Source organism: Kitasatospora sp. NPDC086009 (genome assembly GCF_044540385.1).
In the GTDB taxonomy this organism is placed as follows: domain Bacteria; phylum Actinomycetota; class Actinomycetes; order Streptomycetales; family Streptomycetaceae; genus Kitasatospora.
Genome location: NZ_JBITSA010000010.1, coordinates 170,099 through 227,769 on the forward strand (window position 1 = coordinate 170,099; position 57,671 = coordinate 227,769).

The 57,671-nt window shown below is 75.9% G+C and carries 42 protein-coding genes and 1 pseudogene (2 of these 43 running past the window's edge); 26 read left to right on the top strand and 17 right to left on the bottom strand.

Going from position 1 to position 57,671, the window contains the following annotated elements:
• Nucleotides 1-256, bottom strand: partial view of an SAM-dependent methyltransferase gene (locus tag ACIF6L_RS23840; RefSeq protein WP_359803885.1) — the 5' end (the start) only. It extends 599 nt beyond the left edge of the window; the window shows 256 of its 855 coding nt (coding positions 1-256); the start codon lies at nt 254-256; the stop codon falls past the left edge of the window.
• Nucleotides 257-430: 174 nt separating this feature from the next.
• Here ACIF6L_RS23840 and ACIF6L_RS23845 point away from each other — a divergent pair, with 174 nt between their 5' ends.
• The 5 genes from ACIF6L_RS23845 (at nt 431) to ACIF6L_RS23865 (ending at nt 5,734) form a co-directional block, all read left to right on the top strand.
• Complete coding sequence (locus tag ACIF6L_RS23845) at nt 431-1,369, top strand: polysaccharide deacetylase family protein (RefSeq protein ID WP_396486637.1); 939 nt, start codon at nt 431-433, stop codon at nt 1,367-1,369.
• Between the two features lie 162 nt (nt 1,370-1,531).
• A complete protein-coding gene (locus ACIF6L_RS23850) occupies nt 1,532-1,858 on the top strand; it encodes a hypothetical protein (protein WP_396486636.1) in 327 nt (108 codons plus the stop codon).
• 157 nt (nt 1,859-2,015) lie between these two features.
• A complete protein-coding gene (locus ACIF6L_RS23855) occupies nt 2,016-3,095 on the top strand; it encodes a class I SAM-dependent methyltransferase (protein WP_396486635.1) in 1,080 nt (359 codons plus the stop codon).
• Nucleotides 3,096-3,162: 67 nt separating this feature from the next.
• Nucleotides 3,163-4,035 (top strand): sulfurtransferase, encoded by an 873-nt coding sequence (locus ACIF6L_RS23860; RefSeq protein WP_396486634.1) that lies wholly within the window; start codon nt 3,163-3,165, stop codon nt 4,033-4,035.
• A gap of 163 nt (nt 4,036-4,198) precedes the next feature.
• Nucleotides 4,199-5,734 (top strand): M1 family metallopeptidase, encoded by a 1,536-nt coding sequence (locus ACIF6L_RS23865; protein WP_396486633.1) that lies wholly within the window; start codon nt 4,199-4,201, stop codon nt 5,732-5,734.
• A gap of 66 nt (nt 5,735-5,800) precedes the next feature.
• On the opposite strand, the gene ACIF6L_RS23870 is transcribed toward ACIF6L_RS23865, so the two are convergent.
• Nucleotides 5,801-7,252 carry a condensation domain-containing protein gene (locus tag ACIF6L_RS23870; protein WP_396486632.1) on the bottom strand — a complete coding sequence of 484 codons (1,452 nt, stop codon included), beginning with the start codon at nt 7,250-7,252 and terminating at the stop codon, nt 5,801-5,803.
• A gap of 175 nt (nt 7,253-7,427) precedes the next feature.
• Entirely contained in the window at nt 7,428-8,237 is an 810-nt protein-coding gene (locus ACIF6L_RS23875) for a class I SAM-dependent methyltransferase (protein ID WP_396486631.1), read from the bottom strand.
• A 255-nt stretch (nt 8,238-8,492) separates the two neighbouring features.
• Here ACIF6L_RS23875 and ACIF6L_RS23880 point away from each other — a divergent pair, with 255 nt between their 5' ends.
• Both ACIF6L_RS23880 and ACIF6L_RS23885 read left to right on the top strand, forming a co-directional pair.
• Nucleotides 8,493-9,059 carry a DinB family protein gene (locus ACIF6L_RS23880; RefSeq protein WP_396486630.1) on the top strand — a complete coding sequence of 189 codons (567 nt, stop codon included), beginning with the start codon at nt 8,493-8,495 and terminating at the stop codon, nt 9,057-9,059.
• A 228-nt stretch (nt 9,060-9,287) separates the two neighbouring features.
• The gene (locus ACIF6L_RS23885; RefSeq protein ID WP_396486629.1) at nt 9,288-9,671 is read left to right on the top strand and encodes a hypothetical protein; all 384 of its coding nucleotides are present in this window, start codon (nt 9,288-9,290) and stop codon (nt 9,669-9,671) included.
• Here ACIF6L_RS23885 and ACIF6L_RS23890 read toward each other — a convergent pair.
• Together ACIF6L_RS23890 and ACIF6L_RS23895 are read right to left on the bottom strand one after the other, a co-directional pair.
• Nucleotides 9,668-12,682: a BTAD domain-containing putative transcriptional regulator gene (locus tag ACIF6L_RS23890; RefSeq protein ID WP_396486628.1), complete on the bottom strand. Its 3,015-nt coding sequence runs from the start codon at nt 12,680-12,682 to the stop codon at nt 9,668-9,670. The two genes, ACIF6L_RS23885 and ACIF6L_RS23890, sit on opposite strands and share 4 nt — an antisense overlap.
• Nucleotides 12,683-13,385: 703 nt before the next feature.
• The gene (locus ACIF6L_RS23895) at nt 13,386-14,513 is read right to left on the bottom strand and encodes a MinD/ParA family protein (RefSeq protein WP_396486627.1); all 1,128 of its coding nucleotides are present in this window, start codon (nt 14,511-14,513) and stop codon (nt 13,386-13,388) included.
• 216 nt (nt 14,514-14,729) lie between these two features.
• Here ACIF6L_RS23895 and ACIF6L_RS23900 point away from each other — a divergent pair, with 216 nt between their 5' ends.
• Together ACIF6L_RS23900 and ACIF6L_RS23905 are read left to right on the top strand one after the other, a co-directional pair.
• A complete protein-coding gene (locus tag ACIF6L_RS23900) occupies nt 14,730-15,518 on the top strand; it encodes a hypothetical protein (protein ID WP_396486626.1) in 789 nt (262 codons plus the stop codon).
• A 222-nt stretch (nt 15,519-15,740) separates the two neighbouring features.
• Complete coding sequence (locus tag ACIF6L_RS23905; protein WP_396486625.1) at nt 15,741-17,195, top strand: hypothetical protein; 1,455 nt, start codon at nt 15,741-15,743, stop codon at nt 17,193-17,195.
• A 115-nt stretch (nt 17,196-17,310) separates the two neighbouring features.
• Here the strand turns inward: ACIF6L_RS23905 and ACIF6L_RS23910 are convergent, their stop codons facing one another.
• The 3 genes from ACIF6L_RS23910 to ACIF6L_RS23920 all read right to left on the bottom strand — a co-directional run bounded on the left by ACIF6L_RS23910 (nt 17,311) and on the right by ACIF6L_RS23920 (nt 23,558).
• The gene (locus ACIF6L_RS23910) at nt 17,311-19,293 is read right to left on the bottom strand and encodes an acyl-CoA dehydrogenase (protein WP_396486624.1); all 1,983 of its coding nucleotides are present in this window, start codon (nt 19,291-19,293) and stop codon (nt 17,311-17,313) included.
• Between the two features lie 111 nt (nt 19,294-19,404).
• Nucleotides 19,405-20,382 carry a chitosanase gene (locus ACIF6L_RS23915; protein WP_396486623.1) on the bottom strand — a complete coding sequence of 326 codons (978 nt, stop codon included), beginning with the start codon at nt 20,380-20,382 and terminating at the stop codon, nt 19,405-19,407.
• Nucleotides 20,383-20,471: 89 nt separating this feature from the next.
• Nucleotides 20,472-23,558, bottom strand: coding sequence for a hypothetical protein (locus ACIF6L_RS23920; protein ID WP_396486622.1), 3,087 nt, complete (start codon nt 23,556-23,558; stop codon nt 20,472-20,474).
• Nucleotides 23,559-24,261: 703 nt separating this feature from the next.
• Between ACIF6L_RS23920 and ACIF6L_RS23925 the strand changes: the two genes are divergently transcribed.
• Nucleotides 24,262-25,764 carry a hypothetical protein gene (locus tag ACIF6L_RS23925; protein ID WP_396486621.1) on the top strand — a complete coding sequence of 501 codons (1,503 nt, stop codon included), beginning with the start codon at nt 24,262-24,264 and terminating at the stop codon, nt 25,762-25,764.
• A gap of 91 nt (nt 25,765-25,855) precedes the next feature.
• Here ACIF6L_RS23925 and ACIF6L_RS23930 read toward each other — a convergent pair whose 3' ends face one another.
• Nucleotides 25,856-28,774 (bottom strand): AfsR/SARP family transcriptional regulator, encoded by a 2,919-nt coding sequence (locus tag ACIF6L_RS23930; RefSeq protein WP_396486620.1) that lies wholly within the window; start codon nt 28,772-28,774, stop codon nt 25,856-25,858.
• A gap of 238 nt (nt 28,775-29,012) precedes the next feature.
• Between ACIF6L_RS23930 and ACIF6L_RS23935 the strand changes: the two genes are divergently transcribed.
• From ACIF6L_RS23935 to ACIF6L_RS23945, 3 genes are all read left to right on the top strand, one after another.
• The gene (locus tag ACIF6L_RS23935; protein WP_396486619.1) at nt 29,013-31,841 is read left to right on the top strand and encodes a BTAD domain-containing putative transcriptional regulator; all 2,829 of its coding nucleotides are present in this window, start codon (nt 29,013-29,015) and stop codon (nt 31,839-31,841) included.
• Between the two features lie 620 nt (nt 31,842-32,461).
• Nucleotides 32,462-34,840: an ATP-binding protein gene (locus tag ACIF6L_RS23940; protein ID WP_396486618.1), complete on the top strand. Its 2,379-nt coding sequence runs from the start codon at nt 32,462-32,464 to the stop codon at nt 34,838-34,840.
• A gap of 425 nt (nt 34,841-35,265) precedes the next feature.
• Entirely contained in the window at nt 35,266-35,889 is a 624-nt protein-coding gene (locus ACIF6L_RS23945; protein WP_396486617.1) for a sigma-70 family RNA polymerase sigma factor, read from the top strand.
• Between the two features lie 16 nt (nt 35,890-35,905).
• Here the strand turns inward: ACIF6L_RS23945 and ACIF6L_RS23950 are convergent, their stop codons facing one another.
• Nucleotides 35,906-36,175 (bottom strand): hypothetical protein, encoded by a 270-nt coding sequence (locus ACIF6L_RS23950; protein ID WP_329486420.1) that lies wholly within the window; start codon nt 36,173-36,175, stop codon nt 35,906-35,908.
• A gap of 608 nt (nt 36,176-36,783) precedes the next feature.
• Between ACIF6L_RS23950 and ACIF6L_RS23955 the strand changes: the two genes are divergently transcribed.
• On the top strand, nt 36,784-38,355 hold the full coding sequence (locus ACIF6L_RS23955) for a hypothetical protein (RefSeq protein WP_396486616.1): 1,572 nt from the start codon (nt 36,784-36,786) through the stop codon (nt 38,353-38,355).
• A gap of 143 nt (nt 38,356-38,498) precedes the next feature.
• Here the strand turns inward: ACIF6L_RS23955 and ACIF6L_RS23960 are convergent, their stop codons facing one another.
• Both ACIF6L_RS23960 and ACIF6L_RS23965 read right to left on the bottom strand, forming a co-directional pair.
• Nucleotides 38,499-39,002, bottom strand: coding sequence for a hypothetical protein (locus ACIF6L_RS23960; protein WP_329486417.1), 504 nt, complete (start codon nt 39,000-39,002; stop codon nt 38,499-38,501).
• Between the two features lie 284 nt (nt 39,003-39,286).
• Nucleotides 39,287-40,945, bottom strand: a complete 1,659-nt coding sequence (locus ACIF6L_RS23965; RefSeq protein ID WP_396486615.1) for a CehA/McbA family metallohydrolase — start codon at nt 40,943-40,945, stop codon at nt 39,287-39,289.
• A gap of 277 nt (nt 40,946-41,222) precedes the next feature.
• On the opposite strand from ACIF6L_RS23965, the gene hemC reads away from it, so the two are divergent.
• The gene (gene hemC, locus ACIF6L_RS23970) at nt 41,223-42,158 is read left to right on the top strand and encodes a hydroxymethylbilane synthase (RefSeq protein ID WP_329486414.1); all 936 of its coding nucleotides are present in this window, start codon (nt 41,223-41,225) and stop codon (nt 42,156-42,158) included.
• A 95-nt stretch (nt 42,159-42,253) separates the two neighbouring features.
• On the opposite strand, the gene ACIF6L_RS23975 is transcribed toward hemC, so the two are convergent.
• Entirely contained in the window at nt 42,254-43,201 is a 948-nt protein-coding gene (locus ACIF6L_RS23975; protein WP_396486614.1) for an SMP-30/gluconolactonase/LRE family protein, read from the bottom strand.
• 274 nt (nt 43,202-43,475) lie between these two features.
• On the opposite strand from ACIF6L_RS23975, the gene ACIF6L_RS23980 reads away from it, so the two are divergent.
• Both ACIF6L_RS23980 and ACIF6L_RS23985 read left to right on the top strand, forming a co-directional pair.
• On the top strand, nt 43,476-44,438 hold the full coding sequence (locus tag ACIF6L_RS23980) for a polysaccharide deacetylase family protein (RefSeq protein WP_396486613.1): 963 nt from the start codon (nt 43,476-43,478) through the stop codon (nt 44,436-44,438).
• A 393-nt stretch (nt 44,439-44,831) separates the two neighbouring features.
• Nucleotides 44,832-45,059, top strand: a complete 228-nt coding sequence (locus tag ACIF6L_RS23985) for a hypothetical protein (RefSeq protein ID WP_329486410.1) — start codon at nt 44,832-44,834, stop codon at nt 45,057-45,059.
• 116 nt (nt 45,060-45,175) lie between these two features.
• Here ACIF6L_RS23985 and ACIF6L_RS23990 read toward each other — a convergent pair whose 3' ends face one another.
• Complete coding sequence (locus ACIF6L_RS23990; protein WP_329492031.1) at nt 45,176-45,841, bottom strand: 4'-phosphopantetheinyl transferase superfamily protein; 666 nt, start codon at nt 45,839-45,841, stop codon at nt 45,176-45,178.
• 341 nt (nt 45,842-46,182) lie between these two features.
• Between ACIF6L_RS23990 and ACIF6L_RS23995 the strand changes: the two are divergent.
• The 3 genes and pseudogenes from ACIF6L_RS23995 to ACIF6L_RS24005 all read left to right on the top strand — a co-directional run.
• A pseudogene (locus ACIF6L_RS23995) lies at nt 46,183-46,626 on the top strand (Uma2 family endonuclease); the annotation flags it as partial.
• A 215-nt stretch (nt 46,627-46,841) separates the two neighbouring features.
• A complete protein-coding gene (bla, locus tag ACIF6L_RS24000; protein ID WP_396486612.1) occupies nt 46,842-47,768 on the top strand; it encodes a class A beta-lactamase in 927 nt (308 codons plus the stop codon).
• A 194-nt stretch (nt 47,769-47,962) separates the two neighbouring features.
• Entirely contained in the window at nt 47,963-48,982 is a 1,020-nt protein-coding gene (locus ACIF6L_RS24005) for a metallophosphoesterase family protein (RefSeq protein ID WP_396486611.1), read from the top strand.
• A gap of 364 nt (nt 48,983-49,346) precedes the next feature.
• Here ACIF6L_RS24005 and ACIF6L_RS24010 read toward each other — a convergent pair whose 3' ends face one another.
• Entirely contained in the window at nt 49,347-50,252 is a 906-nt protein-coding gene (locus ACIF6L_RS24010; RefSeq protein WP_396486610.1) for a hypothetical protein, read from the bottom strand.
• 281 nt (nt 50,253-50,533) lie between these two features.
• On the opposite strand from ACIF6L_RS24010, the gene ACIF6L_RS24015 reads away from it, so the two are divergent.
• On the top strand, nt 50,534-51,364 hold the full coding sequence (locus ACIF6L_RS24015) for an SMP-30/gluconolactonase/LRE family protein (protein ID WP_396486609.1): 831 nt from the start codon (nt 50,534-50,536) through the stop codon (nt 51,362-51,364).
• Nucleotides 51,365-51,439: 75 nt separating this feature from the next.
• On the opposite strand, the gene ACIF6L_RS24020 is transcribed toward ACIF6L_RS24015, so the two are convergent.
• Entirely contained in the window at nt 51,440-51,697 is a 258-nt protein-coding gene (locus ACIF6L_RS24020) for a hypothetical protein (RefSeq protein ID WP_396486608.1), read from the bottom strand.
• A 292-nt stretch (nt 51,698-51,989) separates the two neighbouring features.
• Here ACIF6L_RS24020 and ACIF6L_RS24025 point away from each other — a divergent pair, with 292 nt between their 5' ends.
• The 5 genes from ACIF6L_RS24025 to ACIF6L_RS24045 all read left to right on the top strand — a co-directional run bounded on the left by ACIF6L_RS24025 (nt 51,990) and on the right by ACIF6L_RS24045 (nt 56,513).
• On the top strand, nt 51,990-52,493 hold the full coding sequence (locus ACIF6L_RS24025) for a cysteine/serine endopeptidase inhibitor (RefSeq protein ID WP_396486607.1): 504 nt from the start codon (nt 51,990-51,992) through the stop codon (nt 52,491-52,493).
• Nucleotides 52,494-52,920: 427 nt separating this feature from the next.
• Nucleotides 52,921-54,333, top strand: coding sequence for an NAD(P)/FAD-dependent oxidoreductase (locus ACIF6L_RS24030; protein WP_396486606.1), 1,413 nt, complete (start codon nt 52,921-52,923; stop codon nt 54,331-54,333).
• Nucleotides 54,334-54,576: 243 nt separating this feature from the next.
• Nucleotides 54,577-55,422 carry a DUF6528 family protein gene (locus ACIF6L_RS24035; protein WP_396486605.1) on the top strand — a complete coding sequence of 282 codons (846 nt, stop codon included), beginning with the start codon at nt 54,577-54,579 and terminating at the stop codon, nt 55,420-55,422.
• Between the two features lie 231 nt (nt 55,423-55,653).
• On the top strand, nt 55,654-55,977 hold the full coding sequence (locus ACIF6L_RS24040) for a hypothetical protein (protein ID WP_329486396.1): 324 nt from the start codon (nt 55,654-55,656) through the stop codon (nt 55,975-55,977).
• Entirely contained in the window at nt 55,974-56,513 is a 540-nt protein-coding gene (locus ACIF6L_RS24045; protein WP_329486395.1) for a thioesterase family protein, read from the top strand. The genes ACIF6L_RS24040 and ACIF6L_RS24045 overlap by 4 nt, the downstream gene beginning before the upstream one ends.
• A 467-nt stretch (nt 56,514-56,980) precedes the next feature.
• On the opposite strand, the gene manA is transcribed toward ACIF6L_RS24045, so the two are convergent.
• Nucleotides 56,981-57,671: the 3' portion of a mannose-6-phosphate isomerase, class I gene (gene manA, locus ACIF6L_RS24050; protein ID WP_396486603.1), read on the bottom strand. It continues 566 nt past the right edge of the window; 691 of the gene's 1,257 nt are visible here — the last part of the coding sequence; the start codon falls outside the window, past its right edge — the gene reads right to left on this strand; it ends in the stop codon at nt 56,981-56,983.

A 57,671-nucleotide genomic window follows, 5' to 3' on the forward strand; every position in this document is an offset into this window, starting at 1 on the left:
GCTCCCGGGCCAGGTAGCGGACGGCGCGGCCCTGGAACGCCCGGTTCTCCTTGGCCATCGCCTTCACGCTGGGGACGGCCTGCTCGATGGCCTGTCCCATGGCGCGGTCCGGCGGAAAGTTGGTCTTCCCGCCCAGCCAGTAGTCGTACACGCGTGCGGAGTGCGGAGCGCTGGTGTCGACGCCGAAGCGCTGCCACTCGCTCAGCTCGACGGCGTCGTCCTGGGCCTGGTCGGAGAAGTCCTGACTTGTCGTCATGGCCACGTCCTCTGAAGACAGATCATCACACTGGGGAGGTCAGCGTAGCGGTCCGGTCGGGGCGGTGGTCACCCGGTCCGCCGGGGCGCGGTGGGGCTGGGCCGTCGGAGTGATGCTGGGGGCCGTCGGAGTTGCCGGTGGGAGGCGTGACGGTTCGCGGGGGAAGCATCGATCATGCTGTCTGATCGTCAGATTACTTCGCGTAGATTGCTACTGGTCGCGGCCGGGATGTCGCTGCTCGGGGTCGCCGGTTGCCGGGGGTCGGAGGGGGTGGACGGCGCGGCCGCCGCCGCGCCGGGTGCCGAGGCCGCCGGTGCGGCCCCGGACGGGCCCGCCGCCGTGCCCGCCGCCGCCGCGACGGCTTCGGCCGCCTCGGCCCCGCCCTCCGCCGCTCCCTCGCCCGCCCCCTCCGCCTCTGCCTCCGCGGCCGGCCCCGCCTCGGCGCCCGCCGCCCCCGCCTCCTCCGCACCCGCCGCCTCGGTCGCGCCGGTCGCCGCGCCCCGGGTGCTGACGGCCGCCGAGAGCAAGCCGGTGTACGAACTCGACGCCGAACGCCGGGTGGTGGCCCTCACCATCGACGACGGCCCGGACCCGCGCCACACCCCGACCGTGCTGGCCCTGCTGGAGCAGTACCGGATCAGGGCCACCTTCTTCCTGATCGGCGAGAACGCCGTCGAGCACCCCGGGCTGGTCCGGGAGATCGCGGCGCGCGGCCACCACATCGCCAACCACACCTGGACCCACCCGGATCTGCGGAGCCTCTCGGAGGGCAAGGTGCGCGACGAACTGGAGCGCACCTCCGACCTGCTGAACCGGACCACCGGCAAGCCGCCGACCTGGTTCCGCGCGCCCGGCGGGGACTGGTCCACGGCCGCGCTCAAGGTCAGCGCCTCGCTCGGGATGCGGTCGATGGGGTGGTCGGTGGATCCGCGCGACTGGGCCAGGCCGGGCACCTCGGTGATCACCGAGCGGATCCTGAAGGACGTCCGGCCGGGCGCGATCGTGCTCAACCACGACGGCGGCGGCGACCGTTCGCAGACGGTGGCCGCGCTGAAGGCGTACCTGCCGGTGCTGATCGACTCCGGGTACTACTTCACCGCACCGCCGGGGTGAGGACGCATGTGCGGGGGAGTGGTGCCAGGTAGCGGCATTTCCGTCTAAACCACTCGAAAGAGTGGATTGGAAGAACCGTTTCTGCGCTTTTTGGGCTTCTAGGGTGTTCTCGCATCAGTTTCCCCGGTACCCGTGGGTACCGCCCTGAAAGGCCCCTCCCCCATGCGTCTCCGCAACGCCACGCTCGCCGCCGCCAGCGCCATCGCCCTCGTCCTCGCGGTACCCGCCTCCGCCGGTGCGGCCACCGGTGACTTCCTCTACAAGGTCGGCCGCGGGGCGGAGACCGGTCTGGCCGACCCGGTGAGCGGCGAGTGCGTCGACCTCCCGGGTGCCACCACCGGCGTTCCGGCCTTCGCGCCCGAGAACCACACCCGCTCGACGGCCACGGGCTACCTCGACTTCGACTGCGCGGGCGAGGTCTTCTTCGTGATGCTCCCGGGCAAGAAGTACAGCAACCGGCTCCACCTGCGGTCCGTCGTCTTCTCCTGAGCCGGCCGACCCCGGTGGGCGCGGGGCGGCCCGGTCGTCATCGCCGGGCCGCCCCGCGCCGATCCGTGCGGCCGCCGCCGACCGGCCCCGGCCGGGCGGGCGGCGTAGCGTGGCTGGGGGAGGGGTTCGCGTCGGCTCCGACGGCGGAGGAGGAATGATGTCCGCTTCGGCACTCGATCCGGTCCGGCAAGAGGAGTTCGCGGGGCGCACCCTGCACCTGCTGAACGACGCCTGCCTGGGATTCATGGCCAGCATCGGCCATCAGACCGGGCTCTTCGACACCATGGCCGGGCTCGCCCCCTCGACCAGTGAGGAGATCGCCCGCGCCGGCGGGCTGAACGAGCGCTACGTCCGGGAGTGGCTGGGCGCCATGGTGGTCGGCGGGATCGTCGACTACGACCCGCAGCGGTCCACCTACGCGCTGCCGCCCGAGCACGCGGCCTCCCTGACCAGGGCGGCCGGCCCGGACAACATGGCCGGGCTGATGCAGTACCTGGCGCTGATGGGCGAGGTCGAGCAGCAGGTGGTGGAGGCCTTCCGGAAGGGCGGCGGGGTGCCCTACTCGGCGTACCCGCGGTTCCAGGCCCTGCAGGGCGAGGAGTCGCGGCGGGTGTACGACGTGGCCCTGGTGGAGGCCATCCTCCCGCTCGTGCCCGGGCTGACCGAGCGGCTGCGGGCCGGGGTCGACACCCTCGACATCGGCACCGGGCAGGGGCACGCCGTCAACCTGATCGCCCGGGCCTTCCCCGAGAGCCGCTGCACCGGGGTCGACATCTCGGAGGCCGGCATCGAAGCGGCGCGGGCCGAGGCCGCCGAGCTGGGCCTGGCCAACGCCCGCTTCGAGGTCGCCGACTCCGCCGCGCTCTCCGGCTCCTACGACCTGGTCACCGCTTTCGACGTGATCCACGACCTGGCCCGCCCGGCCCGGACGCTGGCCGCCGTCGCCGGTGCGCTCCGGCCGGACGGCGTCTTCCTGATGGGCGACATCGCCGCCAGCAGCCGGCTGGAGGAGAACATCGACCACCCGCTCGCCCCGGCGCTGTACGCGCTGTCGACCTTCTACTGCATGACGGTCTCGCTCGGTGAGGGCGGTGCGGGGCTGGGCACGGTCTGGGGCGAGCAGACGGCCCGCCGGATGCTCGCCGAGGCCGGGTTCGGCGCGGTGGAGACGAAGCGGGTCGAGGGCGACGTGCTCAACCTGTACTACGTGGTGCGGCCGGCCGGGGTCGAGGGGTAGCGGGCGGGGGTGGCCGGGCTCTGCGGTCGGACGTAGGTTCGAAGAGTCCGAGTGAAGGAGGGCAGCGATGACCGGCAACGGCTACGCACACCCCGAGGCGCTGGTCCCCACCGAGTGGCTCGCCCGGCACCTCGACGACGGCACCGTCCGCATCGTCGAGGTGGACGAGGACACCACGGCGTACGGGCAGGGGCACATCCCCGGAGCGGTGGGCTGGAACTGGACCACCGACCTGCACAGCCGGGTGGGCCGCGACTACGCCGACCGCGAGGGCGTGCAGCAGCTGCTGCGCGCGGCCGACGTGGAGGACGACACCACCGTGGTGCTGTACGGCGGCAACGACAACTGGTTCGCCGCCTACGCCTACTGGCTGCTGCGGCTGCGCGGCTTCGGACCGGTGCGGCTGCTCGACGGCGGACGCAAGAAGTGGGAGCTGGAGGAGCGGGAGCTCAGCCAGGAGGTAATGGACTACCAGCACAGCGCCCTCCGGCTGAGCGGGCCCGAACACCCCGAGGTGCGCGCGCTGCGCGACGAGGTGCTGGCCACGGCCGAGGTGTTCGCCAAGCCCGGCACCGACGCCGTCCTGGTCGACGTCCGCTCGCCGGCCGAGTACCGGGGCGAGGCACTGGCCCCGCCGCACCTGCCGCGGGAGCAGGCTCAGGTGCCCGGACACATCCCCGGCGCGGTGAACATCCCCTGGTCGCAGGCGGCCAACGACGACGGCACCTTCCGGTCCGCCGAGGAGCTGCGCGCGCTGTACGGCGGGCAGGGGGTCTCCCGGGACCGCGAGGTGATCGCGTACTGCCGGATCGGGGAGCGCTCGGCGCACACCTGGTTCGCGCTCACCGAGCTGCTCGGGTACCCGGACGTCAAGAACTACGACGGCTCGTGGACGGAGTACGGCTCGCTGGTGCGGGCGCCGGTGGCGCTGGGGGCGTGAGGCCGGGTCGGTCCGGGTCGCGAGCGGTCGGGGGTGACGGGCGCGCGGCGGCGCCATGTCGGCTCATTTCTTCTCATGAACATTTCATCCCGGAGGAGTGGGCCGGGGCCCGCCGGGACAGGGATCGATCCGACCCACTGTCCCAGTGACCCCGGAGACCGCCTTGCGCAAGAGAATGCTCGTCCCCGCCGCCGCCGGCGCGCTCGCCCTGCTGCTGACCGTCCCCGCCTCCGCCGCCCAGGGCGGCCCGGGTGCCGCGGGCATCGGCGACACCTACTACCCCACCGCCGGCAACGGCGGGTACAACGTCTCGCACTACGACATCCGACTCAAATACCAGCCCGTGACCGACGAACTGGAAGGCACCACCACCATCCTCGCCACCACGACCCAGGACCTCACCCGGTTCAACCTGGACTTCGTGCTCGGCGTCAAGGAGATCCTGGTCAACGGCCGCCCGGCCGCGTTCGCCGCCACCGGCGAGTCGGAGCTGGAGATCACCCCGGCCCGGCCGCTCGCCAAGGGCAGCCCGGTGACCGTGGTGGTCCGCTACGCGGACAAGCCCGGCGAGGTGAAGCGCGACGGCTTCTCCGCCTGGCTGCGCACCCCCGACGGCGGCGTCGCGGCCAACGAGCCGGAGAGCGCGCCCTGGTGGTTCCCGAGCAACGACCACCCGACCGACAAGGCCACCTTCGACGTCTCCGTCCTGGTGCCCGACGGCACCCAGGCGATCAGCAACGGCCTGCTGACCGGCCAGAGCTCCAAGGCCGGCTGGACGCGCTACAACTGGCGCGAGGCCAAGCCGCAGGCGACCTATCTGGCCACCCTGGCGATCGGCAAGTTCGACATCAGGACCGACACCACGCCCGGTGGGCTGCCGGTCACCACCGCCTACAGCAAGGACCTCGGCGACAACGACGGCGCGGCGCGGGCCAGCGTCGAGCGGACCGGCGAGGTGGTGGACTGGCTGAGCGGCTACTTCGGCGCGTACCCGTTCGACTCGGTCGGCGGCTACGTCCCCAACGTGAGGACCGGCTACGCCCTGGAGACCCAGACCCAGGTGTTCTACAGCCCCGCCCAGTTCTCGCGCGGCGCCAACACCGCCGTCGTCGTGCACGAGCTGGCCCACCAGTGGTACGGCGACAGCGTCTCCGTCCAGCGCTGGAGCGACATCTGGCTCAACGAGGGCTTCGCCCGCTACGCGCAGTGGCTCTGGTCCGAGCACGAGAACGAGGGCACCGCACAGGAGCTCGCCGACTACGTCTACTCCTTCTACCCGGCCGGCGACGCCTTCTGGACGGTCAGGCCGGGCGACCCGGGGCCGGACCACCAGTTCGCCGGAGCCGTCTACGACCGGGGCGCGGTGGCCATCCAGGCGCTGCGCAATGCCGTCGGTGACGAGAAGTTCTTCAAGATCCTGAAGGGGTGGCCGACCGAGCGCCGCTACGGCAACGCCACCATCCCGCAGTTCCAGGCCTTCGCCGAGCGGATCTCCGGCAAGCCGCTCGGGGAGCTCTTCAACACCTGGCTGTTCACCGACTCGAAGCCGGCCCTGTCCTCGGCGGGCGTCCCGGCGGCGTCGGCGCCCGGCGCGGCCGGCGCGCCGGCCCTGGTGCCGACGGCCAAGGCGCAGCTGCCGGAGCCGAAGTCGTGGAAGAAGATCCAGGAGACCAACTCGGTCCACGAGCAGCGGCACTGACGCACCGGCCCGGCCGACCGGTGGAGCGGTCGGCCGGGCCCCCGTGCGAGGCGGCGGCGCGGGTGGTCAGGAGGCGGGCACGGCCAGGGCCGGGGCCAGCGCCCGGGCCTCGCTGAGGATCAGGGCTTCGACGCCGTAGAGGAACCGCTCCATCGCGGGGCGGGGGAGCACCGAGCTGTCCGCCGTCATCGCGAGCTGGAGCGCGTCCGGGGTCTGGAGCGCGTCCAGGGCGTAGGAGAGGCCGGGGCGCGGCGGGAACTCGACCGGCCAGGTGAGGGTGGTGCCGGCGTCGGCCGCCCCTGCTCCGGCTCCTGCTCCGGCTCCGGGGTCGTGGTCGAACCCGGGTTCGGAGTCGGGCCCGGGGTCGGGATCGGACTCGGTGTCGGGCGCGGCGAGCATCGACGGGAGCAGGTCGCGGGTGTCGTTGAAGACGCAGGAGCGGTCGGCGAGCGGGCCGTGCTCGGCGGTCAGCCGGGCGGTCTCCTCGTCCAGCAGGCGCTTGTTGTAGTAGGCGTGCCGGTAGGTGGCGATCGAGGCGGCATGGGTGCGGCGGACGGCGTCGCCGAACTCGCCGTCCGCGTCCGGCAGATGGAACAGGCCATCGCCGGCCACCGGGCTCACCGCGGAGGCCAGCCCGGGCAGGAACCGGTTGTTGACGATCACCTGGAGCACCGCGTCCGGAGAGCCGGAGAGCCGCGCGGTCATCACCGCCACCGCGGCGAGCAGCACCGAGGAAGTGCTCGCCCGGTGGCCGGCCGCGACCGTGTCGACCGCCCGGAGCAGCGCCGGGGAGCTGAGCACGGCGTTCGGGAAGGGCTCCGGCGCGTGGGTCGCGGCGGGCGGGAAGAGCCGCGGCGGCCCCAGCCGTAGCTTGCGCACCACATGGGCGCGGGCGTTCACATCGCGCCGCAGACCGCGCGCGGAGGTCTGGAACTCCGCCTCTTCGAGCGGCTGCTGGGCGCCGCGGAGGGTGCTGATGGCTTCCACCGAGGCGCCCTGCGCCAGCTCGCTGAGGTCCAGCACCAGCAGGCCCATGCCCGCGCCGTCCAGGGCCGTGTGGGAGAGGACGAGCGCCATGTGCCGGACCAGCCCGGCCGTCTCGACCAGGCCGACGCGTATCGGCCACTGCGCGGTGCAGTCGAAGGGCAGCGCCGCCAACTCCTCGTGCAGGGCGGCGCCGACCGCGGCGAGGTCGGCCGCGTCGCCGTCGCACCGGTGGGTGTGCACGGTCAGCCGGCCGGCCGGGTCGACGATCTGCCGCAGTCTCCCCCGGTCGTCCTCGACGAGCCGGGTGCGCAGCGAGTCGTGCAGCTGGAGCAGGCCCTCCAGGGCGCCAAGCACGACCGCCACCGGCAGGCCCGGGTCCAGCGGGGCGGAGGCCGTGATGTTGTAGCGCGGCGCGTCGGCCGGAGCCAGCCGGCCCACGGCGTCCCAGATGGCCTGCTGGCCCCAGGTGGCCGGTCCCGTGCCGGATCTGCCGGACGAGAAGTCGATCTCCAGTTGCTGACTCGTGGTCACCGTGTGCTCTCCGATGTGCGGTGGTGGAAGCGGCGCGGTGCGGCTGCGTCGCCTCCTCGGCATGGGGCGGTCGGTGCGGTGGGAGCGCGTGTGTTGCCAAGGGAAGAGTGTGGCGCACCGCCATGGTCACGTCGAGCCTCGGATTTCGGCCGGGGCGCCGCCCGGTGCGGTGCGGTCAGACGCGGGTGGCGGTGACGAGGTGGTAGTCGAGCAGGCCGCTCTGCCAGGCGGCGAGGAAGTTGCGGGCCCAGTGGCCGGGCGGCACGGTGTCCTTCAGGTAGCGGTCCAGACCGGGCCAGACGGCGGTGCCGATCGACTCGGTGGTGACCTCGCTGAAGCCGGCGGCGGTGAGGTCGTCGGTGAAGGCGGCGAGCGGGTGGGCGACGTCCAGGCCCTCGGCGAAGCTGCCGAGCAGGATGCTGAGCCGCTCGGCGACCTCCGGGCCGGAGCTGAAGAAGGTCGTCACGGCCAGCCGGCCGCCGGGGCGCAGCACCCGGGCCGACTCGCGGGCGAAGCCGGTCAGTTCACGGAAGTGCTGGGCCGCCTCCACGGAGTAGAGGCCGTCCAGGGCGGCGTCCGGGAAGGGCAGGTCGTCCGCCGCGCCCAGGCTGTAGGCGAGGCGGTCCGGGAACGTCGCCAGCGCGCGGGCGTTGACCGCGCGGGCGCGCTCGACCTGGTCCGGGTGGATGTCGACGCCCGTCACCGCGGCGAAGCGGAACTCGCAGAGCGCGAGGGCCGCGCCGAGGCCCCGGCCGCAGCCCACCTCGGCCAGCCGCAGCCGCTCGGTGGGGGCCGGGAACGTGCGCAGCACCCGGCGGTACAGCTCCTCCTGGCTGCGGATGCGGTCCTCCGGGGTGGGCGCGTCGGTGTCGATGCCGCTCCAGTCGCCGAAGTTGATGAATCCGCCCGCGAAGCTGGGGGCCTGACTCAGGTCGTCGACGCCGTACGTCCGTCGGACGGTCGCGGGAATGCGGTTCTGGTCCATCGCTGCTCGGCTTCCTCGTGAGGCGGACGCCCGGACCTCGGGCGCGCCGAGGTACGTACCCAAACCGGTCGGCGTCCGAACGCGGACCGTGACGAATGAGGCCTGGGAGGTACGGCGAGTGACGGCGTGTTGACGGGGCCGGGCCCGCGGTGCGGGGCGGACGGGAATATCGGGTGGACAGCCGGGCCGGGATGGGTCTGGGATGGGAGCGGTGCCCGGCCGGGGTGCCCGCACCCACCCGACCGGGAGACCGAGATGACCGAGACGACCACGACGACCGAGACGACCACGACGACCACGACCACGACCACCGGGACGACCGACGCACGGGTCGCTCCGCCGCTGACCGGGGGCGAGCGCGAGATGCTGCGCGCGTTCCTGGACTACCACCGGGCGACCCTGGCGATGAAGTGCGAGGGGCTGACCGAGGAGCAGTTGAAGCAGCTGTCGAGCCCGCCGTCCACGCTGAGCCTGCTCGGGCTGGTGCGGCACATGGCCGAGGTGGAGCGGACGTGGTTCCGCCGGGTGATCGGCCGGGAGGACGTCCCGCTCGTCTGGTCCCCGGAGGGCGACTTCCAGGTGGCGTACGACGCGGCCGCCGCCGACCGCGGCGAGGCGTTCGCGGCCTGGACGGCGGAGGTCGAGCACGCCCGGCGGATCGAGCGGGAGGCGGAGTCGCTGGACGTCACGGGCTACATGCCGAAGTGGGGCGCGGACGTGTCGCTGCGGCTGGTGATGCTGCACCTGATCCACGAGTACGCCCGGCACAACGGGCACGCCGACTTCCTGCGCGAGGCGATCGACGGAACGGTCGGCGCGTAGCGGCGCTCCCGCCGGGGCGCGCGGAACGGCCCGGGCGGGTGACGGGGTGTGTACGGACCGCTGCCGCCCGGGCCGGGTGGCCGACGGTCGGTCCGCCACGGCGCCGGGGGCGGGCGAGGTGGTCCCGGCGCAGGTCGCGGACGTAGTTGAACGCTGCACGGGGTGGCAGCCGTTCTCGTTCACATGACGGTGATGATGACCGAGCGAGGCGCTGGCATGCTTGCTGGCATGGTGGAGATGGCGGACGAGCCGGAGATCCGGGAGCTGATCGCCTCCTGGTTGGCCGCGGAGCCCCGGGAGGAGGCGCCGACGGGCGAAGTGGGGTGCGGCCACGGACTACCGGCGCCGCCGGCCGGCGGCGCGGAGGTCGCGGCGGCGGCCCGGCGGCTCGCCCTGCGCGGACTGGACGGCTCACGGCTGCTGCCGGTGCCGGACGGGCTGCGCCTGGTCGCCGAGGCGCTGGTGGTCGACGAGCACCCGTCCGCGCCCGGGTGGGCGCCGCTGGAGCGGGCCGAGGTGGTGGAGTGGGTGGCGATGCTGCTGCACCGGTTCGGCGAGGACGGCGTGCAGGAGCTGATCGCCGAGCTGGCCGGGGACGCCGGGCCGTCCTAGACCCGGCCCGGCCGGGCGGCGGCCCGGTGGTGGTCGCCGGACCGGCAGGCCCGCCGGACCGTCACGGTGCTCCGGCGCACCCCGGCCTCCGGGTGGCGCGGGACCTCCCCGCACGGGCTGCCGCGGTCGGGCGGCCGGCTCCGGCAGGCGCCGGACGCGGCCGGTAACGCCCGCCGGGCGGACGGCGCCACGGTGACCGCGCCGGCCAGCGTGGCCAGCCGGCGCTCCAGCTGCCGGGCGACGCCGGCGTCCCCGAGCCGCTCGTACAGGCAGTGCGCGGACCGCAGGTGCGAGGCGGCCTCCACCGGACGGTCGGCGTCCAGCAGGAAGTCGGCGTAGTGGCGCTCCGCCACCGCCTCCAGATGGACGGCGCCGGCGGCGCGACAGCGTTCCATGGTCTCGCGCCAGGCCCGTCCGGCCTCGGCCGGGCGGCGGAGCTGCTGGAGCGCGTGCGCCTCGTTGACCATGGCGGACAGGTGGTACGTCGCCTGCGGGTGCTCCGCGAGCAGCGCCCGGGCCTCCCGGGCCCGGCGCAGGGCCTGCCCGGCGTCCCCGGCGAAGCCGTGCAGGGCGGCGGTGTTGCTGAACGCGAAGGGCGCGTGCTCCGCGAGGCCGTGCGCGCCGGCCAGGGCGATCGCCCGCTCGCCCAGCCGGACGGCCTCGGCGTGCTCGCCGCGGGCCGCGCTGGCCACCGCCAGCACGGTGAGGGCGTGCACATGGACGTCGCCACCGGCGTCCGCGGTGCGGGTGACCGCTCGCAGGGCCAGCCGGTGGGCCTCCTCGGCCCGCCCGAGGCCGCTCAGCGCGCGGGCCGTCGAGGCCTCCATCGAGGCGACGGCGGCCGGATCGCCGGTCAGCACGGCCGACTCCAGCCCCGCGCGCAGGCAGGCCAGCCGGTCCGTCCGGCGGCCGGCGCCGTAGTAGAGGCAGTTGGCCAGGTAGGCCAGCCGCCAGGCGCGCCGGTGGTCGCCGAGGTCGGCCGCCGAGGTGACCAGGCCGCGGATGGTGGGTTCCTCGGCGCGGAACCAGTCCAGCGCGGCGCGCACGTCGGGCAGCCGCGGCCGGGCCGGACCGGGCAGCGGCGGCGGACCGAACGGGTCGAGGCCGGGCTGGAGCAGCCCCGCGCCGTGCGCGGCGGCCGCCAGGAAGTGGTCCACCAGTGCCAGGGTGGCGCCGGCGCGCTCCGACGCCGGCCGCTCGTCGAGGAGTTCGGCGCCGTAGAGGCGGATCAGGTCGTGCCGGCGGTAGCGGCCCGGGGTGTCCTCGGTGAGCAGGTGGTGGGCGGCCAGCGAGCCGAGTGCCCGCCGGGCCTCGGCGGTGTCGGTGGCCAGCAGGGCGGCGGCCGCGTGGGCGTCGGTCTCCGGGCCCGGGTGCGCGGCGAGCAGGGCGAGCAGGTGGACGGCGGTGGCCGAGAGCCGGCGGACCGTCAGGCCCAGCGCGCTGCGCACGCTGATCGCGCCCTGGGTGTCCAGGGTCTGCAGGCGGGTGCGCTCGTCGGCGAGTTCGGGCACGAGGTCGGCGATCGCCCAGCCCGGCTGGGCGGCCAGCCGGGCCGCGGCGATCCGCAGCGCGAGCGGCAGGCGGTCGCAGAGCTCGGCGACCTTGGCCGAGGCCTCCGGCTCGGCCCGGACCCGGGCCGGGGTCAGCAGGTGCTCCAGCAGGCCCAGCGCGTCCTCGGCCGGCAGCGCGCCGAGCCGCAGCAGGGCGGCCCCCTCGGTGACCACCACGTCCTCCAGGGAGCTGCGGCTGGTGATCACGGTGGCGCAGTCGGGCCCGGCCGGCAGCAGGTCCGCGAGGTCCTCGGCGTCACCGGCGTTGTCCAGGACGACCAGCAGCCGGCGCCGGCCGGTCAGCGCCCGATAGAGCGCGGCCCGGGCGTAGCGGTCCTCCGGCAGCTCGCGCTCCTCGACGCCGAGAGCGCGGAGGAACCTGCCCAGCACCTCGACCGGGCCGGTGCGGTGGCCCGGGCCGAAGCCGTTCAGGTCGGCGAAGAGCAGGCCGTCGGGGAAGGCGCCGGCCGCGGCGTGCGCCCACTGGACCACGGTCGCGGTCTTGCCCGCGCCGGCCGGGCCGGTCACGACGGCGAGGCTGCCGCCGCCGTGCGGTCCGGCGCACTCGGCGTCCAGCCAGCGCTGTTCGGCCGCGCGACCGACGAACCGTGCTGCCGCGCGGGGGAGCTGGTTCACGGTCGGACGGGGGGCCGGCGGGTCGACCGGGTCGACCGGTACGGGCGGCGAGGTGGGGGCAGCGGGTGCGGCAGGGGTCGGCTCCGGGTCGGCGGTGAGCATGTCGTCCACGGCCGACTGCAGGGCGCGGCCCGGCGCGAGGCCCAGCTCCTCGGCGAGCCGGCGCCGGGTGCGGTGGTAGGCGGTGAGCGCGTCGGCGAAGCGGCCCGCCTGGTGGAGGCAGCGGACCAGCAGGGCGGCCAGCGGCTCGTGGAGGCCATCGGCCTCGGCGGCGCGGTCGAGGTCGGTGACGGCGTCGGCACCCCGGCCGAGCCGCAGCAGGCGCTCGGCCCAGCACTCCAGCGCACGGGTGCGGCGCCGGTCGAGCCGGTCGGCGACGGCGTGCCGCAGACCGGTCTCGGGCAGGTTGGCCAGGGCCGTGCCGCCGTGCCAGAGGTCCAGGGCCTCGCGCAGCAGCTTGACGGCGGCCTCGTCGCCCCCGGGGGCGCACTCCCCGGCGGCCAGCGCGGTGAGCCGCTCGAAGAGCAGCGCGTCCACCAGCTCGGCCGGGCCGTCGAGGCGGTAGCCGGGTGCGCGGGTCAGCAGGGTGAAGGGGGAGTCGGCGATCTGCTTGCGCAGCGCGGCGATGTGCCCCTGTACGGCGGCCCGGGCCCGGGCGGGCGGGGCCTCGCCCCAGAGCAGCTCGAAGAGCCGCTCGACCGGGACGGTGCGGCCGAGTTCGAGCGCCAGCAGGGCCAGGACGGCGCACCGCTTGGGGCCGGCCGGTTCGACGGCGCGACCGTCGGCGGCCCGCAGTTCCACCGGCCCCAGCAGTCGAATGAACACGGATCCCCCCAGGTAGAAGCGGATCGTCTCAGCTTTCCGTCCACATCTCGGCCGCAGTCTAGCCACGCCCGACGAGCGGTCCGGGCCGTCCGGCGGACGGCGGTACGTCGGCGAAGCATCCCGGCTCCGGCCGCCACCGGCCGTCACCGGCGGCTCGAACGGCGCTCCGGCGCCCGGCGTACGACCGCCGTTCGTGAGGAGTTCACCGACGGGCGATCGGGTGGTTGCGGGCGCCGGCGGCCTCCGGGGAGGCCGGGTGGACAGGTTTACCTGACGCGCTCGTGCCATGTCCACGGCCGGTGGGGCGGGCCGTCGGGCGTCGGCGGGGTCCGCAGGCTCCGGGCGTCGCGGCTGGTCGGGGCCGGGTACGGCGGCCCGAGCGGGCGGTCAGGCCGCTGGTGGCGGGGTGCCGCCCGGTCCGGCCGCCGGTCGGCAGGCGTCCGGCAGGGGAGTGGCCGGGCATACCAGGTATGCACGTCGGGGCACGGTCTTCTGCCCGAACGGGCGGGTCTTTCGGGCAGCTTCGGCGGGGAGCGGGCGTTCTGGGGCAGGTGGGAGGGGCAGCCGGGGGCGGCGGCCGCTGTCGGGTCGGCCGGTGAGCGGCCGGTGAGCGGCCGGTGAGCGGCCGGTGAGCGGCCGGAGGCGGCGTGGTGTGCCGGTCGGCGGGTCGGGGCGGCGAGGTGTGGATCGGCCGCCGGTGGGCTCACCAGCCGGTGGGTCGGCCCGCCCGCCACAGCTCGTCGCCGATCAGCGCGGCCAGCTCGCGGACCGCCCGGCGGGTACGGTGGCCGAGCCGACCCGGCTCGGACTCCGCGGCAGCGGCGAGGTGCTCGTCGAACGGCACCTCCACCACGCCCCGGCAACGGGTGCCGAAGTACGCCCGCAGATCCGCCGGGTGGACCGGGCGCCCGGCGCCGGGGACCGCCGAGATCGCGGTGACGGAGCGTTCGGCCAGCTCCCCGTACCCGTGGGCGTGCAGCAGGTCGAGGGTCGCGGTGGCACGGCCCGCGCCGTCCACGCTCGGCGTGGTGACGAGGACCAGCTGGTCGGCCAGGTCGAGCACGCCGCGCATCGGGCCGTCGAGCAGCCCCGCGCCCGCGTCGGTCAGCGTGAGCGGGTACCGCTCGGCGAGCGCCGCCAGGACGGCGCGGTAGTCGCCCTCGTCGAGCGGCCGGCCCACCGCGGGGTACGCCGGGCCGGCCAGGACGGCCAGCCCGCTCGGGGTCGGGGAGAGGTACGGCCGGGGGTCGACGGCCGCCGGGCCGCCGCCGCGCAGCGCCGCCGCGAGCTCGGTGATGCCCGCCCGGGCCGGCGGACCGGCCGGCCGGACCGGCGAGTTCGGGTACGGCGCCCCCGCGTCCACCGCGGCCACCGGCTCGCCGCGTTCGGTGGCGAGCATCGCTCCCAGGGCACGCACCAGCGAGGTCTTGCCGACGTTGCCGGTGGCGCTGATCACGGCGATCCGGCAACTGCCGTGCAGCGGCGAGCGGATGAGCCGCAGCTGCTCGCGGCCACGGCGCTCGCCGGTGCGCAGCACGGCCAGCACGCTGCGGCGCTGCTCCGGAAGGGGGCGCGGGGCGGGCGGGGGCAGGCTGGGCTGCGGGGGAGCGAACCGCGGCACGGGCGGGGGCACCGTGGGTCGCGGGGGAGCGAACCGCGCTGCGGGCGGCGGGAGCGTGGGCCGCGGCGCGGGGTGTGCGACGGGCAGCGGGGCCGGCGACGCGGTGGCGGGGCAGGGGGCGGGGGCGAGCCGCGGCAGCAGGACGGTGCCGAAGGCGTCGAGCGCCGCCGCCGGTGCGGGGCGGTACGCGGTGTCGGGGCCGGCGGTCATTGTTCTCCTCCTGGCGCGGGCTGCGGTCACACGGTCCACTCCGCTCTACGGATCGCCGACGCGCCGCAGTTCAGCGGCCTGTCCGGGCTTCCCGGCGGCTCCCGGATCCACCTCAGGGCGGTGAACCGGAGCCCGCCGTGCCGCCGTAGACGACAGGGGGCCGTGCGGCCGCCGGCCCAGGGCGACACGTCCTGCGGGACCCGAAGGAGAGCAGTGATGAAGCACGTTCGAGCGGCCCTGGTGACCGGAAGCGCCGTCGCGGCCCTCGCCGCCGCGGGTTCGGGGACGGCGATGGCCTGGCAGCCGGCCGACGCCTCGCTGAGCGTCGGTTGCCGCACCGACGCGGCCCACGTCGAGCTGGTCCTGGGCAACAACTACCGCGCCGCCGGCGAGTACACGCTGACCCGGGTCGGCAGCGACGAGAAGTACCACGGCACGGTGGCCGCCCACGGGTCGGTGAAGGTCACCGTCGGCTACACCGGTCAGGGGGACACCTGGCGCTACCGCCTGGCCGACACCCAGGTGGAGAAGCGGATCGCGGACGTGCCGCTCTGCGTCACGCCGACGCCGACCACCACGCCCACGCCCACGCCGACGGCCACGCCCACCACCCCCGCGCCGACCACCCCGGCTCCCAGCACGACCCCGAGCCGCACAGCCACGCCCACGCCGACGGGCTCGGTGACGCCGACCCCGAGCCGGACGCCCAGCGGGTCGGCGAGCCCGACGCCCAGCGGGACGCCGAGCCGGCCGGTCACGCCGCCGCCCAGCACCAAGCCGTCCGACCGTCCGACGCCCACGGCGTCCCAGTCGTCCTCGCCCGCCGCCTCCCCGAGCCCCTCGGCCTCGCCGTCCGTCACGGCGGTGCCCGTCGGTACGGACCTCGCGCACACCGGTGGCGGCGGCGGTTCGGCGCTGATCGCGGGCGTCGGCGGCGGCGCCCTGCTGCTCGGCGGCGGCGTCCTGGTCGCGGCCCGGCTCCAGCACCGCCGACGCACCGCCTGAGGGCCGGTCGGCCGCGGCGGCCCTGAACCCCCGGGCGTCGCGGTCGCGCCCCGGTGAAGCCGCGGACGCCCGGCGCTGTCCGGTGGGCCCCGGCCTCGTCCGGTGGGCGTGCGGGGGCCCGGCCTCGTGCGGTGAACCACCGGCGTCCGGCGAGCCGTCGAGCGAGGTGCGGGGTCGGCCGGTCCCGCACCCACCGACCTGGGGAGGACACCCGTGCTGCGGATGGACGGAGCATGGCGGATCACGGTGATCGGCAAGGACGCCGCCTTCGACCAGCGGGCGGTGGTGCGCACCCCGTACGGCGCGGTGGTGCTGCCGGGCCGGGTGGGGGCGTCGCTGGAGGTCCCGGCGCAGGAGTGGGAGCTGCACCTGGAGCACTACGCCCCCGGCCTCGGGTGGCGGCCCAACGTCCGGGTGCTGCCCGGGCCGTTGCAGGCGTCGGACGGCGGCCGGCGGTCCCGGGTGGTGCGGAGCAAGGACGTGGACTGGGTCGACGGCGACCCGACCGAGCGCAACTTCACGCTGCGGCTGGTCTGCCTGGACGCGGCGGCGCCGCAGAAGGAGCCGGCTTCGGCGCCGATCCCGGCGGCGACCCCGGTGGTCCGCACCTCCGCGGACCCCTATCCGGGCACGCCCACGCTCGCGGGGACCGACCGGGCGGGGTACCGGACCGCGAGTGAGGACGGGCGCGGCAGCGGGCAGGGCAGCGAGCGGGGTGGCGGGCACGGGGTCGAGCAGGGCCGTGGGCACGGCGCCGGGCACGGCGCCGGGCAGGAGGGCGTCGGCACGGCGTCGGCCGGGTGGGGGCGCGGTCCGGCGGCTCCTTCCGGGCGGGGTGCGGCTCAGGCGGCCGCCGGCGGGGAGCCCGCCGTGGCGTACGACCCGTGGCAGTCGCTCCCGCCCGTGCCGGAAGGCTGGGAGCGCGTCCCGGTCCCGCTGTCCGAGCTCGGTCCCGGGGAGGTCCCCGCGATCCGCCGGAAGAGCGGTCAGGGGCAGGTGCTGGGGCAGGTGCTGGGACAGGCGGCGACCCGGGCCGTGCCGGCCCGTTGGCGGGCGGACGAGAAGGCGTCGGTCGAACCGGTTGCCCTCCAGGAGGTGTTGGCGGGGCGCGAGCCCGTCAGCGGGGCGACCGGTCCGCAGAAGGCGATGCGCAACCTGAGGCCGGGGCAGCCCGCCGAGCGGGCGGTTCCGGTGGAGCGGGCGGTGCCTGCTGAGCGCGCGGTGCCCGCCGAGCGGGCGGTTCCGGTGGAGCGGGCGGTGCCTGCTGAGCGCGCGGTGCCTGCCGAGCGGGCGGTTCCGGTGGAGCGGGCGGTGCCGGCGGTGTGGGAGTCGTCGGCGGAGTGGGAGGCGCCTGCGGCGTGGGACGCCGAGGTGGCGGAACCGGTTCGGCCGGGGATGCCCGCCGGGTACGAGGCCGCCCGGGGAGCGGTGTGGCGCGGTGAGACGGGCCCGCCGGCGGCCCAGCAGGCCTCCCCGGCGGTGCCGCTCGGGCACGAGGCGGTGCGGGGCGTACCGACCGGGAGCCGGGGCGGGGCGGCCACCACCCCCCGGTGGACGACGCAGGCCGGCCCGGCCGACCACGGCGTGCACGCCGAGCGGGCTGCCGAGGTCTCCGGGCAGGAGGCGGTCGCCGGTGAGGCCGGCACCGGGCGGCCGCGGCCGCCCCGGCCGTGGTGAACTCCGCACGCGGCTGAGCACGACCCGGAGTGACCGTGGACGGTCCCGCCGGTCCGCCGTGGGGGCGGACCGGCGGGACTCCGGTGCGGGGGAACCCCGGAGGCCCGTCGGCCGGTCAGATCGGTCGAACAGCAGGCTCGGTGGCGTTCCAATGTGCCTCAGGGTGGTCGAAGGCGCGCTGGTAGTCGGGGCCGGCGATCGGGAGGCCGGCGAGGAACTCCTCCGGCAAGTCGAAGGCGTCCACCAACTGTCGGCCCCGGTCCGCCAGTCGGCCGATGACCTGTTCGATCAGGTCGGGGAGCAGCCTCACGTGATGATCCGTCAGAAACCCCTCGCTCAGCAGAGGTCCGCTCTCCGTGCTGACCCGGCGCAGCGCGAAGAGCCGGTACAGGTCGAGCAGCAGGCTGCGGGCCCGCGGCTCGGCGGCCTGCTCGGCGAGGGCCAGCAGGGCGGCGCCGGCGGAGCGTTCGGCGTGGGCGGTGACGGCGGCCAGCGCGGCGGGTGAGGCGGTGTTCCAGCGGCGCAGGCCGTCCCCGGACGGCGCCTGCCGCAGCAGGACGCGGGCCCGGCTCAGGTGCAGGTGCTCCGCCGCGTGCAGCAGGGACTGGAGCACGGCCGGGTCGTCGGGGCCGCCTTCGGGGACGGCCGCGGGCGGCGCGGACTCGGCCAGCAGGAGCTCGGCGCCGGCCTTGGCCCAGAGCGCGAGATTGTCGCCCTCGGCGGTGATGGTGCCCTCGATGTCCATGGCGAGCGGGGAGATCCCGTTGACCGGGAGCAGTCCCTGGGCGCCACAGCGTTCGCGGCACTCGATGATCAGGTTGCGGGCCTGCCAGGTGGTCCAGCCCTTGGTGACGGCGGCCAGCCGCTCGGCAGCGGCGACCTCGCCCGGGTCGGTGTCGTCCCGGCCGGTCCAGCGCTCGACCGCGGCCCGGTGCAGGGCGGTCATCGCGTAGGTGGTGGCGGCCGCCTCCAGCAGCGGGCCGTGGTGGCTGCGGTGGGCCCAGACCGGGATGCGGCGGTCCGCGCGGGCCCCGGTCACCTCGCGGTGGTGGGCGTAGCGGACGGCCACGGTCAGCACCGCGCGGGCGCAGCCGACCGCCGCCGCGCTCATGCAGAGCTTGCCGGCGGTGACCCGGCCGATGCTGGTGAGGAACCGTTTCCGCCTGCTGCCGAGGGAGCTGGTGAACCCGGCGTCGGGCCCGAGTCGGCCGTGTTCGCCGGTCAGCAGCGCCTCGTGGGGCAGGACGACCTCGTCGAAGGAGGTCAGGCAGTGGTCGACCGGGTTGCCGGGGCGCTGGGGCAGCGGGCGGACGGTGACGCCGGGCAGCGGGCCGACCTCGTCGGTGAGCGGGGTGAGGAAGAGGAAGATCCCGTGGTCCCGGCCGTCGACCAGGAGTCGGGCGGCGACCACGGCGGACTTCGGCCCGCCGGCCGGGCCGGTGTTCGGCATGAACTTCTGCGCACCCGCGTCGGGCGTGTGCAGGGTGAAGGTGCGGTCGGTGCGGTCGTAGGCGGCGGTGGTCCGCAGCGCCGTGGCGTCGTTGCCGTGGCCGAGCTCGGTGCAGAGGAAGGTGCCGATCCGTTCCATCGCGAGGTACGGGTCCAACGGCCGCTTCTCGTGCGGGTCGTGGTCGAGCAGGCTGCCGAGGAAGAGGTTGTAGTGGATGCCGGCGACGACGACCAGCGCGCCGTCCAGCGGGCCCAGCCATTCGTGCAGGGCGGCCAGCGCGCGCGGGTCGGTGGCCAATGCGGTGGCGTCGGTCATCCGGTTGACCTGCCGTAACCGCCGGTAGCTGGCGGCGATCCGGTCCCCGGTGGCGGCGCCGGGGTCGGTCCGCATCCGGGGGTCGGCGAGCAACCGCCGCCACGGGCCGTGGACCCGCTCGTGGTCGGGGCCGTAGAGCAGCCGGCTGAGCTCGGCGGTGGTGGCAGTGGCAGCGGCAGTGGTGGTGGCGGCGGTGGCGGTGGTAACGGTGACGCTGGTGGTAACGGCGACGGCGGTGGAAGCGGCGACGGCGGCCGGTGCAGGGGAGTCCGGTGCCCGGGTGGCGCTTCGGTCGTCCGTGGTGACGGTGCGACTGCCGGGAATGGTTGTCATGCGATGATGAATGGGCGAACAGGGTCCGGGGAAACGGCTTTGTGATCAAGATCACCGAAAGCGGCGGGCCGCCTCCGCGGGCGGCCCGCCGCTCTTCCGTCGCCCGGTGGGCTACTTGTCGATGTGGAAGGACTCGCCGTAGACCTTCCAGCTCAGCGGGGTGTGCAGGTCGAGGTTCCCGGCCTGGAGGAAGAGGCGCTGGGCGGTGTCGACGCGGGAGGTGTCGGAGTGGGCCGCCTCGGTGCGCATGGCGGCGGCGCGGGCGTCCAGGAACGCGGCGAGGTAGGCCTTCTCGTCGCCGCCCTGCGCCGGGGGCTTGGCCTTCTTGAGAGCCGCTGCGCGGATCCCGCCGAAGCTGTCCGCGCTGTTGCCCGGGCCGTGCATCACGATGGCGTCGTAGTAGGCGAGTTGGCCGAGCGCGTGCAGTCCGTCGGACTTGGCCTGGGTGACGGCCGGGGTGAAGTAGACGCGGTCGCGTTCGTCCTCCTGGGCCTTGCGGAAGACCGGGTCCTGGGCCGCCTTCTTCCAGTCCGAGGCGAAGTCGGGGTCGAGACCGCTGTGCGAGGCGGAGCCGTCCAGCTTCTCCAACGCGGTGAGGTATTTGGCGAGGACGTTGTCGGCCTTCAAGTCGCGGTAGTGGCGCACCAGTTCGACCATGTCGCCGGTGCCGGAGCAGAAGCCGACGATGCCCGCGGTGTAGCCGCGGCCGTCCTTGATGTCCTCGATGTAGGCGAACTGCGCCTTCCAGTCGAGGGAGGAGTTCTCGGCGCTGGAGACGAACTGCTGGGCGATGTCCTTGAGATGCGGGTCGGTGAGGTCGCCGGCCCCGGTCGTGGTGGGCTTGCCGGACGGCGAGCCGGAGGCGGAGCCGGATGGCGAACCACTCGGCGTGGTCGGTGACTTGGCTGTGGGCAGGGTGGTGCGGTGGGGGCGGCCGTGGTTCGCCGGGGCGGGGTCGGCGACCGTCGTGGTGGGCGAGCCGCTCGGGGTGGGGCTCGGGGACGCCGCGGCGGCCGGGAGCACGGGGAGGGCGCCGGCCAACAGGAGGGCGGTCAGGGCGAGGGGCAGCGGGGTGGGCCGGATCGGCATGGAGGCTCCGGGGTCGGGCGGCCGGATCGGCCGCGGGAACGGCGGGCGAGCGGGTTCGCTTGGTGAACGGCCGCCGTCCGACGGCGGGTTCACGCACCTTCGGGACCAGGCAGAAGCTCGACCCCCGGGGTGAGGTGGAAGCGCTCGGGGTCCTCGATCCGCCGGCGCTCGGCCGGGCCCAGCCGGTCCCTGCGGTCCAGCCACGACTGGAGGCGGGTCAGGGCGCTGCGGTCCCGTTCGTCCGGGTCGGCGCCGGCGGCTCCGGTGTACTCGCGCAGCAGGACGCGGGCGGGGCGGCGGCCGGACGGTCCGGCGGCGTACCCGGGGTCCTCGGCGTGCTCGTTGTCCTCCGCGTTCTCGGTGTCATCGGAGGGCAGGACGGCCACCACGGTGAAGGACGTGCCCGGGGCGAAGGTCACCCGCAGCTCCTCGGTGCCCGAGCCGAAGGCCGAGGTGCGCCGCCCGGTGGCCGACCAGATGACGAACTCGACCGTCGCGCCGGGGATTTCGACGGCGCTGGCGGTCAGGCCGGTGACCGGGGCGGGCTCCGTCACCACCTGCCCGACCGCGTAGTGGGCGAGCAGGGCCGCCGGATCCGGGCCGGGCGGGGCACAGAGCAGCACGGCGCCGTGGTGGCTCGGGAAGCGGCGCAGCCCGGAGCCGAGGCAGCGGAGGAAGGGCGCGAGGATCGGGTCGCGGGAGCGGGCGGCCGTGATCAACTCCGCCCGTTCCGCGGGGATTCCGGTGTCGCCGTGGTGCAGCAGGACGGCGGCGAGATCGGGCTTGATGTCGTCCTTGGAGGTCGACCGCAGCCTCGGCAACCGGGTGGTGACCTGGTCGATCCGGCCGGAGCAGCGGTGGTAGTGCTCGCCGAGCAGCGTCCGGACGGCGTCCCGGTCGTCGGTGCCGCTGACCGCAACGGGGACGGGGAAGTCCTCCGGGCGGAGGTGACGGGCGCGCGGCGGGGCCGATGCCCGTGCCGGGCCGCCGTCCGGTTCCAGTCCGGTGAGCTCGTCGGTGAGCTCTCGGGGGTCTTCGACCGGCTCCGGGTCGAGTGACTCCGGACCGACCGGCGCCAAAGGGCGCCTGTCCGGTGGTTCGTCCGGCTCGCCCTGCGGGTCCGCGATGGTGGGATCGCCGTGCGGGTCCGCGATGGTGGGGTCGCCGTGCGGTTCGACGTCGGCCGCGTTCAGCCGGGCGAAGTCCGGTCGCTCGTACGGGGGTTCGGAGACGGTGTCCACCCGGTGGGCGTACGAGGCGGTGACCGGGGCGGTGACGGGGTCGGTGGCCGGGTCGGTCAGGGGAGCGCTCTCCGCAGGGTTCCGCTCCTCGGTCGGCGCCGCCGCCGAAGGCCCGCCGGCGGTGGCCCGGGCGGTGCCGAGGGGGTCGGTCCCGCGCGGCGCCGCGCCCACCGGCGGGGGGAGGCCGGGGCCACCACTGGTGGTGGTCGGTACGGCGAACGCCGAGGGCCCGGCCGGCGGACCGGACAGCGCCGCGGCCCGGGGCGGCGCCACGGCGGCCGGGACGGGCTGTGGCGCGGCCTCCGCGGCGGCAGGTACGGGGCGTGGTGAGGCCGCCACGGCGGCCGGCGCGGGCTGTGGCGCGGCCTCCACGGCCGTCGGGCGGGCCGCGGGGAGGCCGCCGATCCCGTACGACACCGCCGCCACGCCCGGCACGGAACCGGCGGGCTGCTCCGGTCCGAGCCAGTCCAGGTCGTGCATCCGGGCGATGAACCGGGCGATCCGTTCGGTGGACGGCTCCAGCAGCCCGTGCACCAGCAGCCCGAACCCGTCCGAGCCGGAGGACGGCAGGCGGTCGAGCAGGCTGCCCAGCTCCTCGAAGACGTCGGCCTCGACGGGCCGGTCCCGCTCGCCGACGATCAGCAGCGGGCGGGCCGCCTCGGGCCGGCGGAAGCGCGGGGTGAGGACGTGCGGAGGCTCCGGCCGCAGCCAGAGGCCGGCCGGGACGGCCTCCAACGCCCAGTAGGGGAACGCCTCGAAGACACCAGGCCCGTCGGTCCGCCAGGAGGCGCCCCCGTTGCGCCAGGCGGCGGGGGCGGTGCCCTGGCCGGGCGCGGCGGCGAGCCGCAGCAGGTACGGCTCCCAGCGGGCCCGGCCGTGGGCGTCGAGGATGCGCGAGGTGGGGCCGCCCGGGCCGAGCACCGGGAGGCCGATCGCGGCGCTGACCGGGCGGGCCAGCCGGGCCGACAGCGCCCCGGTCAGGGCGGCGAGTTCGTCCGGGGCCGCCCAGGGCGCGCTGACCAGCAGCCGCGAGGTGTCCACCGGCAGGCCGACCACGGCCTCCGCGAAGTCCTCGGGCAGCAGGACGGGCCGTGCCGGGGTGCCGACGACCAGCACCACGGTGCCGGGCGGCGCGGCGGCCAGCCCGAGGCCGGGCATCGGGCCGGGGGGCGGGGCGGACGGGTGGGTGAGCCAGAAACCGGCGGGCAGCCGCAGCACGTGCACGGCCGGGGGGCGGCGGGCGGCGGTGGCGCTCTCGACCGGCAGGTGCCCGGCCGGGCCGGCGGGTACGACCGCGACGGCGGTGGAGGGCGGCTCGACCGGCGCGGTGGCGCCGATCGTCTCCCGGACCCGGCGCGGTGCGCTGCCGGGGGCGCAGTGCCACCAGGAGGCGGCCTCGCCGGCGCCGTCGGGCGCGGTGACCTTGAGGTTGCCGTCCGGGGTGATTTCCACCAGGCCGTCCGGCGCGATCACCGGCAGGCCGGCCCGGTCGGCGACCACCTCGGCCGGGCGGCGGCCGTTGGGGGCGAGCGCGGCGAGGCCGGAGGCGGCCAGTACCAGCGTGGCGGCGCCGCGCGAGCGGGCGATCACGCCGAGGTCGGCCATCCGGTCCCGCAGGACGGCGGCCGAGTCGGGTGCGGCGGCGACCACGACGATGCTGTCGGGCACCGGGCGCAGGGTGGCGACCGCCGCCGACAGTTCGTCGTCCCCGGCGGTGGAGGGGGCGATGACGAAGTGTGGGCCGACGGGGCGCAGCTCGGACCGGAGGGCGAGCGTGGCCCCGGCCGGAGCGGCGGCCGCCGCCGGCACCGGGGGGGCGGTTACCGGGCCGCCCGGCCCGGCGGGCAGCGCGGCGGCCCCGCCACGCCGGCGGCCGAACCGGCGGCGGGGCGCGGCCGGGTCACCGGAGGGCAGGCCGAGGCGGGAGAGACTCATCGTCGGGGAGTACGGGCGCCGCCCGGCCACCGGTTCAGTGACCGGCCCGGACCGGGCGAGACCGTCGGCCCGTGGGACCTCGTGGGCACTGCCCGGGCGCGACAGGCCGTGGAGGGGGCGCAGCGAAAAGTCCCCGGGCGGCTGGAACGCGGCTGTGTACGCGCCCGGACGGCCGAACCCGCCATCCGGGCGCACCGCGCGATGCCCCGGGGGGCGAGCCGCTGGAACCGAAGCCGCACGGCGTGGACGGCAGCGTGGTCACGGCCTTGGCGAAGGTCGGGAAGACGACCCTGGTACGGCAGGACGGCACGACCGAGCCCGACCCGGTCGACGGGACGAGCCGGTTCGCCGCCGAGCTCCGACTGCGTGCGCGTACCTACGCCGCCCACAGGCGGGTAGGTGCCAACGGCGAAGGAGTCGCCGGGAGGCGAGGACGTCGTCACCGGCAGCACCCGGCAGTGGGACCGCCTTCGCCTGGCGGTGCCGCGCGGGAGTACGCCCACCGCACCACCGAGGGGGGCAACCGGGGCCTGGTCCGGTCAGGCCCGGACGCGGTGGCGGACCTGTCGGACACCATCGCTGACGACAGCCGCACGGCGCTCAACGGCCCGGCCGGGCCGTAGGTACCGAGTGGAAGCGTCGGTGGCCCTGTCGGCCGGGCGGTTCCGCCGACAGGGACGGCATGCGGAGCCGAGGAGCTGTGGTGGGCACGAGCACGAGTGGAAACGGGGCTCAGAGCGGGGTGGCGAGCATTCAGCTGCCCTCGGTGGCATGGGAGATGGACGAGGAGGCCGGTGGAGCGGGGGCACCCGACCCGGCAGCCGCGGCCGTACCGCCGGCCGCCGTGCTGCCCGTGGCTCCGCCGCCGGTCGTGCCGGAGTACGGGCAGGTCGCCGCCGTGTCGACCGGCCCGGTCGCGGCCGCGGAGCCCCCGCTGCCGCCGACCCCCGTCGTGCCCGGACCGGTGCTCGCGCCGGTGCCCGACCCTGAGCCGGGGCCGACCGCCCTCGCGCCGGTCGCGCGCCCGGACCGCTTCGGCCGGGCCCGGCTGAAGCGGCCGGTGATGGTCGCCGCCGCCACCGCCGGTGTGGTGCTGATGGGCCTGCCGTTCCTGATCACCGACGGGAGTCGGACCGGGAGGGACGGGACGGCCGACAACGTCGGCCTGAGCCAGGCGGACCTGCCCCTTCCCGAGGGGCCGGAGTTCGGCGATCCCGCACCGATCGACGCACCCACCGATCCGAACGCCTCCGGCGCCCCGGCCGCGCCCACCGATCCGACCCTCCCCCCGGACCCGGCCGCGGGCGCCCCGACCACGCCCGGGGCGGACGGCGCCCCCGGGGGCGTGCCCGGCACCACTCCGGGCAACGGGGCCGCGCCGAACACCGCGCCGCCCCCCGGCACCAACCTGCTCTCCCGGCCCGCCACCGGGCCCGCCCCCGGTGCCAAGCCGCCGACGACGGGCGGCAGCGGCGGTACCGGTGGCAGCGGCGCCACCGGCAGCACGGGCAGCGGCGGTACCGGTGGTACGGGCGGCAGCACCGGTGGCAGCGGGGGCACCGGCGGGAGCACCGGCGGCACCGGGGGTACCGGTGGGAGCGGCGGTACCGCACCGCAGCCGCCGGTCCCCCAGCCGCCCAAGCCGCAGCCGCCGGTGCCCCAGCCGCCCGTCCCGCCGAAGCCCGCCGCGCCCACCTTCACCGCCGTCGCCGGCACCGGCTGCGGCAACTCCGGCACCGGTTACGCCCAGTACGGCCAGTGGACGAACGGCAGCACCGGCTGGACGGTCAACTCGGCCGGGGGGTACTCCGGGTCGGGTTGCAACGGCAAGTACGACTCGGTGCCGATGAGCGGCGACGGCAAGGACAAGGGCAACTCGGTGGTGTGGACCTTCACCACCGCCCCGGTCACCACCGGCAGCTGCAAGATCTCCGTCTACGTCCCGAACAGCAGCGACCGCAAGATGGTGGGTGGCAAGCCCACCGTCTACACCGTGCAGAACAGCTCGACGCCCGGCAGCGGCACCGTCGGCGAGTTCAAGGTCGACCAGACCGCGGCCCGGGGCACTTGGGCCAGCGCCGGTACCTTCCCGCTGACCGGCGGCCGGATCGCGGTGATGCTCCACGACCGGGGCATCGACTGGGGCGGCGATGCCGACAAGGCCCACCACGCGGCCGGCGCCGTCCGTGCCGACTGCACCGGCTGACGGGCGTTCGGATCATCACCGCACCCGCCCGTCCCGGTACCGGACCGGCCGGCCTCGGCGCCGGCGCCGTCCGGGGCGGCCCGAGGGAGCCTCAGAGCCGGCCGGCAGGCGCCGCCCCGGCCGGCGGGGGCCGCAGTGAGCGTTCGATCGCGGCGGGCACGCCGCTCGGGGAGCCGGCCTGATGTCGGTGCAGCCGGTACAGTCCGACGGCCGCCTTCAGGTGCTCGGTCGCCTCCTCCTCGCGGCCCTGGGTCCGCAGGAAGGCGGCGTAGCACTCCTCCGAGACGGCCTGCAGGTGCAGGAAACCGGCCTGCTCGCAGGTGACCAGGAGCCGGGCCCAGGCCAGTTCGGAGGCCTCGGCGAGGCCGAGGGCCTGCAGGGCGTGCGCCTCGGTCAGCATCGACCAGGCGTGGATCGTCGCGGCCGGGTGGTCGGGCAGCAGGGCCCTGGTCTCGCGGGCCCGGCGCAGCGCGCCGTCGTGGTCGCCCGCCATCAGGGCGGCCGACGCGGCGTAGCCGAGGGCGTAGGAGGTCCGGTGCGCGGAGCCGGACTCCTCGGCGAGGGCCACCGCGGCCGCCGCCAGTGCGGTGGCCCGGACCGGGTCCCCGAGCAGGGCGGTGCCGAGCGACGCGGTGGCCAGGGCGCGGATGTGCGCGAAGCCGTCCGCGGGCGTGGTGTCGGCGACGGCCCGCCGGGCCGCCTCGGCCCCCTCCTCACGGCGTTCCAGCCCCAGCAGCGCGTTCGCCGAGGCGCCCCGCAGCAGGGCGGTGGCGACCCGGTCGCCGCACTGTTCGGCGGCGCGCTCGCCCGCCCGCAGGCAGCTCAGCCAGTCGGCCAGCCGGCTGGAGCCGTAGTACAGCGCGCTCGACGACATGGCCAGGCGCCAGGCCCGTTCGGGGTCGACCGCGCCGGCGGTGTCGACCAGCGCGCGGATCGTCGACTGCTCCGCGCGGAACCAGTCGAGCGCGGCGCGGGTGTCGCTCGCGGCGGGCAGCGCGGCGGGCGGGTGGGCGCGTTCGCCGTAGCCGTCCTGCCCGGGTTCGAGGTGTTCGCCGCAGTGCTGGACGGCCGTGACGTAGTAGTCCAGCAGCCGTTCGACGGCGAGCCGGCGGAGCTCGGGGGGCTGTTCGGCGAGGAGTTCGACGCTGAACAGCCGGATCAGGTCGTGGCGGCTGTACCGGCCCGGCGCGCTCTCGCCGAGCAGGTGGTGGGCGGCCAGTTCGCCCAGCGCGTCGCGGGCGGTGGCCGGGTCGGTACCCAGCAGCGCGGCGGTGGCGGCGGTGTCCACCTCCCGGCCGGGGTGCGCGGCCAGCAGGGTGAGCAGGGTGGCGGCCCGGTCGGAGAGGTGGCGGTGGGTGAGCATCAGGGTGGTGCGGATGCTGACCGCGCCGTCGGTCTCCAGGGCGAGCAGCCGGGTGCGCTCGTCGGAGAGCTCGGCGACCAGGTCGGTGATCGTCCAGTCCGGTCGGGCGGCCAGCCGGGAGCTCGCGATCCGCAGGGCGAGCGGCAGGTGGTCGCAGAGTTCGATCAGTCGCTCGGCGGCGGCGGCCTCGGCGAGGACCCGCTCGGGGGCCAGGCTCCGTTCGAGCAGCCGCAGCGCGTCGCCCTCGGGCAGCGCCTCCAGCCGCAGGATGGCGGCGCCCTCGGTGACCACCAGGTCCTCCAGGGAGGTGCGGCTGGTGACCACGGCGGCGCAGTCGGGCCCGGCCGGCAGCAGGTCTGCGACGTGGGCGGCGCTGTGCGCGTTGTCCAGCAGGACGAGCAGGCGGAGGTCGCCGGTCCGGGCGCGGTAGAGGCCGGCGCGGCTCGCCCGGTCCTCGGGGATGGCCGCCTCCGGGACGCCCAGGGCCAGCAGGAACTGGCCGAGCACCTCGGCCGGGTCGGCCGGTCCGGCCGGATCGAAGCCGCGCAGGTCGACGAAGAGCTGGCCGTCCGGGAAGCCGGCGGCCGTCCGGTGCGCCCAGCGGATGACGGTGGCGCTCTTCCCGACTCCGGCCGGGCCGACCAACACGGCCAGTCCGTCACCGGTGCGGTCCGGACCGCACTCGCGGTCGAGCCAGTGCGACTCCGGGCCGCGCCCGACGAAGCCGATGGGCCGGCGGGGGAGCTGACGGGGCTTCGAGGGCTCGACCGGGGAAGGTGCGGCCGCGGGGGCCGGACCGGCCACGGGTGGGGCGGGGACCACCGGCGGGTCGGCGGCCACGGGCGGCTCAGGGGCCACCGGCGGTCGCGTGCTCGCAGGGGCGCGCGGCGCCGCCGGCCCGGGGCCGGGCACCGTCCCGGCGGCCGGCTCCTCGGCCAGCACCCGGGCCAGTGCGGCCTGCAGCTCCGCGCCGGGCACCATGCCCAGCTCGCGGGAGAGCAGCTCCCGGGCCTGGTGGTACACCGCCAGCGCGTCGGCGGGCCGCCCGGCCTGGTGGAGGCAGCGGACCAGCAGGGCCACCACCTCCTCGCGCAGCCCGTCGGCCCGCACCCGCTGTTCCAGGGCCTCCACGGCGGCGGCGCCGGAGCCCTGGCGCAGCCGCAGCCGGGCCCAGCCGATCAGCGCCCTCGTCCCGGCCTCCTCCAGCCGACCGGCCAGGGCCTGTCGCAGTTCGGTGTCGGGCAGGTCGGCCAGGGCGGCGCCGGTCCACAGGCCCATGGCCCGTTCCAGCAGCCCGATCGCCTCGGCGTCCGCGCCGCGGTCGGCCCGGTCGGCGTGCTCCCCGGCGCGGGCGGACAGCGCTTCGAAGCGCAGCGCGTCGACCTGCTCGGCCGGGCCGGTGAGCAGATAGCCGGGCGCCCGGGTGGACAGCTCGAAGGGGGTGGCGGCGAGGACCTTGCGCAGCGCGGCGACGTGCCCCTGCAGGGCCGCCCTGGCCCGGGCCGGTGGTTCCTCGCCCCAGAGCAGCTCGAAGAAGCGCTCCACCGCGACGACCCGACCGAGCCGCAGGGCCAGTAGGGCCAGGACGGCGCGCCGTTGCGGTCCGGGTAGCGCGACGTACCCGTCGGACCCGGTTCGCAGCTCCACGGGGCCGAGCAGTCGGATGCCCACGCGGTCGCCCACAGTCGCCCCCCACGGCGGTCCAGCCTGATATCGGGCTGCAGTGTATCCGTGCCGTTTGTCCGGGTTGGCATTTCGTCCGCGCCGTGGACGCCGGAGCGGGGTGCCGGCTCCTGCCCTTTCGGGCACACCGTGGTCCGTGATTGGGCATTTCCCGGTCGGATCCGTCAATATGCCGATCACTGACATATGACGAGGAGGCCGTATGCGGATCGACCTGCTCGGTGCCGTGACCGTCCGCTACGACTGCAGCACGGCGGCCACGCCCTCGGCGCCGAAGCGCCGTGCGCTGCTCGCCGCGCTGGCCGTGGAACTCGACCGGGTGGTGCCCACCGACCGGCTGATCGAGCTGGTCTGGGACGGGAACCCGCCCGCGACCGCGCGTGCCGCGCTGCAGGGGCACGTCGCCGGACTGCGCCGGCTGCTGGACGGTGGACTGGAGCTGGCCACCCGGGGCGCCGGCTACGTCCTGAGCGGGGATCCCGAGCAGGTGGACGCCCTGCGCTTCGAACGCCTCTGCGACCGGGCCGGGGTGCTGCTCCCCGGCCGGCCGGACCCCGCCGCCGCCCCGGCGGACCGCGCCACCGGGGCGGACGACCCGGTGCTGCCACTGCTGCGAGCGGCGCTGGACCTCTGGCGCGGTCCGGCCCTGACCGACTGCGGCTCCGCCCTGCTGCGCGAGCAGGCCGCCCCCCGGCTGACCGACCTGCGGCTGCGCGCCCTGGACCGGCTGGCCGAGGGGCTCTGCCGGCTGGACCGCGGCGCCGAACTGGTCGCCGAGCTGGTCGAGACCGCCGCGGCCCACCCCACCCACCAGCGGCTGGCCGTCCGGCTGATCGACTGCCTGGACCAGGCCGGGCGCCGGGCCGAGGCGCGGGCCTGGTACGAGCGGGTCACGGCGCAGCTGCCGACGGCGCCGGGGCCCGAACTGCGGCTGGCCGGCGAGCGCGTCGCGGGCCGGCCGGCCGTCCTCGCCACGCCCCGCGCCGAGCCCCGGCCGCCCGTCGCCACAGCCCGCCCGCCGCACCTCGTCCCCTCACAACTGCCCCGCGCCAACCGGCGGTTCGTCGGCCGGGCGGCCGAGCTCGACCGCCTGGACGCGGCCGTCGCCGCCGGCCGGGAGGCCGGCCCCGTCCTGGTCACCGGACCGGCCGGGGTCGGGAAGAGCAGCCTGGTCCAGAGCTGGGCCCACCGGGCCGCCGACCGCTTTCCCGACGGCCGGCTCCACGCCGATCTGCGCGGCTTCGACGAGAGCGGCCCCCGCGACCCGGCCGAGGTGCTGGCCGGTTTCCTGACCGCCCTGGGCGTCACCGGGAGCGCGCTGCCCGCCTCGCTCGACGGCCGCGCCCGCCGCTTCCGCGAGCTGGTGACGGGCCGCCGGCTGCTGATCGTGCTGGACAACGCGCGCTCCTACGAGCAACTCGCCCCGCTGCTGCCCGATCCGCCGCCCGAGGCCGGACCCGAGACCGGCCGGGCCTGGGTCGGACCCGTCACCGTCATCACCAGCCGCAGCCGGCTGCGGGACCTGCTGGTGCACGAGGGCGCCACCCCGTTCCCGCTCGACGCCCTGACCCCGGCCGAGTCCCAGGAGCTGCTGGCCCGGGCGCTGGACCCGGCCCGGGTGACCGCCGAGCCGCTCGCCGCCGCCGAACTCGCCGAACGGTGCGACCACCTGCCGCTCGCCCTGCGCCTCGCCGCGGCCCGGCTGGGCGCCCGCCCGGACTGGGCCCTGGAGGACCTGGTGGCGGAGTTCGCCGAGGAGCCGTCGGGGCTCGCCGACCCGGCCCGCGCCGACCTCGGTCCGCCCGGCTTCGGCGCGGCCCTCGACCTGACCTGCCGCACCCTGGCGCCGGCCGCGGCGCGCCTGTTCGCCCTGCTCGGCCTGCACCCCGGCGCGGTCATCGAGCCGCTCGCCGCCGCCGCCCTCGCCGAGGTGCCGCCGGCCGCGGCCCGCGGCCTGCTGGTCCAGCTCGACGCCGTCCACCTGGTGGAGGAGGGCGCGCCCGGCCTGTTCGCCCGGCGGGAGCTGGTCCGCCGGCACAGCGCCCGGCTGGCCGCCGAACTCCCGGCCGACCAGCGCGCGGCGGCCCTGGACCGGCTGATCGAGCACTACCTGAACGCCACCGCCGCCTGGGTCGGCCGGCCGGGCGACGGTCCGCCGTCCGCCGTCGGCCCGTCCGCTGTCGCTCCGTCGGTCGTGGGCCCGTCCGCCGGGGACCGCCCCCTGCCGCCGAGCGCCCGCCGGGCCGCCGACTGGTTCGACCGTGAGGAGCCCGCCGTCCGCGGCCTGGTGCTGCGCGCCGAACGGCACGGCCGGTTCGCCGAGGCCTGGCGGCTCGCCCACCGGGCCGGCGCCCTCTACGCCGGGTCCGGGCACCGCCGCGCCGGGTGGTGGACCACCGTCGAGTCCGGTCTGCGGGCCGCCCGCGCCTGCGCCGATCCGGCCGCCGTGGCCCGGCTGACCACCGACCTCGCCGCGGTCCTGGTCGACCGGCGGGACGTCAGGGCCGCCCTCGACCACCTGGACCGGGCGCTCACCTCCGCCGACCAGGTCGGCGACCCGGTCGAACGCCACCACTGCCGGGTCCGGATCGCGGCCGGCCTGGCCGGCGCCGGGAGGCCGGACCGCGCTGTGCCGCTGATGGCGGACATCGTGGCCCGCGCCCGCTCGCTGGCCGACGACCGGCTGCTCGCCCGGGCGCTCGACGACCTGGCCGGAGCCCAGGTGGCCGGCGGCGCCCTCGAAGCGGCTCTCGCCCACGCGGACGAGGCTGTGCGCATCCTCGCCGCCCACCCGGACGCGGCCGAGACCGTCCGGGCCACTCACACCCGGGCCGAGGCCCTCCACGCGCTCGGCCGCCACGGCGACGCCCTGACCACGGCCCGGCTGGCCCTGGTGCTCGGCCGCACCCAGGCGGATCCGGGTGTCGAGGCCCGCTCGCACACGCTGATGGCCACGGTCCTGCGGGCGCTCGGCCGTACGGCCGAGGCCGCGGCGGAGGAGCGCCGGGCCGCCGCCACCGCTGCCCGCTGACGGCGGGTCCGTCTCGGGCGGATTCAGGTGGTCTCGGTCGCATGAGGCCTGCCGGCCCGCGTCGGCGGCCGTGGTCCCGGGTGGGCCGGGCCGTGCGGTCGGGGAGGCGCCGCCGCCGAGGGCGGTGTCGGGGGGGCCTCGTGTGCGGGCGGACCCGTCTCGGTCGCATGAGGACCGTTCGCCTGCGCCGGTGGTCACGCTCCTGGGCGCGTCGGGCCGTGCGGTCGGGAGCCGCCACCGCTGACCGCCGCGTGCCCGCCCGTGCGGACGGCGGGCGGTTCTGGGCACCTTCGTGTGCGGGGATGGGCAGAACCACAGGCGGAAGTAGCGGTGGAGCCAACGCCCCGCAGGTGACGGCGCATCGTGTTCCGCCCATCCCGTTCCCGAGCGGGCGGACCGGCGGCCCGGCTCCGGCCGGGGCGCCACCGAGCGGCCGGGCGCGGGCCGATCCGGTGCAAGATCACGACTTTGACCAGTGCATACTGTCTGACCTGACGTGTTCGGTGAAGAGGCCGACACCGTGAGTGACAGGGGTGGCGATGGGTGCGACAGGCAACCCCGCAGGCAGCCCGCAGGGCATAGCGACAGGCAGTTCCGCCGCGGCGGAGGAGTTCTGCCTGTTGCTGGCACGCTTCCGGGTACTGGCCGGTCTGACGCAGGCCGAGCTGGCCCGGGCGGCCGGGATCAGCCTGCGCGCGCTCGGCGACATGGAGCGCGGCCGCACCCGGGGACCGCAGCAGCGCACCGTGCAGGCCCTGGCCGTCGCGCTGCGCCTCGACCCGGACCGGACCGCCGCGCTCGACCGGGCCGCCCGCGACGGGCGTCCCCGGCGCACCCCCACCCGCGCGAGGGCCCCGCGCCCGGCCCCCGGGACCGCCGCGCCCGCCGCCCCCGAGACGCCCGCCGCCGTGGACGCCCCCGCGACTGCGCCCGAGACCGTGCCCGTGCCCGCGACCGCGACCGATGCCGGGAGCGACAGCCCGGCCGAGGCGGTGTTCTCCGCACTCGCGCTGCCCCGGGACATCGCCGACTTCACCGCCCGGGAGGACGCCCTGGCCCGGCTGCACCGGCTGGTCCGGGACGCCGATCCGGCACACCCCCGGATCGTGCTCGCCTACGGTCAGCCCGGCCTGGGCAAGACCGCCTTCGCCCTGCACGCCGCCCACACCCTGGCCCCGCAGTTCCCCGACGGCCAGCTCTCCCTCGACCTGCGCGGGATGGCTCCGACGCCGCTCGCACCGCGCGACGCCCTCGGCCAGATCCTCCGCGCCCTCGGCGTCGCCGACCGCTCGGTGCCCGCCGACACCGAGGAGCGCGCCAGCCTGTTCCGCACCCTGGTCCGGGAGCGGCGCCTCGTCCTGATCCTGGACAACGCCGCCGACGAGGCACAGGTCCGCCTGCTCCTACCGGGCTCCGGCCCGGCCCTGACGATCATCACCAGCCGGCACGTGCTGCCCGGCCTGGAATCGGTGCACCGCCTGCCGCTGGACGTCCTCGCCCCCGGCGAGTCGGCCGCCCTGCTGGCCCGGATCGCCGGCCCCGAGCGGCTCGCGGCCGAACCCGACGCCGCCGCCGAACTCGCCCGGCTCTGCGGCCACCTGCCGCTCGCCCTGCGGATCGCCGGACAGCGGCTGGTGGCCCGCCCGCAGCAGCCCGTCAGTCACCTGGTCCGCCAACTCGCCGCCGAGGAGTACCGGTTGGACGTGCTGGAGGCCGGTGACCTGCGGGTGCGCGCGGCCTTCGCGCTCTCCTACCGCAAGCTCCCCGCCGCCACCGCGCTGGTCCTGCGCCGCTGCTCGCTGTCGGCGGGAAAGGACTTCACCGCCGCCACCGTCGCCGCCTACGCGGGCCTTCCCGTCCAGCAGACCGACCGCCGGCTGGAGGAACTCGCCGACGCCGGACTGCTGCAGCCCGCCGCGACCCCCGAGCGCTACCGCCTGCACGACCTGGTCCGCCTCTACGCGGGCGAGCGGCTCGCCGCCGACGACGGCCCGCAGGCCCTGGAGGCCGCCCGCGAGCAGGCCGGCGACCGGTTGCTGCGCCGGGCCGCCGCCGCCGGTCTGCGGTTCGACGTGGAGGGCGCCGAGCACGCCGGCGCCGAATCGGCCGACCCGGATCCGGCCACCGCCCCGGTCACCCTCGCCGACGCCCGGCGCTGGCTGGAGGAGGAGCACCCCGAGTGGCTGGCCGCCCTGCAGCACGCGAACGCCACCGGCCGGCACCGGCAGGTGGTGGACACCGCCGAGGCCATGCACTGGTTCTCCGACAGCCTGCTGCACTGGGACGTCTGGGCCGAGGTCTTCCGGCTCTCGGCGGACTCCGCCCGCGCCGTCGGCGACCGGCTCGCCGAGGCCGTCCACCTGAACTACCTGGCCTGGTCCCACATCACCTGCCTGCACCGCTACCGGTCGGGGCTCGCGGTCGCCTCGGAGGCCCTGGACCTGGCCCGCCGGATCGGCGACGCCCAGCAGGAGGCCTGGGCCCTCGCCTACTGCGCCACCGCCCTGCGCCGGCTGCACCGGCCGGAGGAGGCGATGGACTCCTACCGCCAGGCCGCCGAGGTGTTCACCTCGCTCGAGGGCCGGTCCGCCGAGGTGGGGCGGATCGTGGCGCTGCGCTGCGTCGGCTCCTGCCTGCGGGAGTCCGGCCGGCCCCGGGAGGCGCTGGAGAGCCACCGGCTGCTCGTCGCCGAGATCCTCGGGTGGCTGGACGGCTCCTCCCCGCACATCGTCCACCTGTTGGCCGGGTTCGCCGCCCACGAGGTCGGCCTCGACCACTCCGCACTGCTGGAGTGGTCCGAGGCGGAGACCGCCTACCGCCAGGCCCTCGGCCACTTCGAGGGGGCCGGGCAGCCCGACAGCATGACCCAGACCCTCACCGAGCTGGGCACCGCCCTGATCGAGCTGGACCGTGCGGACGAGGCCCGCGAGCTGCTGACCACGGCACTGACCGACCTCACCGCCGAGGGCGCCCGCGGGAACCACCGGCGCACCGGCTGACGCTCCGCCGCTCCGCCCCGGCCGTGCCGGTCGGCCCGGGGCGGCGGCCCGGTCGGCCCGGGGTGCCCACCGCCCGCCGGTGATCGGCCACCGGTGAACCGCGCGGCCGGTGATCGGCCACCGGTGAACCGCGCGGCCGGTGAACCGCGCGGCCGGGTCCGGCCGTGGGTAGGGAGTGGAAGCGGCCGCGGGCCCCGGCCGACCGGGTGCTTCCGCCGCCGGGGCGTGACATCGGCCGCCCTGCGGTCGCGGTACGGGGAGCGGCGCACGCCCCTCCCGCCGCCAACGCCCTGGCGTGAGGTTCGTTGGCGCAGCGTTGGTCCGGTCTTGGCCGTGGCTGGAAATGTGTCCCAGCAAGGGGGGAGGGACAGCCGCACCGGCTCGTCCCGACATATCGACCAACCGTTGCGAGGGACTCAACCGCCGTGGCCATCGACGCTACCGTTCACGCCGAGGACACCCATCGGGCAGCCGGGGAGGCCGGGGAGGCCGGGGGTGCCCCGGGCGCTCCCGTCAGCCGTGCGGACCGGCCCACCCTCGACCAGCAGACCCTGGCCGAGCTGTACCGCCTGCACGGCGGCTACCTGCTGCGCGCGATGCTGCGCGTCACCAGCGGCGACCGGGGCAAGGCCGAGGACATCGTGCAGGAAACCCTGCTGCGCGCCTGGCAGAACCCGGCCGCCATCCGCCGGGGCCCCGAGTACAGCCGTCCGTGGCTGTTCACGGTGGCCCGCCGGATCGCCATCGACCACTTCCGGATGCAGGCCGCCCGCGCCCAGGAGGTCGCCGACGACGCTCCCGAGGAGCACGCCGGCACCCACGACCCCTACGACGAGGTGCTCGCCGCCCAGGACATGGCGATCGCGCTCGCCGAGCTGCAGCCGCACCACCGCGACGTCCTGGTCGAGCTGCACATGCACGGCCGCTCGATGGCCGAGGCCGCCGCCGTCCTCGGCGTCCCGGTCGGCACCGTCAAGTCCCGCAGCTTCTACGCGGTCCGCGCGCTGCGCCCGATCCTCGAAGCCCGCGGCATGGTCGCCGCGGGGTAGCCGCCCCGGTCCGCACTCAGGTGCGGACCACGCGGTCGCAGTACGGGCACACCTGGCCGCTCCACTTCGGCGGGTACCACGGCGCGTCGGGGTCGGGCGCCCGGTACGGGTCGCGGCGCATCCGGTCCGTTCCCATGCCGCAGAGGGTCAGTTCCTCGGGCCGACCGGCCGGCGCCGGGGCGGCCCGGGCCGCGTGGACGGCGCGCACGACCTCGACGTAGTCGGTGCCGCCGCTCGCTGTCGAGGTGCGGACGAGTTCGGGTTCGAGGAGTACCAGGATGCTCACCACCTCACTCTGGTCGTCGGGGCCGGTGGGCGCACCTCGGCGGTGGGGGTGAGGGTGCGGAACCGGCCGTCGGGCGGTGAGGGCGGTGGCCCGGGCGCCGTCCAGTACGTGGACGTGCTCACGGGGCGGGCCCCCACGCCCAGGCCCGAGCCCAAGGCTCAGGGCTCAGGGCTCAGGGCTCAGGAAGTTCTCCGCGGCGGTGAACCACTCCGGGGGTCCGGGCCGTTCTCCAGGGTGGCGGTATCGCCACCGGCGCTCGTCCCCCCGTGCGGGCGCCGGTTCACCCGCCCTCCGGCGGGTGCCAACTCCGGCCTGGTGCGGCGTCTCTGACGGTCAATCCGGTGTGGAGAGCGTGAACCGGGAGGCGTGGCCCGTCCGTAGCTACTGCTGAGAGCCGCGCCCCGTGTACGGCGCGCGGCGTGTCCCGGGCCCACCGGCCCAGGTTCAGCGTCCGGCTCCGGCCATGGAACTCCCGGCTCCCGCGCCCCGGCGGGATCCGGGTCCCTGGCGCCCCGGCGGTGCCCTTGTGGGAGGGCTACCGCCGGGGCGCGCCGCGTGGCGGACGCCGGGCCGGCCCGCCCGTCCGCTCCCAGCCCAGGAGAGTCCCGATGCCCAAACACCGGCTCACCCGACGACGACGGATGGCGGCGGCCTCCACCGCCCTCGTCGCCGGCGCCGCGCTCATCCTCATGCAGCACCAGGCTCCCGCCGCCGAGGCCCCGGACCCGGTCGGCCTCAACGCCGTCTCCGAGTACCTCGGTTGGGGCGAAGCCCCCGACCCGGTCGCCGTCATGAAGGCCACCGGGTTGCGGCAGTTCGCCCTCTCCTTCGTCCTCTCCGGCGGCGGCTGCGACCCGAAGTGGGACGGCAGCCGCGCCCTCACGGGCGGCGCCGACGAGAAGGTGATCAAGCGGATCCGGGCCGCCGGCGGCGAGATCCTCGCCTCCTTCGGCGGCTGGGACGGTGCCAAGCTCGGCGAACGCTGCGCCACCGCCGCCGAACTGGCCGCCGCCTACCAGAAGGTGGTCGACGCGTACGGCCTCCAGGCCGTGGACATCGACCTGGAGTCGACCGAGCTGAGCACCCCCGCGGTGCGGCAGCGGGTCGTCGACGCGCTGAAGACGCTGAAGGCCAAGAACCCCGGACTGCTCGTCTACGTCAGCTTCCCGGTCGACCCGGCCGGCCCGGACGCCGACGGCGCCGACCTGATCAGGACCGCCGCCAAGGCCGCTCTGGTGGTGGACGGTTGGACGGCCATGCCGTTCGACTTCGCGAGCCATGACGGCACCATGGCCGCCGCGACCGTCACCGCCGTCAGCGGCCTCCAGCGGGCCGTCGCCGCCGCCTACGGCTGGGACGACGACAAGGCCTGGCGCCACTCCGGCCTCTCCTCCATGAACGGCCGCACCGACCAGCAGGGCGAGCAGCTCACCCCGGCCGACTTCCGCTCCGTCCGCGACTTCGCCGCCACCCACCACCTGGCCCGGTTCGGCTTCTGGGCGGTCAACCGCGACCGCCCGTGCGCGAGCGGCACCTTCACCACCGCGACGTGCAGCGGCGTCCAGCAGACCGCGTACGACTTCACCCGGATCGTGGCCGGCTACCACGTGGACTCGGTGCCCGGTGGGGACGGCCCCTGCCCGAGCCCGTCGGTCGTCACCACGCTGCCCCCGGGCCCCGGCCGGACCACCTGGCCGCTGCCGACCCCGACCGTCGCCCGCCCGGCCGACGCGGTCCCGCCGGCCGACGGCCCGTCGGCCTCGCCGTCCGCCCGCCCGTCCGACGGCACCCCGACGCCCGCCCGTACGGCCTGCGTCCCGCCGAGTCCGGCCCCGGTCACACCGGCGCCGACGGGCGTACCCACGACGCCGGCCTCGACCGCCCCCACCACCCCGGGTGCGACCACCACCACCTCGAAGCCGCCCGTGACCCCGACGGGTACGGCCACCACTGCGTCCGGCCCGGCCACCGCGGCCACCGAGGGGTCGCCCCCGCCGACCCAGGCCGCCGGCGGTGCTCCCGCGCCCGCGCCCGCCGCGCCGGGCGGCGGCTCGCTCGCCTCCACCGGTGCGGACGGCACCGACATCCTGCTCACCACCACCGGGGCCCTGCTCTTCCTCGGCGGTGCGCTCGGGCTGGTCTCCACCCGCCGCCGCGACCCGGAGCCGGCCGCCGGCTGATCGTGCGGGCCTGCTCCCACCGACGGCAGGTGACGACGCGCGGCCCCCGGCATCCCGGTGGATCGGGGTGCCGAGGGCCGCGTGTCGTCAGGTTCGGCCGGGGGTCGCGTCCACCGGGGTGCCGGGGGCGGCCCCCGTCGGATTCACCAGCCGAGCAGGAAGGCCCCCCGGCCCAGGCCGGCGAGCACCGTCCCGGCCGTCGCCTTGGGCTCCGCCGCGACGTCGACGTCGTGCCGGTCCGGCGGGTCCGACTCCCCGGGGCCGCCGGACGGCCGCAGGACCACGTAGTGCAGGGGCGCCCCGGTCGTCCGGCTCTCCCGGCGCAGCACGTCCAGCGCCGGCGGCGCGACCGTGGCCTCCAGCACCACCTGGTAGCCGCCGGTGGCGAAGGCGAAGGCGGCCTGGATCGCGGCCGCCAGGGCCGTCTCGTTCTGCCGGTGCGCCTGCGGCAGGTGCGACGGGACGAACCCCTGCCGGATCGCCCGCCGGAAGTCGTCCGCCCGCAGGAGCACGCTCGGGTGCAGGGAGTTGGCCAGCAGGGGTGCGACCGCGCCGCTCCCGGCCCCGGCCGGGTCGGCGAGGACGACGACGCCGCCGGCGCCCCGACCGCCCCCGAGCTTCGGCCCACCTACGGTCGTACGGTTCACAGCTGCTGATCCCTTCGCGGGCCGGGGGGACGGGGTAACCGGGGGAGGGGTGGCGGCCGGCGCACCGGGCCGACCGGAGACGAACCGGCGGCCGGGCCCTGGCACGGCGGCCGGACCCGGCTACGGACAGCCGGCCGCCTCGTCCCCACGACCGACTGCTGTCGGAGATCAACCTAGTCCACGCCGGTGCTCCGAGTCCTCCCCCCGTCGGTCCTCGGACCGCCGCCCCCACCGCACCTCCACGACTCCTCCCACCGATCGTCCCGGGAATCGCCGGACCGACGCTAACGGTCCCCGGACCGCTTCGGCGTCCGCAGCACGATCGGGTTGGTCAGCGCCGCCATCGGCCCCCACGGGAGGTCCGGCCCCATCGCGTTGCCCCGGCCGGGCGTCCCGTCCGCCCTCGGCCGGCGCACCTCCGCCCGGACGTACGCGGCGAGCGAGGCGGTGGTGCGCCAGACCACCGTGCCGACGCCGTCGGCGGGCAGCGACTCCTGGTGCAACTGGCCCTCGTCGGTCAGGAGGCGGACGGTGCCGCCCGGCACTCCGGAGACCGCGAGCCGGACGTCCACCGGCGCGTCCGCCGGAACGGTCAGCTGTTCGCCGATGCCCGCCTGGCGGCCCTGCCCGGTGGCGGTGAGGTCGAGCCCGACGGCAGCCGATTCGGCCAGCCAGCTGCGGCCGGCCCGGAGCCCGTCGAGGATCGCCGCCCGGGTGAGGTCCTCGGCCCGGACGACGGTGTGCGGGGAGCCGATGACCTGCGGGGCGCTGTGCGCGTCGCTGTTGCCGACGGCCGGCAGCCAGGGCCGCCCCTCGCGCAGCGCGACCGCGAGCTGTGCGTCCCAGGTGTCCACCGCCGACTCGTCGTCGTACGTCCACGGTCCGTTCCAGACCTCGACCGCGTCCGCGTCCTGGTAGCCGAACTTCCACTGGCAGGCGACGTACGGGCAGTACGGGTGCGCGGGCACCACCAGGCCGCCCTGGCGGCGGACCTGCCGGGCGAAGCGCGGGAACTCCCCGTCGCGCGCCCGGTAGCGCCAGTCGACGAACCGGCCCGGCTCCAGGCCCAGCGCCAGCCAGTGGCCGTTGCGGGTGGTGACCTCCTCGCCGAGCACGATCAACAGGTCCGGCCCGGCCAGCGGCCCCCAGGCGCCGTGCGCGGAGGTGGTGTTGTGGTCGGTGGAGACGATGAAGTCCAGCCCGGCCTCCCGGGCACCCGCCGCCACCTCCGCCGGGAGCCGGCGCCCGTCGGAGTGCACGGTGTGCAGGTGGGAGTCGCCCCGGTACCAGGCGCGGCCCCGGCCACGGGCCCGCTCCGGCGGGTAGGACGGGGTGAACTCCGGCCCGGGCGGGCCGAACCGCAGCGTCACCTGGACGCGGTAGTCGAGCCCCTGGGGTGCCACCTGGTAGGGGCCGAGCACGATGTTCCAGCGGCCGGGGCGGATCGGACCGGGCAGGTAGCCGGGCGTCGCCCGGTCGCGGGCGACGGTGAACTCGGTGCGGAACCCGCCCGACCAGCCGCGGAAGCCGCGCCCGCCGAGTTCGGTGCCGCCCTCGTCGAAGAGGCCGATGTCGCAGGAGTTGCCGGGGGTCCCGGCGGGGACGGTCGGCCGGTCGTAGCTGTAGGAGACGGCGATCTCCCGGACGCCGTCCGGGACGTCGAACGGCAGGAGGACGAAGTCGGGGGCGCCGGTGGGGAGATGGCCGGCCAGGGTGATCGTCCGGTCGGGCAGCGCGGGGGCTGCCCCGGCGGGTGCGGCGGCGGCCAGGCCGAGGGCGGTGACGGCGCCGGTGGCCAGCCCGGTGCGGAGCAGGCCGCGCCGGTCGGGCCCGGGGCGCTCGGTCCGTGCCCCGGCCGGGACCGGGTCGGTCTGCGGTAAGCCGGCCCGGGGCGAGCCGGATCGGGCGGGCTCGGTGGGGGTGTCGGCGTCGCGGTCGGTCATCGGAGCCTCCGGTCTGGGGCGGACACCGGCGGCGGGCGGACACCCGGCCGGCACGCCCGGCCCCCTACCCCGGCCGGTGAACCGCCGGTGAGCCGGGCCGGGCCGCAGCGGGTCGGCTCGGTGAAGGTGCCCGGGAGGCCGGCCGGCGGGCACGCCGGTATGCCGGGGCGAACGGCCCGCCGGGTACGGCCCCTTTCCGACGCGCTGTCTGTAAAGGCAGCGGGCCGCCCCGCCTACGATGGAACTGACAGGCAGTCAACCGTAGGAGTTGGTTCCCGTGCCCACGTACCTGGTCGGCTCCCGTGCAAGCGCCCTGGCCCGGACGCAGGTGCGCGACTTCCTGGCCCCGCTGCGCGGCCGGTTCCCGGAGATCGCCTTCACCCAGCGGGTGATCCTCGAAGGCGGCGACCGGGACCGGACGTCGCTGCTGGCGAACGTCTCGGCCGTCAGCGGCGGGTCGGCGTTCAGCACCGAGCAGGAGGCCGCCCTCCTGCGCGGGGACGTGGACGTGGTGGTCCACTCGCTGAAGGACCTGCCGACCGCGAATCCCGAGGGCCTGATGCTGCTGCCCCCGCCGGGCCGGGAGGACGTCCGCGACGCGCTGTGCGGATCGACGCTGGCCGGGCTCCCGCACGGGGCCCGGGTGGGCACGGGCGCGGCCCGTCGCATCGCCCAGCTCCTCGCCGTGCGCCCCGACATCGTCCCGGTGCCGATCCGGGGCAACGTGCCGACCCGGCTGGAGAAGCTGCGGTCCATGAGGCTGGATGCCGTGGTCCTCGCCGTCGCCGGTCTGAACCGGCTCGGCCGGCAGGACGCGATCGGCGAACCGCTGCCCCTCGACCTCTTCCCCCCGAGCCCGGGCCAGGGCGCGCTGGGCATCCAGGTCCGGGTGGACGACCGGGCGGTGCGGGACGTGCTGTCGACCGTCGGGGACCGCGCCGTCGACCGTGAGGTCCGCGCGGAGCGGTCCCTGCTGGCGCAGCTGCACGGCGGGTGCAGCGTGCCGGTGGGCGCCTGCGCCACGACCCGGCCCGACGGGACGCTGCACCTGTTCGCCCAGGTCACCTCGCTCGACGGGCGGCGCCAGGTCACCGGATCGGTCACCGGGCCCGCGAGCGAGCCCGAGCGGCTGGGCGCGGACCTGGCCGGAGACCTGGTGGACCGGGGCGCGCGGACCATCCTCGACGGAATCCGGCCCGCCGTCCCGGCCTGACCGGCGAGCCGTCGGACGCGCGCACGTCGGACGCGCGCCCGGTGGACCGGGCACCGCCGTCGGGGCCGCGGCACGGCGGCCCGGGCCGGGACGGCTCACCGACGGTGGGCCGGGACGTCCACGTCGACGGCCAGGAGCCGGCCCGTGCGGGCGCCCGGCGGGGGCGGCCACTCGGCGGCGGTCAGGAAGAGGGTCCGGCCGTCCGGGCCGCCGAGGGCGCAGGAGAAGCAGCCGCGGTCGAGCTCGATCCGCCGGAGCACCTCGCCGCCCTCGCGGACCCGGACGCAGCAGCGGCCGGGGACGTCGGCGAACCAGACCGCGCCCTCGGCGTCCAGGCAGATCCCGTCCGGTGCCGAGGTCGGCACCTCGGCCCAGACCCGGCGGTCGGTCAGGTCGCCGCCGGGCCCGATGGTGAAGGCGGTCAGCCGGGCGGCGTAGGACTCGGCGACGAGGAGCGTCGAGCCGTCGGGGGTGACGGCCATGCCGTTGGGGAACGCCAGGCCGTCGGCCACCCGGCGGACCTCGCCGTCCGGGGCCACCAGGGCGATCAGGCCCGGCGCGGGCGCCTCGCCGCCCATCAGGTCGAACCCGATGCCGTTGACGTAGGCGTTGCCGCGCCCGTCCACGGCCACCTCGTTCCACGGCCGGTCGGAGAGCGGGCGCAGGTCCGCGCAGGGGGCCAGGGCGCCGTCCGCCTCCTGGCGCAGCAGGCGCCCGTCACCGCCGGCGACGACCAGCAGGCGGCCGTCCGGCCCGGGCAGCCAGTCGATGCAGAACGGGAACGAGGGCACGGTGGCGGCGACGGCGGCCCGGCCGTCGGGCCCGACCGTGATCAGCTCCTGGGCGCCCCAGTCGCAGAGCCAGAGCCGGCCGTCGTGCCAGCGGGGCGACTCCCCGAGGGCGAGCCCGGACAGGACGGTCCGGACGGCCTCGGCGGGGTGTGGATCTGCGGGGTGCGGGCCGGTGGGGTGTGGCCCGGTGGGGTGCGGGCCGGTGGGGCGTGGATCACCGGGCCGGGGGTCGGTGGGGTGGGGTTCGGGCACGGGGGCTCCTCGGTCGGCGGGCCCGGCCGGACCGTCGGCCGGGCGCTGCTGGGCTGTCCGGAGTAGGACGTCGGACCGGCCGACTTCCTGCTCCTGAGCCGCGTCCGCCCCCGCGTCCGCACCCGTGCCCGGGCCCGCCGCCGGGGGTTCGCGCGCGGCCGGGGGAGCGGCGGGCCGACCTGGGCCTGGAGTTGCGGGTGTCAGCCGATCGGTATTCATAGAAACAGACAGGCGGTTCATCTGACTTTATGACGGAGTGTGGAGGAATGGGCGCATGGGGCTGAGTCGTCGGACGGTCCTGGTGCTGGCGGCGGGCGGCGCGCTGGCGGGTTGCCGGCCCCTCGCCGGGGCGGTGGGCGGACCGGCGGCGCAGCCCACGGCGCAGCCCGTGGCGGCGGCCACCGCCTCCGCCGCGCCGGCCGCACCGGCCATCACCTCGCCCACTGTCTCGCCCAGTGCCTCGGCCACCGCCTCGTCCCCCGCCGAAGCCCCGGCCCCCGCCGCCGGGCCGCCCGCCGCCGGGCCGCCCGCCGTCGGGCGCGCCGAGGTGGTGGCCCGCTACGGGGACGCCGTGCCCGAGGAGTGGGGCCTGGAGGTGTCCGGGGTGATCACCGGGCTGCCGGACGGGGCACGGACCACCGCGCTCACCTTCGACGCCTGCGGAGGCCCCGGCGGCTCCGGCTACGACGCGGACCTGATCGACCTCCTCCGGGCCAACGGTGTCCCCGCGACGCTCTTCCTCAACGCCCGCTGGATCGACGCCAACCCCGCCGAGTTCGAGGCCCTGGCCGGTGACCCGCTGTTCGAGATCGCCAACCACGGGACGGCGCACCGGCCGCTCTCGGTCGCGGGCCGCTCCGCGTACGGGATCGCGGGCACCCGGGACGTGGGCGAGGCGTACGACGAGATCGCGGGCAACGCGGCGAAGCTGACCTCCCTGCTCGGCCGGCCGCCGCGGTTCTTCCGCTCCGGCACCGCCCACTACGACGACGTCGCCACCCGGATCGTCACCGGGCTGGGCGAACGCGTGGCCGGCTTCACCGTCAACGGCGACGGCGGCGCCACCTTCAGCGCCGCCCAGGTCCGCAGCGAGGTGGCGGCCGCGCCGCCCGGGGCGATCGTGATCGCCCATATGAACCACCCGGGAGGCGGGACGGCGCCGGGCTTCGCGGCGGCCCTGCCGGCGCTGCTGGCGCAGGGGCGCACCTTCGTCCGCCTCTGCGACGCCCTGGCCTGAGCCGCGCCCCGGTCCGGGGCGCGCCCGCGTTCCCAGCCACCGGGGGCGACTCGCCCGGGCGCCCAGTCCCGTGCTGCCGCGGCTGGATCCGGCTTTGTCAAGCGACCGTCCGAACTCTCCCACCCCGTACGGGAAGCCTCACGGGGCGTGGCGGCCACCGCCGGCGGTGCCCGGCGCGGAGCCGCCCAGCGGCCGGGGGCAACCGGGAACAGGGCAGGAACGAGGCCGGAACGCGGGGGAACGGCACCGGAACGGGGTGCCCCGGCGGGCCGCCGCGCTCGCTCGGCCACCCTCGCGGCGGGCCGGTGCCGGACGGTCGGCGGCCCGGGCGGATCCCGGAATTCGGCGCCCCGATGCGGCCGGGGACGGCGAACTGGGCGCATACTTCCAGGGATGACGAAATCACCTGCGCCGAGACGCCACCTGCCCACCAGCCCCTTCCGAAGCGAGGTCCCACCGCCCCTCAAGCAGTTCGAGGCCGGTGACCGCGTGACCCACGACCAGTACGGTCTGGGCCGCATCATCAGCACCGAGACCGCCGGCCAGGGCGCGGTCCTGGTCGACTTCGGCTCGCACCAGGTGCGAGTCGTGCAGCCCTACGACAAGCTGTTCAAACTCTGAGCCGGGCCGGCCGCCGGCAGGTCAGGCGGCCGATCCGGCCCCACCCGTCCGAGTAGTCCCGGAACCGGCCCAGGCCCCGACGGCCCGGGCCGCCACGCAAGACCCGCGTGCCCCGGTCAGCCGCGTGCCCCCGGCAGGACGGTGATCGCGGTGGCGAGCAGCCCGTCCCGGACGACCCACCGCCCGTCGAAGCCCCCGAGGCGGTGTCCGTCCACCACCGGGCCCGGAACCAGCAGGACGGCGTGGAAGGTGCCGTCCGGACGCAGCGTGATGTCGGCCTCCGAGAACTCCAGGAAGACGCCGGTCAGCGGGAACCACGCCTTGTAGACGGCCTCCTTGGCGCTGAACAGCAGCCGGTCCCAGGGCAGCCCCGGGTGGTCCGCGAGCAGCTTGCCGTTCCGCTCCTGCTCGCCGGGCAGCGCGATGGCGTCCAGCACCCCCTCCGGCAGGGCCTCGGCCGGCTCGGCGTCGATACCGATCGAGACGACCTCGCCCGCCCGGGCGACGGCCGCGCCCCGGAAACCGGCGCAGTGCGTGAGGCTCCCGACCACCCCGTCGGGCCAGCTCGGCGCGCCACGCAGGCCGGGTACCAGCGGCCGGTACGGGACGCCGAGCCGCCCGAGCGCGAGGCGGGCGCAGTACCGGACGGTGGTGAACTCCCGCCGCCGGGTCTCGACGGCCCGGGCGACGACCGCCTCCTCCGCCGGCTCCAGCCGTGCCTGCGGCGGGTCGTCGTAGGCCGTCTCCACCACGACCGCCGCGGGAAGCAGTTCGCCGATCACAGGTCCCCCCTGAATGTGTGGCATGCGTACGACGGTGAGCTTAACCCGGCCGACCCGCCCGGGAGGAGGGTCGCCCGACCACGGTCGAACACCGCCTCCGGGCCCTGGGGGCCGTCTGGTCCCGGGAGCGTCGCCGACGCCGGGCGGTGTCTCCCAGTAACGTCACTGAGTGCCTCGGCTCCTCCTGTGTCTCTGCGGGCCGGGGGTCGCTCAGTGCTTCGGCCGCGTCGGCCTCGCCATCGAAGAAGCGACTAACTGTCACTGTTCCGTAGGGGATTGAGAGCCGAACAGGAGAGCAGCAGGTGAGCAGCGCGCATGCCGGTCCGGGTGACTACAGCCAGGTGCCGAATCCGGAGCAGGCCCTGAAGTACGCGATCCAGCACATCGCGGGTGAGCGTGTCGAGATCGTCGAGGGAGTCATCACCCCTGCGTCACCGTCCTGGGCCCACGAGACCGCCGTCGACCTGATCCGCGAGCAGATCGGGCCCCGGATGCGCGAACTCGGCCTCCGCGCCGGTTCCGGGAACCTCGACCTGCCCGGGACGCAGAACTTCTACGTACCGGACCTCGCGGTCGTACCCGCCGAACTGGCGAAGACGGAGGGCGCGCTCCTGCCGGATCAGACCGTGCTGGTCGTCGAAGTGACGTCGCCGTCGAACGGTGAGACCGACCGGACCGCCGAGCGGCGTCGTTACTCGCAGTTCGGGGCCCCGGTCTACCTCCTGGTCGACCGTCAGGAAAGCACCTGCGCACTGTTCTCGCAGCCGGGCCGGCTCGGCTACATCCGCGTGGAAGGGCCCCATCCGTTCGGTACCTCGCTGCACCTGCCCGCCCCGTTGGGCTGGTACTGGACACGACCGGCTTCTGAGCCCGGCGGGCCCCGTGAAGGCGGGCCGGGGCCGTTCGTCGGACGATCCGTTGGGAAGCGGGTGAACCGGTGGGGCTGCCGGGGCGTCCTGAGTTCCGAAGGATCGTTGCCGAACAAGAGGAGAATGCGATCGTGGAGACCTTCGCAGGGCGCCCCGGGCGTCGCGCGGTGCTGGCCTTCGGTGCCGGGGCGGTACTCGCCGCCGGTGTGTCGGCGGGCGGGTCGGCCCATGCGGCGGGCCTCGCTCCGGCGGGTGGGGACGCGGTGGGCCGGGCCCTGGCCGACCTGGAACGGGAGCACGGCGCCCGGCTCGGGGTGTTCGGGCGCAACACCGTCACGGGCCGGGCCGTGACGTACCGCGCCGACGAGCGCTTCCCCATCTGTTCCGCACACAAGACGATCACCGCCGCGGCCGTCCTGCGGGACCTCGACCGGGGCGGCGAGTACCTCGCCAAGCGGATCCGGTACACCGAGCAGGACGTCAAGAACTCGGGCTACGCCCCGATCACGGGCACGCCCGAGCACCTCGCCAACGGCATGACCGTGGCCGAGCTGTGCGCCGCGGCCATCGACTACAGCGACAACGCCGCCGACAACCTGCTGCTCCGTGAGCTCGGCGGTCCGACGGCGATCACCCGCTTCTGCCGGTCCATCGGCGACCGGGTGACGCGGCTCGACCGGTGGGAGCCCGCGCTGAACTCCGCCGAACCGGAGCGCACGACGGACACCACCACCCCGGCCGCCATCGGCCGGACCAACCAGAAGCTGGTCCTCGGGGACGCGCTGGCGCCGCGGGACCGGCGGCAGTTGACCGACTGGCTGCTCGCCAACACCACCAGCACCGCCCGCTTCCGCGCCGGACTCCCCAAGGACTGGACCCTCGCGGACAAGACCGGCACCGGCGAGTACGGCACCACCAACGACGTCGGCATCGCCTGGACACCGGACCGCACCCCCGTCGTCCTGGCCGTCCTGTCCACCCAGCGCGACGCCGACGCGGCGGCGGACGAGCCGCTCGTCGCCAAGGCGGCCGCTCTCCTGGCGGCAGCCCTGGGCTGACACCCCGTGGGTCCGGGCCCGGGCCCGGACCCACGCCGGGGTGCGGCGCTTGGGGAGCCGTTCACGCGGTGTACACACCGTCTCCGCCGGTCCGTTCAGCGTGATCACTTAGAGATAACGGGTCTGATCCCCACAGGCGGCGCCGCGCCGGTCCGTCCGGCACGGCGCCGCCCTCCCCCCGGAAGGACGTACCCGTGGACCGCAGGACCCTGCTCAGCACCGCCGCCGCCGGAGCCGTGACCGCCGTGACCGCCACCGCGGTCACCGCGACCCCGGCCGCCGCGCGGCCCTCCGCCGGTGGCCCCGTCACCACCTTCAACGTCATCAGCGACATCCAGGGCGACCTCGGCGACCTCGGTGTGGCGCTGCGCGACATGAGGTCCACCAACCCCGCCTCCTCCGGCCTCGCCGTCGCCGGTGACATCACCCCGCGCGGCTACGACGCCGAATACGCCGCCGTCCGGGCCGAGTTCGCCAGGACGAGCCACCCGGCGACGGTCGCCTGGGCGATCGGCAACCACGAGTTCTACGTGCCGAAGTGGCGCGACCCGGCCACCCTGGACCAGGCCGCCTGGCCCAACGGCACCACCGAGGACTCGCTGTTCCGCAGCTTCTACACCTTCGCCGGCCGCAGCACCGTCTTCTCCGAGCACGTCTTCGGCGGCATCCCGGTGCTGACCCTGGGCACCGAGCGCTACATGCACTTCCACGACCCGAAGCTCTGGGACGAGGTGTGGCTGAGCGACACCCAGTTCACCTGGCTCGAACAGCGGCTCACCCACTGGGCGCAGCGCCGCCGGCCGGTCATGGTGATCACCCATCACCCGCTGCCGAACACCGTCTCCGGCAGCCGGAACAGCCTCTACCTGCACGACTACCTCCAGGCGGACCGCCTGCTCGGCCTGCTCGGCCGCCACCGCGACGTCTTCGTCTTCTGCGGCCACACCCACTGGGACCTCGGCCTCTCCGACTGGTACGTCCGCCGCGTGGTTCCGGGCACCGCCAACCTCGACGGCTTCTCGGTGGTCAACACCGGCGCCGTGCAGACCGGTTACACCGACAACGGCCAGGGCGGCGAGTCGGCCGTGCCCGGCACCTTCAACCAGGGCCTCCAGGTGGAGGTCCACAACGACCGCGTCGTCCTCAAGGCCCGCGACTTCGCCACCCACACCTGGCTGAAGCAGATCACCGTCCCCCTCGCCACCCCGATGTAGCCCCCGACACGGACCACCGGAGGAGTGGGAAGCCGGCCGGTCCGACGTCCCACTCCGGCGCCGGAATCCAGCGGACCGGCCGAACGAGGCGTGACGAGCGTGTCGAATGAGCATTCTTATCGACACGTAGCGCACGCGTGGCTCGCCCACCAATCGGCGGCCCACATTCATCTGACGTTGACTCCGGGGGGAGAGCTGACGGTCTCCGGCTATCGCGAGACGTCGACCGCGCCGCCGAACTCCACCGTTACGGCCCGCCACCCCGGGAGCCGGTACGTCGCCGCGGTGTTCAGCACCGGGGACGCCCGACTGGCGCTCAGTGTCACCACGCCGTGCCTGGTGCCGCCGTCCGGTGGGGGCGGGGTCAGGCGGGGGTCTTCGCGGTGAGGTCGTCCAGGACGATGCGGGGGCGGGTGGACTCGTGTTCGTCGCGGGCGGGGCGGGTGGAGTTGACGACTTCGGCGATGCGCTCGTAGCAGGTGACGGCGAGGGCCCAGGTCTCGACGTCCTGGCCGGTGCCCGCGTAGACGGTGGTGCGCAGGGCGTTGAGGAGGGCGATGACGCTGCGCCCGGAGAGGACGGTGTCGGCCTCGTCCTCCTGGAAGCCGGCGCGGGGGCGCTGGGCGGCCTCCTGCTGGTCGAAGTGTTCGGCGCCCTCCACCCGCGTGCCGAGGAACTCCCAGGTGTGCGGGTTGCAGGCGATCGCCACGGTGTTGACGGCGGCGGCCTTCAGCAGGGTGGCCACGTGGGCGGGCCAGGCGAGGGTGGCGGGGATGAGGTCGGCGACGCCGCCCGACTCGACGGGCGGCGCGTCGGCGGCGGGCCGGTCCGGCGCAGGCGCGGCCGCCTCGGCGGGGGTGAGCCGGGCGAGCAGGTCGATGAGCTGCTGCGCCTGTTCGGCGGTGATGCCGGGGGACGGGCTGCTGCTCTCCTCGGCGTGGGCGGTCTCGGGCACGGGCGTCTCCTTCACGGGGAGGTAGGTGGGATCCGGCGGGTCGACGGGTTCGGGTCGGGGCTGGGCGGCCTCGGCGGCCCGGAGCTGGAGGCGGTGCAGTTCCTCGCGCGCCTCGGTGAGCCGGCGCTGCAACCGCCGGGTGTCGCGGTCGGCCTGTTCGGCGGAATGCCGCTCCCTGGTGAGCGCGGTGACGATCTCGTCGCGGTGGTCGCGCAGGCCGTCGACGATGGCGTTGAGCAGTTCGGTGCGCAGGGCGTCACCGGTGTCGCGCAGTTCGGTGAAGCCGTTCTCGACCTCGGTGCGGAGTAGGTCCACTCGGTTGGCGGTGCCCCTCAACTGCCCTCCCCTGTAGGTGCGGCACGCGAGAGTGCCGGGACCAGGGTGGCGGTGCGCGGCGGCGCCGGGGAGGTGATCGCCGGGGGCTGACCCAAACCCGATCGTCACTGTCCGGAATCGGATCGTCACACTGTTCGACCGCGGTGTGTGGCTCGTCCGGTGAATCCGCCGCACCCCGGCACCCGCCGATCCGGTCGGCGGGTGCGATGCTTCCGGAAGCCCGTCGCGTCGAGCCCGCCGTCCAGTCCGAGGAGATGCCCATGCGTGCCGAACCCGTCGCCGACACCCCCTGCCTCACCCTGGGTGAAGGCCCGGTCTGGGATGCGGCCGCCCAGTCGATCCACTGGATCGGCATCCCGGACCGCGAGGTCCTCACCCTCCACCGTCCGAGCGGCCGGCTCACGGTGCTCGAACTGGACGTCACCCCGGGCACGTTGATGCCGGCCGCGGAGGGCAGCCCGGTCCTCGCGACCGAGCGCGGGTTCGAGTCGCTGGACACCGCGACCGGCCGGACGGAGCTGCTCGCCGCCGTCGAGGCCGACCGGCCGGACCGCCGGATGAACGACGGGAAGCGGGACCCGTACGGCCGGCCGGTCGCGGGCACCATGCAGCGCACCGGGCCCCAGCAGCCGGGGCCGCTGTACCGGCTGGAGTCCGACGGCTCGGTGCGGCCGATCCTGGACGGCCTGGCCATCCCCAACGGCCTGGCCTGGCCCGAGCCGGACCGGCTCTGGCACATCGACACCCCGACCCGGCGGATCGGGTTCTACGAGTACCCCGAGCACGGCCCGGTCGGCCGCCGGATCCGTTCGCTGGACGTCTCCCACCTGCCGGGGATGCCCGACGGCATGACCCTGGACGAGGCCGGGAACCTCTGGGTGGCGTTCTGGGACGGCGGGGCGGTGCACTGCCTCTCGCCGGAGGGCCGGCTGCTCGACACCGTGGAGGTCCCGGCGCCGCGGACGACCAGCTGTGCCTTCGGTGGGCCGGGGCTGGACACGCTGTTCGTCACCACCGCCCGGAGCGGGGAACACCCGCTCTCCGGGCGGCTGTTCGAGCTGGCCGTCCCAGGGGTGCGCGGCCGGGCCTGAGGGCGCGGGGGCGGGAGCGCGGGAGTGTCGGGCGGCCGGTGCCGGGGCCGGCCGCCCGGTGCTGAAGGGGGTGGCTCAGGACTGCCCGAGCAGGCGGGCGAAGTCCATCCCGAGGCTGCCGAGGACGGGCAGCGCGCCGAGGTCGGTGATGCCGCCGACCGGGATGACGTAGCCCTGGTTGACCTCCCGGGGCACGGCCGCCGCCGGGGTCGAGGTGGCGCCGGTCAGGACGGCCGCGCCCAGCAGGGCGGCGCCGAGGGCGGCGCTGCGGAGCGGAACGCGGAACGCGGGGTGGAGCGGGGTGCGGGACGGCGTGCGGGACGGGATGCGCAAGGGGGCCTCCGGAGAGTGGGACGCGTGAACTGACAACGCGTCGTCCGCTCTGCGGTCACGTATCGTCCCGCCTTCGGCCGCTTTCGTAAAGCTTCCTGCTTTGTGTTCATGACAACACATCAAAGGTATGGACCTCCCTTCGGCGTCCGGCATACGGTCCTTCCCTGGGTAGGTCGGACGTGCCCGAACTCCACCGCACCGCAAGCCGATTCGGCCTGCTCGGGAGCTTCCGCAGGTCCGCCGGCCCGCCCGTACTCGGTCATGCCGTCCGCACCGACAATCGGAGGGAACCATGCGAGTCGTCAAGAACCTCAGGATCCTGGCCGGCGCTCCGCTCGCCGCCGCCGCACTGATCGCCCTGACCGCGGGTTCGGCCAGTGCCGCGATCCCGATCAACAAGCCGATGACCGGCAAGGCGACCTACTACAACGACGCCGGCTACGGCGCCTGCGGCACCCAGATCAACGCGTCCAACCAGATGCTGGTGGCGGTCTCGCACACCTGGTGGACTTCGGCGAATCCGAACAACGACCCGCTGTGCAAGGGCATCTCGGTCAAGGTGACCTATCAGGGCAAGACGGTCACCGTTCCGGTCCGGGACAAGTGTCCGTCCTGCGACTCCACGCACCTCGACCTGAGCCAGCCGGCCTTCGCCAGGTTCGCGCCACTGGGCCAGGGCGTGATCAACGGGCTCACCTGGCAGTTCGTCAAGGCCGGTTTCGCCGGGGAGACGATCCCGCTGTCGGCGCCCATCGAGGGCTCGACGATCGGCGCGGGAGTGGGCGCTTCGCGCTGACCCGCCGAGGGCCGGACCGGTCGGCGCCCTGCCGGCCGGTCCGGGTGCGGGCGGCCGTCACTTCGCGGCGACGCTCCGCTGCGGCTGTCGAGGACGGCCAGGGCCACCTCGACGGCGTCCACTGCGCAACGGTGGCGCCCGGCGTGCGCGGCCGGGGCGGGCGGGCCGAGGGCGCCCTGGAGGATCCGTGTGAGTGCCGCCCGCTCCGGGGCGGTGATCTCGGGTGTCGACATGGTGGTAACTATAGTTACCGAAATCCCGCGAGGTAACCAGAGTTGTCGACCGGGCCGGCGTCGGAGGCTCTGACAGGTCGGAGGCTCTGACAGTGTGCAGGGCGGGGTGCGCGGGTCCTGCCACCGTGTCGGTGGTCGCGGCGCACCGCCGCGGCATAGCGTCCGGGGAGACCACCGAGCGAAGGCAGGTTCTTGTGGACCGCACCGGCGACGAATCCCCGGCCGTCAACGGCCGCGTCTCCTTCTGGTACGCGCAGACCGGACTGCCCGAGCCCCGGCCCGCGCTGCCGGGCGACGCCGACGCGGACGTGTGCATCGTCGGTGGCGGGTACACCGGGCTCTGGACCGCCTACTACCTCAAGAAGGCCGACCCCGGGCTGCGGATCACCGTGCTGGAGCGCCGGTTCTGCGGTTACGGCGCCTCGGGGCGCAACGGCGGGTGGCTCTACAACGGGTTCGCCGGCCGGTCGGCCTTCGCCCGCCGGTACGGGGCCGGGCCGGCCGCCGCCATGCAGCGGGTGATGGACGAGGCGGTCGGCGAGGTGGCCGACACCGTCGCCGCCGAGCGCATCGAGGCGGACCTCGTCCGGGGCGGCGTCCTGGAGGTCGCCCGGACCCCGGCCCAGCTGGCCCGGTTGCAGGCCTTCGCGACGGCCGAGCGCTCCTTCGGCGCGGACCGCGTCCGGCTGCTGACCGCGGCCGAGACCGGTGAGCGCATCCGGATCGCCGGCACCCTCGGCGGCACCTGGACGCCCTACGGCGCGCGAGTCCAGCCCGCCAAGCTGGCCCGCGGGCTCGCCGAGGCGGTGGCGGGTCTGGGCGTCCGCGTCCACGAGCGGACGCCGGTCACCGCCGTCGAGCCGGGCGGCGCCGGCCGCCGGGCCCGCGCCGTCACCCCGTACGGCACCGTCACCGCCGACCACGTGCTGCGCGCCACCGAGGGGTTCACCGCCGGGCTCCGGGGCGAGCGGCGGACCTGGCTGCCGATGAACTCCGCGATGATCGCCACCGAACCGCTGCCGGAGTCCTTCTGGGCGCGGACCGGCTGGACCGGCCGCGAAGTCCTCGGCGACTTCGCCCATGCCTACATGTACGCGCAGCGCACCGCGGACGACCGGATCGCGCTCGGCGGGCGCGGCGTCCCCTACCGGTACGGCTCGCGCACCGACGCGGACGGGACCACCCAGCCGGCCACCGTCCGGCAGCTGCGCGAGATCCTCGACAGCTTCTTCCCGGCCGCCGCCGGTGCCCGGATCGACCACGCCTGGGCCGGGGTGCTCGGCGTCCCCCGCGACTGGTGCGCCACCGTGGACCTCGACCGCGCCTCCGGGCTCGGCTGGGCCGGCGGGTACGTGGGCAGCGGGGTCACCACCGCCAACCTGGCCGGCCGCACCCTGCGCGACCTCGTCCTCGGCCGTGACACCGAGCTCACCCGGCTGCCCTGGGTCGGCCACCGGGTGCGCCGCTGGGAGCCGGAGCCGCTGCGCTGGCTCGGTGTGCACGCCCTCTACGCCGCGTACCACGCCGCCGACCGCCAGGAGTCCACCGGCCGGGCCACCGGCTCACCGCTCGCCCGGCTGGCGGACGCCATCTCCGGACGGCACTGACCGAGGGGCGACCGAGCGGCCGTGCTCCCGGCGGCCGTTCGGGCGTGCCGCGGTGGCAGCGGCGGTCGCCACGACGCACGGTGGTCCCGGGGTCGAGGCGGCGGAGGGACGGTGCGGGTGCGCAGGTGGCGAGTGGGACTGGTAGGGCTGGCCGTGTCACTGGGGCTCGGTGCGCCGACGGCCTCGGCCCTGCCGGTGCGGCCGGGCTGGGCGGTCGTGGTGGTGGATCAGGGATCACGCAGCGTGCTCCTGCTGCAGAGCGCCGAGGAGCTGATGGCCTATCGGGGACCTGGCCGGCTGCCGGTGGTGTGGTCCTGGAGCGCGGACCGCGCGGCGGACCTCGCCGATCTCACCCCGGCGCACAGCTGGTCGATGCCGGACGAGGCGAAGAGCCGGGTGCGCGGCGGCCGCCGCTACCTGCTGACCACCGCCAGCGGCGGGCTGGTGGCGGTGGTCGACACCGCGACCGGCGGCACCTACTGGGCCGCCGACACCGGCGGCGCCAACCCGCATAGCGTGGAGCTGCTGCCGGACGGCAACGTCGCCGTCGCGGCCAGCACGGGCGGGTGGGTCCGGCTCTACGCCGCCTCGCGGGGGCCGCGCAGCACCGTCCACGCGGTGTACCCGCTCAAGGGCGCGCACGGCGTCCAGTGGGACGGGCGCACCCGGCTGCTCTGGGCAGTGGGGGACGACGAACTCACCGCGCTCCGGGTGGGCGGCACACCGGCCGCGCCGGTGCTCACGGCCGCCCGGAGCATCCCGCTGCCGGAGCCGGGCGGGCACGACCTCGCGCCGGTGCTCGCCGCGCCGGGCCGGTTCTGGGTGAGCACCGCCGAGCACCTCTGGCAGTTCGACCCGGCCGGCGGGCGCTTCACCCGGGTGCGGTTCGCCGACGAGGCCGCGGAGCGTGACATCAAGAGCGTCGGCGACGAACCCGGCACCGGGCGGCTGCTCACCGCTGCCCCCGACCAGGCGGGGGCCTGCTCCTGGTGCACCTCCGTCCTGGCACTCCACGGTCCGGACGGTGCCCGGACCCTGCGCGGTACGCAGGTGTACAAGGCGCGCTGGTGGGCCAGTTGGAGCGGGTGACGGTCGCTCAGGGTGACGGCCCGGGGTGGCATTCGGCTGATGCGGCAGATTTTATGCCCCGGCAAACTACTCCAATGGTGGGCAGTTTCCCCTGCGGCCGCCCAAACCTCGTATGCGGTGCCCAGCCTGGGATAGCGTCCAGTGCACCGGGGGGTACCTCGCTTGCGTGTGTGCCGTACCGGTCCGTTCGAACGCATCCGACGAATGCCTCAGCTAATTCGGGAGAAACTCATGGGTAATAGCATTTCGGAAATCCGGCCGGTCGCCGTGGACGAGCTGCGGCTCGCCGTGGACTCCCTCGCGGCCTTCCCGGCCCGGGGCGGGGCCGGCGGCTCCGACGTCCCCGAGCGCCTGGCGGCGGTCGCCGACCTCTGCCGGGCCGTCGACGGGGTGCTGGACAGCCTGGTCGTCCAGGCTGCCGCCGAGGCCGCCGAGGAGGGGTGGACGGCGGCCCGGATGGCATCCGAACACGCCGTTTACTACGCCCGGTTGCGGCGGGCGCTGCTGCCCGCCGGAGCGGGCGGCCAGGGCGATGCCGGGCTGAAGAAGCCGTGAGCGCGCCGCACTCCAACGCGCACGTCCTGACCTGCCCCACTCGGTGGAGCGACGTGGACGAGAACGGGCACATCAACAACGCCCGGCTGGTCTCCTACGTCCAGGAGGGGATTTACGACCTCTTCTGCCACCACAAGGTCGCCGTCCGGGAATCCCTCTTTCCGTCCGGATTCCTGATCGCACGGCACGAGATCGATTACCTGGAACAGTTGCACCACCAGCCGGAGCCATTGCTGGTACGGCTGACCGTGGAGCGGCTGGGCCGGAGTTCCGCGCATGTGGTGGTGAATGTCTGCCGCGATCCGCTCACCTATATGCGGGCGCGCACCGTGGTGGTCGCCCGGGACCGCGAATCGGGCCGTTCCCGTAAACTCAGCCAGTCCGAGCGCCGATTTCTCTCGGCGTTCGTCCCGGGCGAGGCGGTCGAGGCGACGGCCTCGGCGCCGTCACAGCGGGTGCCGGTGTCGGCATCGCGCAGCCCGCTGCCCGGCTCGGCGCTCCGCGCCCGCCGACGCTGTCGCGCCTCGGCGCGCTGACGGCGGCGATGCCGGCACCGATGACGCTGCCGGCATCCAGCACATCCAGCACATCCAGCACATCCGGGGCGTCCGGGACCACGGACGCGTCCGGGACAGGGCCCACTGGGCCGTAGGACGAGCATGACCCGCAGCGCGGGCAGGACCGGTGGGCGAGGCCGCGGCGGCCGAGCCCGCGGACACCGCCGGGCGCCCGGCCGGGCCGCGATCGTCGTGGCCGACGCGAGGGCGGCGGGTACGGGGGCGGCCGCGGCGAGGACGGCGGCGGTGGGGTGGGCAGCGGCGGCAATGGCGCCGCCGACTGCGGAGCACCCGACCGGGACGCCGACCGGCTGCCGCGCTCCCGACAACCCGACGAGGCGGCGGCCGGAAGCGGCCGTGGGAGCCGCCCGGTGCTCACCCGGTGGGTCGTCCGGTGCTCACCCGGTGGGTCTCCCGTGGACCGTCCGGTGGGTCGCCCGCGCCGCTCAGCCGGTCGTGGCGCGAAACAGCTCCGCGCCGGCGCCCGTCAGGAGGACCGGGTCGCCGGTCGGCCGCAGGTAGGCCGATCCGCCCGGCCGCAGGTCGAGGGTGTGGCCCGCGGCGCTCCGCAGCCGGGCCCGCCCGGCCGTACAGAGCAGGATCTGCGGCGCGGTCAGGTCGATCCCGGTGGGGGTGGCGGTGGGGCGCAGCCGGGAGAGCCGGAACTCCTCGGCCGGGGACGGGAAGACCTCCTCGATCCCCCGGCCGGCCCCCGAGCCGTCCGTGGGGGGCCCGGCGGCAGGGGAGGCGGTGAGCACGGGCGGCTCACCGGTCCGGAACGAGGTCACCGCCAGCAGCCCGTCCACGTCGATGTGCTTGGCGGTGAGGCCGCAGCGCAGCACATTGTCCGAGTTGGCCATCAACTCGACGCCCAGACCGTGCAGATAGGCATGCGGCACCCCGGCGTCCAGCGCCAGGGCCTGGCCCGCCCCGAGCCGGACGTGGTTCAGCAGCAGCGCGGCGACCAGGCCCGGGTCACCGGGGTAGTCCCGGGCCGCCCGCGCGTAGGCGGCGCAGGCGGCGGCGTACGGTCCGCCACCGGCGGCGACTCGCCGCAGTGCCGCGCCCACGGCGGCGAGCTCGGCCGGCCCGGGGCGGACGTCCTCCAGGACGTGCCGCAGCATCGCGGGCAGCACC

What these genes read in the sequence shown, in the direction of transcription:
- ACIF6L_RS23845 (WP_396486637.1), top strand. Translation starts at nt 431, where the DNA reads ATGCTGTCTGATCGTCAGATTACTTCGCGTAGATTGCTACTGGTCGCG.
- ACIF6L_RS23850 (WP_396486636.1), top strand. Translation starts at nt 1,532, where the DNA reads ATGCGTCTCCGCAACGCCACGCTCGCCGCCGCCAGCGCCATCGCCCTC.
- ACIF6L_RS23855 (WP_396486635.1), top strand. Translation starts at nt 2,016, where the DNA reads ATGTCCGCTTCGGCACTCGATCCGGTCCGGCAAGAGGAGTTCGCGGGG.
- ACIF6L_RS23860 (WP_396486634.1), top strand. Translation starts at nt 3,163, where the DNA reads ATGACCGGCAACGGCTACGCACACCCCGAGGCGCTGGTCCCCACCGAG.
- ACIF6L_RS23875 (WP_396486631.1), bottom strand. Translation starts at nt 8,237, where the DNA reads ATGGACCAGAACCGCATTCCCGCGACCGTCCGACGGACGTACGGCGTC.
- ACIF6L_RS23880 (WP_396486630.1), top strand. Translation starts at nt 8,493, where the DNA reads ATGACCGAGACGACCACGACGACCGAGACGACCACGACGACCACGACC.
- ACIF6L_RS23885 (WP_396486629.1), top strand. Translation starts at nt 9,288, where the DNA reads ATGGTGGAGATGGCGGACGAGCCGGAGATCCGGGAGCTGATCGCCTCC.
- ACIF6L_RS23895 (WP_396486627.1), bottom strand. Translation starts at nt 14,513, where the DNA reads ATGACCGCCGGCCCCGACACCGCGTACCGCCCCGCACCGGCGGCGGCG.
- ACIF6L_RS23900 (WP_396486626.1), top strand. Translation starts at nt 14,730, where the DNA reads ATGAAGCACGTTCGAGCGGCCCTGGTGACCGGAAGCGCCGTCGCGGCC.
- ACIF6L_RS23905 (WP_396486625.1), top strand. Translation starts at nt 15,741, where the DNA reads ATGGACGGAGCATGGCGGATCACGGTGATCGGCAAGGACGCCGCCTTC.
- ACIF6L_RS23910 (WP_396486624.1), bottom strand. Translation starts at nt 19,293, where the DNA reads ATGACAACCATTCCCGGCAGTCGCACCGTCACCACGGACGACCGAAGC.
- ACIF6L_RS23915 (WP_396486623.1), bottom strand. Translation starts at nt 20,382, where the DNA reads ATGCCGATCCGGCCCACCCCGCTGCCCCTCGCCCTGACCGCCCTCCTG.
- ACIF6L_RS23920 (WP_396486622.1), bottom strand. Translation starts at nt 23,558, where the DNA reads ATGAGTCTCTCCCGCCTCGGCCTGCCCTCCGGTGACCCGGCCGCGCCC.
- ACIF6L_RS23935 (WP_396486619.1), top strand. Translation starts at nt 29,013, where the DNA reads ATGCGGATCGACCTGCTCGGTGCCGTGACCGTCCGCTACGACTGCAGC.
- ACIF6L_RS23955 (WP_396486616.1), top strand. Translation starts at nt 36,784, where the DNA reads ATGCCCAAACACCGGCTCACCCGACGACGACGGATGGCGGCGGCCTCC.
- ACIF6L_RS23965 (WP_396486615.1), bottom strand. Translation starts at nt 40,945, where the DNA reads ATGACCGACCGCGACGCCGACACCCCCACCGAGCCCGCCCGATCCGGC.
- ACIF6L_RS23980 (WP_396486613.1), top strand. Translation starts at nt 43,476, where the DNA reads ATGGGGCTGAGTCGTCGGACGGTCCTGGTGCTGGCGGCGGGCGGCGCG.
- ACIF6L_RS23985 (WP_329486410.1), top strand. Translation starts at nt 44,832, where the DNA reads ATGACGAAATCACCTGCGCCGAGACGCCACCTGCCCACCAGCCCCTTC.
- ACIF6L_RS24015 (WP_396486609.1), top strand. Translation starts at nt 50,534, where the DNA reads ATGCGTGCCGAACCCGTCGCCGACACCCCCTGCCTCACCCTGGGTGAA.
- ACIF6L_RS24025 (WP_396486607.1), top strand. Translation starts at nt 51,990, where the DNA reads ATGCGAGTCGTCAAGAACCTCAGGATCCTGGCCGGCGCTCCGCTCGCC.
- ACIF6L_RS24040 (WP_329486396.1), top strand. Translation starts at nt 55,654, where the DNA reads ATGGGTAATAGCATTTCGGAAATCCGGCCGGTCGCCGTGGACGAGCTG.